The sequence below is a fragment of the Streptomyces sp. NPDC014991 genome (genome assembly GCF_043080665.1).
GTDB lineage: Bacteria > Actinomycetota > Actinomycetes > Streptomycetales > Streptomycetaceae > Streptomyces.
In genome coordinates, this window is record NZ_JBIBVY010000016.1 from 1 (window position 1) to 55,086 (window position 55,086).

Annotated in this window: 52 protein-coding genes and 1 pseudogene; 21 read left to right on the forward strand and 32 right to left on the reverse strand. The window is 72.9% G+C overall.

Translation table 11 applies throughout. The features are described 5' to 3' along the window. Positions 1–150: 150 nt before the first annotated feature. Genes ACF1BE_RS23705 through ACF1BE_RS23720 form a run of 4 tightly spaced genes read right to left on the reverse strand, consistent with a single transcriptional unit; the run spans position 151 to position 4,923 of the window. Positions 151–1,302 (reverse strand): hypothetical protein, encoded by a 1,152-nt coding sequence (locus ACF1BE_RS23705; RefSeq protein ID WP_392201016.1) that lies wholly within the window; start codon positions 1,300–1,302, stop codon positions 151–153. A gap of 46 nt (positions 1,303–1,348) precedes the next feature. Continuing rightward, positions 1,349–2,287, reverse strand: a complete 939-nt coding sequence (locus ACF1BE_RS23710; RefSeq protein WP_121787242.1) for an N-acetylneuraminate synthase family protein — start codon at positions 2,285–2,287, stop codon at positions 1,349–1,351. 12 nt (positions 2,288–2,299) lie between these two features. Then, the gene (locus ACF1BE_RS23715) at positions 2,300–3,562 is read right to left on the reverse strand and encodes a cytidylyltransferase domain-containing protein (protein WP_392201017.1); all 1,263 of its coding nucleotides are present in this window, start codon (positions 3,560–3,562) and stop codon (positions 2,300–2,302) included. A 23-nt stretch (positions 3,563–3,585) separates the two neighbouring features. Further along, positions 3,586–4,923 carry a DUF6716 putative glycosyltransferase gene (locus ACF1BE_RS23720; RefSeq protein ID WP_392201018.1) on the reverse strand — a complete coding sequence of 446 codons (1,338 nt, stop codon included), beginning with the start codon at positions 4,921–4,923 and terminating at the stop codon, positions 3,586–3,588. A 198-nt stretch (positions 4,924–5,121) separates the two neighbouring features. Here ACF1BE_RS23720 and ACF1BE_RS23725 point away from each other — a divergent pair, with 198 nt between their 5' ends. The 3 genes from ACF1BE_RS23725 to ACF1BE_RS23735 all read left to right on the forward strand — a co-directional run bounded on the left by ACF1BE_RS23725 (position 5,122) and on the right by ACF1BE_RS23735 (position 8,857). Beyond that, positions 5,122–6,099, forward strand: coding sequence for a glycosyltransferase family 2 protein (locus ACF1BE_RS23725; protein ID WP_392201019.1), 978 nt, complete (start codon positions 5,122–5,124; stop codon positions 6,097–6,099). Next, positions 6,096–7,430, forward strand: a complete 1,335-nt coding sequence (locus ACF1BE_RS23730; protein ID WP_392201020.1) for an alpha-2,8-polysialyltransferase family protein — start codon at positions 6,096–6,098, stop codon at positions 7,428–7,430. The genes ACF1BE_RS23725 and ACF1BE_RS23730 overlap by 4 nt, the downstream gene beginning before the upstream one ends. Positions 7,431–7,660: 230 nt before the next feature. Continuing rightward, positions 7,661–8,857 carry an acyltransferase family protein gene (locus ACF1BE_RS23735; protein WP_392201021.1) on the forward strand — a complete coding sequence of 399 codons (1,197 nt, stop codon included), beginning with the start codon at positions 7,661–7,663 and terminating at the stop codon, positions 8,855–8,857. A gap of 19 nt (positions 8,858–8,876) precedes the next feature. On the opposite strand, the gene ACF1BE_RS23740 is transcribed toward ACF1BE_RS23735, so the two are convergent. The 8 genes from ACF1BE_RS23740 to ACF1BE_RS23775 all read right to left on the reverse strand — a co-directional run bounded on the left by ACF1BE_RS23740 (position 8,877) and on the right by ACF1BE_RS23775 (position 17,522). Then, the gene (locus tag ACF1BE_RS23740) at positions 8,877–10,457 is read right to left on the reverse strand and encodes a methylmalonyl-CoA mutase (protein ID WP_392201022.1); all 1,581 of its coding nucleotides are present in this window, start codon (positions 10,455–10,457) and stop codon (positions 8,877–8,879) included. A gap of 311 nt (positions 10,458–10,768) precedes the next feature. After that, on the reverse strand, positions 10,769–11,911 hold the full coding sequence (locus ACF1BE_RS23745; protein ID WP_392201023.1) for a hypothetical protein: 1,143 nt from the start codon (positions 11,909–11,911) through the stop codon (positions 10,769–10,771). After that, positions 11,911–12,573, reverse strand: a complete 663-nt coding sequence (locus ACF1BE_RS23750) for an RNA polymerase sigma factor (protein WP_392201024.1) — start codon at positions 12,571–12,573, stop codon at positions 11,911–11,913. The genes ACF1BE_RS23745 and ACF1BE_RS23750 overlap by 1 nt, the downstream gene beginning before the upstream one ends. A gap of 544 nt (positions 12,574–13,117) precedes the next feature. Next, on the reverse strand, positions 13,118–13,666 hold the full coding sequence (locus ACF1BE_RS23755; protein ID WP_392201025.1) for a hypothetical protein: 549 nt from the start codon (positions 13,664–13,666) through the stop codon (positions 13,118–13,120). 117 nt (positions 13,667–13,783) lie between these two features. Beyond that, positions 13,784–14,425, reverse strand: coding sequence for an RNA polymerase sigma factor (locus ACF1BE_RS23760; RefSeq protein ID WP_392201026.1), 642 nt, complete (start codon positions 14,423–14,425; stop codon positions 13,784–13,786). 141 nt (positions 14,426–14,566) lie between these two features. Then, positions 14,567–14,908 carry a DUF6278 family protein gene (locus ACF1BE_RS23765; RefSeq protein WP_392201150.1) on the reverse strand — a complete coding sequence of 114 codons (342 nt, stop codon included), beginning with the start codon at positions 14,906–14,908 and terminating at the stop codon, positions 14,567–14,569. 215 nt (positions 14,909–15,123) lie between these two features. Next, the gene (locus ACF1BE_RS23770) at positions 15,124–15,711 is read right to left on the reverse strand and encodes a hypothetical protein (RefSeq protein ID WP_392201027.1); all 588 of its coding nucleotides are present in this window, start codon (positions 15,709–15,711) and stop codon (positions 15,124–15,126) included. A 131-nt stretch (positions 15,712–15,842) separates the two neighbouring features. Continuing rightward, positions 15,843–17,522, reverse strand: a complete 1,680-nt coding sequence (locus ACF1BE_RS23775; protein ID WP_392201028.1) for a family 20 glycosylhydrolase — start codon at positions 17,520–17,522, stop codon at positions 15,843–15,845. Between the two features lie 151 nt (positions 17,523–17,673). On the opposite strand from ACF1BE_RS23775, the gene ACF1BE_RS23780 reads away from it, so the two are divergent. From ACF1BE_RS23780 to ACF1BE_RS23820, 9 genes are all read left to right on the forward strand, one after another. Next, the gene (locus ACF1BE_RS23780; protein WP_392201029.1) at positions 17,674–18,222 is read left to right on the forward strand and encodes a 2-oxo-4-hydroxy-4-carboxy-5-ureidoimidazoline decarboxylase; all 549 of its coding nucleotides are present in this window, start codon (positions 17,674–17,676) and stop codon (positions 18,220–18,222) included. A 190-nt stretch (positions 18,223–18,412) separates the two neighbouring features. After that, positions 18,413–18,793, forward strand: coding sequence for a succinate dehydrogenase, cytochrome b556 subunit (gene sdhC, locus ACF1BE_RS23785; protein ID WP_392201030.1), 381 nt, complete (start codon positions 18,413–18,415; stop codon positions 18,791–18,793). Between the two features lie 8 nt (positions 18,794–18,801). Beyond that, entirely contained in the window at positions 18,802–19,296 is a 495-nt protein-coding gene (locus ACF1BE_RS23790) for a succinate dehydrogenase hydrophobic membrane anchor subunit (protein ID WP_121787255.1), read from the forward strand. 19 nt (positions 19,297–19,315) lie between these two features. Next, on the forward strand, positions 19,316–21,070 hold the full coding sequence (sdhA, locus tag ACF1BE_RS23795; RefSeq protein ID WP_392201031.1) for a succinate dehydrogenase flavoprotein subunit: 1,755 nt from the start codon (positions 19,316–19,318) through the stop codon (positions 21,068–21,070). After that, positions 21,070–21,849 carry a succinate dehydrogenase iron-sulfur subunit gene (locus ACF1BE_RS23800; protein WP_392201032.1) on the forward strand — a complete coding sequence of 260 codons (780 nt, stop codon included), beginning with the start codon at positions 21,070–21,072 and terminating at the stop codon, positions 21,847–21,849. Before sdhA ends, ACF1BE_RS23800 begins: the two co-directional genes overlap by 1 nt. A 122-nt stretch (positions 21,850–21,971) precedes the next feature. Continuing rightward, on the forward strand, positions 21,972–23,345 hold the full coding sequence (locus tag ACF1BE_RS23805) for an FG-GAP and VCBS repeat-containing protein (protein ID WP_392201033.1): 1,374 nt from the start codon (positions 21,972–21,974) through the stop codon (positions 23,343–23,345). Between the two features lie 88 nt (positions 23,346–23,433). Further along, a complete protein-coding gene (locus ACF1BE_RS23810; protein WP_392201034.1) occupies positions 23,434–23,844 on the forward strand; it encodes a VOC family protein in 411 nt (136 codons plus the stop codon). A 45-nt stretch (positions 23,845–23,889) separates the two neighbouring features. Further along, complete coding sequence (locus tag ACF1BE_RS23815; protein ID WP_392201035.1) at positions 23,890–24,630, forward strand: TetR/AcrR family transcriptional regulator; 741 nt, start codon at positions 23,890–23,892, stop codon at positions 24,628–24,630. A 90-nt stretch (positions 24,631–24,720) separates the two neighbouring features. Next, positions 24,721–24,852 (forward strand): hypothetical protein, encoded by a 132-nt coding sequence (locus ACF1BE_RS23820; protein WP_392201036.1) that lies wholly within the window; start codon positions 24,721–24,723, stop codon positions 24,850–24,852. 73 nt (positions 24,853–24,925) lie between these two features. Here the strand turns inward: ACF1BE_RS23820 and ACF1BE_RS23825 are convergent, their stop codons facing one another. Together ACF1BE_RS23825 and ACF1BE_RS23830 are read right to left on the reverse strand one after the other, a co-directional pair. Next, positions 24,926–26,470 (reverse strand): ABC transporter substrate-binding protein, encoded by a 1,545-nt coding sequence (locus ACF1BE_RS23825; protein WP_392201037.1) that lies wholly within the window; start codon positions 26,468–26,470, stop codon positions 24,926–24,928. A gap of 176 nt (positions 26,471–26,646) precedes the next feature. Next, positions 26,647–26,886, reverse strand: a complete 240-nt coding sequence (locus ACF1BE_RS23830; RefSeq protein ID WP_121791057.1) for an SCO4848 family membrane protein — start codon at positions 26,884–26,886, stop codon at positions 26,647–26,649. A 91-nt stretch (positions 26,887–26,977) separates the two neighbouring features. Between ACF1BE_RS23830 and ACF1BE_RS23835 the strand changes: the two genes are divergently transcribed. After that, a complete protein-coding gene (locus ACF1BE_RS23835; RefSeq protein WP_392201038.1) occupies positions 26,978–28,213 on the forward strand; it encodes a D-alanyl-D-alanine carboxypeptidase family protein in 1,236 nt (411 codons plus the stop codon). Here ACF1BE_RS23835 and ACF1BE_RS23840 read toward each other — a convergent pair. Continuing rightward, positions 28,161–29,069, reverse strand: a complete 909-nt coding sequence (locus tag ACF1BE_RS23840; protein ID WP_392201151.1) for a YihY/virulence factor BrkB family protein — start codon at positions 29,067–29,069, stop codon at positions 28,161–28,163. The two genes, ACF1BE_RS23835 and ACF1BE_RS23840, sit on opposite strands and share 53 nt — an antisense overlap. 86 nt (positions 29,070–29,155) lie before the next feature. On the opposite strand from ACF1BE_RS23840, the gene ACF1BE_RS23845 reads away from it, so the two are divergent. Beyond that, positions 29,156–29,911, forward strand: coding sequence for a decaprenylphospho-beta-D-erythro-pentofuranosid-2-ulose 2-reductase (locus ACF1BE_RS23845; RefSeq protein ID WP_392201039.1), 756 nt, complete (start codon positions 29,156–29,158; stop codon positions 29,909–29,911). A 26-nt stretch (positions 29,912–29,937) separates the two neighbouring features. Here the strand turns inward: ACF1BE_RS23845 and ACF1BE_RS23850 are convergent, their stop codons facing one another. The 4 genes from ACF1BE_RS23850 to ACF1BE_RS23865 all read right to left on the reverse strand — a co-directional run bounded on the left by ACF1BE_RS23850 (position 29,938) and on the right by ACF1BE_RS23865 (position 33,911). Next, the gene (locus ACF1BE_RS23850; RefSeq protein ID WP_392201040.1) at positions 29,938–30,522 is read right to left on the reverse strand and encodes a 2'-5' RNA ligase family protein; all 585 of its coding nucleotides are present in this window, start codon (positions 30,520–30,522) and stop codon (positions 29,938–29,940) included. Positions 30,523–30,672: 150 nt separating this feature from the next. Then, entirely contained in the window at positions 30,673–31,686 is a 1,014-nt protein-coding gene (trpS, locus tag ACF1BE_RS23855; RefSeq protein ID WP_392201041.1) for a tryptophan--tRNA ligase, read from the reverse strand. Positions 31,687–31,787: 101 nt separating this feature from the next. Further along, on the reverse strand, positions 31,788–33,242 hold the full coding sequence (locus ACF1BE_RS23860) for a glycine hydroxymethyltransferase (protein WP_392201042.1): 1,455 nt from the start codon (positions 33,240–33,242) through the stop codon (positions 31,788–31,790). Between the two features lie 207 nt (positions 33,243–33,449). After that, positions 33,450–33,911: a nuclear transport factor 2 family protein gene (locus ACF1BE_RS23865; RefSeq protein ID WP_392201043.1), complete on the reverse strand. Its 462-nt coding sequence runs from the start codon at positions 33,909–33,911 to the stop codon at positions 33,450–33,452. Between the two features lie 106 nt (positions 33,912–34,017). On the opposite strand from ACF1BE_RS23865, the gene ACF1BE_RS23870 reads away from it, so the two are divergent. Continuing rightward, a complete protein-coding gene (locus ACF1BE_RS23870) occupies positions 34,018–34,638 on the forward strand; it encodes a TetR/AcrR family transcriptional regulator (protein ID WP_392201044.1) in 621 nt (206 codons plus the stop codon). A gap of 47 nt (positions 34,639–34,685) precedes the next feature. Here the strand turns inward: ACF1BE_RS23870 and ACF1BE_RS23875 are convergent, their stop codons facing one another. Both ACF1BE_RS23875 and ACF1BE_RS23880 read right to left on the reverse strand, forming a co-directional pair. Beyond that, the gene (locus tag ACF1BE_RS23875; RefSeq protein ID WP_392201045.1) at positions 34,686–35,870 is read right to left on the reverse strand and encodes a glutathionylspermidine synthase family protein; all 1,185 of its coding nucleotides are present in this window, start codon (positions 35,868–35,870) and stop codon (positions 34,686–34,688) included. A 13-nt stretch (positions 35,871–35,883) separates the two neighbouring features. Next, positions 35,884–36,291 (reverse strand): hypothetical protein, encoded by a 408-nt coding sequence (locus ACF1BE_RS23880; protein WP_392201046.1) that lies wholly within the window; start codon positions 36,289–36,291, stop codon positions 35,884–35,886. Between the two features lie 114 nt (positions 36,292–36,405). Here ACF1BE_RS23880 and ACF1BE_RS23885 point away from each other — a divergent pair, with 114 nt between their 5' ends. Beyond that, positions 36,406–37,233, forward strand: a complete 828-nt coding sequence (locus tag ACF1BE_RS23885) for a hypothetical protein (RefSeq protein ID WP_392201152.1) — start codon at positions 36,406–36,408, stop codon at positions 37,231–37,233. Positions 37,234–37,255: 22 nt separating this feature from the next. Here the strand turns inward: ACF1BE_RS23885 and ACF1BE_RS23890 are convergent, their stop codons facing one another. Further along, on the reverse strand, positions 37,256–38,656 hold the full coding sequence (locus tag ACF1BE_RS23890) for a PLP-dependent aminotransferase family protein (protein ID WP_392201047.1): 1,401 nt from the start codon (positions 38,654–38,656) through the stop codon (positions 37,256–37,258). A 46-nt stretch (positions 38,657–38,702) separates the two neighbouring features. Between ACF1BE_RS23890 and ACF1BE_RS23895 the strand changes: the two genes are divergently transcribed. Genes ACF1BE_RS23895 through ACF1BE_RS23905 form a run of 3 tightly spaced genes read left to right on the forward strand, consistent with a single transcriptional unit; the run spans position 38,703 to position 40,392 of the window. After that, entirely contained in the window at positions 38,703–39,203 is a 501-nt protein-coding gene (locus ACF1BE_RS23895; RefSeq protein ID WP_392201048.1) for a carboxymuconolactone decarboxylase family protein, read from the forward strand. Beyond that, a complete protein-coding gene (locus tag ACF1BE_RS23900) occupies positions 39,200–39,670 on the forward strand; it encodes a carboxymuconolactone decarboxylase family protein (protein ID WP_392201049.1) in 471 nt (156 codons plus the stop codon). The genes ACF1BE_RS23895 and ACF1BE_RS23900 overlap by 4 nt, the downstream gene beginning before the upstream one ends. Beyond that, positions 39,667–40,392 (forward strand): isocitrate lyase/phosphoenolpyruvate mutase family protein, encoded by a 726-nt coding sequence (locus ACF1BE_RS23905; RefSeq protein ID WP_392201050.1) that lies wholly within the window; start codon positions 39,667–39,669, stop codon positions 40,390–40,392. The genes ACF1BE_RS23900 and ACF1BE_RS23905 overlap by 4 nt, the downstream gene beginning before the upstream one ends. Before the next feature lie 6 nt (positions 40,393–40,398). On the opposite strand, the gene ACF1BE_RS23910 is transcribed toward ACF1BE_RS23905, so the two are convergent. The 6 genes and pseudogenes from ACF1BE_RS23910 to ACF1BE_RS23935 all read right to left on the reverse strand — a co-directional run bounded on the left by ACF1BE_RS23910 (position 40,399) and on the right by ACF1BE_RS23935 (position 48,182). Beyond that, positions 40,399–41,352 carry an ABC transporter substrate-binding protein gene (locus ACF1BE_RS23910; RefSeq protein ID WP_392201051.1) on the reverse strand — a complete coding sequence of 318 codons (954 nt, stop codon included), beginning with the start codon at positions 41,350–41,352 and terminating at the stop codon, positions 40,399–40,401. Position 41,353: 1 nt separating this feature from the next. After that, a complete protein-coding gene (locus ACF1BE_RS23915) occupies positions 41,354–43,300 on the reverse strand; it encodes an ABC transporter permease (protein WP_392201052.1) in 1,947 nt (648 codons plus the stop codon). Between the two features lie 326 nt (positions 43,301–43,626). Continuing rightward, positions 43,627–44,682: pseudogene (locus ACF1BE_RS23920) on the reverse strand (glycine betaine/L-proline ABC transporter ATP-binding protein); the annotation flags it as partial. Beyond that, entirely contained in the window at positions 44,679–46,211 is a 1,533-nt protein-coding gene (locus ACF1BE_RS23925; RefSeq protein ID WP_392201053.1) for a GMC family oxidoreductase, read from the reverse strand. The gene ACF1BE_RS23925 and the pseudogene ACF1BE_RS23920, both read right to left, overlap by 4 nt. Before the next feature lie 42 nt (positions 46,212–46,253). Beyond that, on the reverse strand, positions 46,254–47,774 hold the full coding sequence (locus tag ACF1BE_RS23930; protein WP_392201054.1) for an aldehyde dehydrogenase family protein: 1,521 nt from the start codon (positions 47,772–47,774) through the stop codon (positions 46,254–46,256). A gap of 282 nt (positions 47,775–48,056) precedes the next feature. After that, positions 48,057–48,182, reverse strand: a complete 126-nt coding sequence (locus tag ACF1BE_RS23935; RefSeq protein ID WP_392201055.1) for a hypothetical protein — start codon at positions 48,180–48,182, stop codon at positions 48,057–48,059. Positions 48,183–48,675: 493 nt separating this feature from the next. Between ACF1BE_RS23935 and ACF1BE_RS23940 the strand changes: the two genes are divergently transcribed. Continuing rightward, positions 48,676–49,497: a serine hydrolase domain-containing protein gene (locus tag ACF1BE_RS23940; protein WP_392201056.1), complete on the forward strand. Its 822-nt coding sequence runs from the start codon at positions 48,676–48,678 to the stop codon at positions 49,495–49,497. 209 nt (positions 49,498–49,706) lie between these two features. Here the strand turns inward: ACF1BE_RS23940 and ACF1BE_RS23945 are convergent, their stop codons facing one another. The 4 genes from ACF1BE_RS23945 to ACF1BE_RS23960 form a co-directional block, all read right to left on the reverse strand. Further along, entirely contained in the window at positions 49,707–50,696 is a 990-nt protein-coding gene (locus tag ACF1BE_RS23945; protein WP_392201057.1) for a malate dehydrogenase, read from the reverse strand. Positions 50,697–51,228: 532 nt separating this feature from the next. Then, on the reverse strand, positions 51,229–52,725 hold the full coding sequence (locus ACF1BE_RS23950) for a DUF2690 domain-containing protein (RefSeq protein ID WP_392201058.1): 1,497 nt from the start codon (positions 52,723–52,725) through the stop codon (positions 51,229–51,231). 140 nt (positions 52,726–52,865) lie between these two features. After that, on the reverse strand, positions 52,866–53,339 hold the full coding sequence (locus ACF1BE_RS23955; RefSeq protein WP_392201059.1) for a DUF3017 domain-containing protein: 474 nt from the start codon (positions 53,337–53,339) through the stop codon (positions 52,866–52,868). Next, positions 53,329–54,183 carry a bifunctional methylenetetrahydrofolate dehydrogenase/methenyltetrahydrofolate cyclohydrolase gene (locus ACF1BE_RS23960; protein ID WP_392201060.1) on the reverse strand — a complete coding sequence of 285 codons (855 nt, stop codon included), beginning with the start codon at positions 54,181–54,183 and terminating at the stop codon, positions 53,329–53,331. Before ACF1BE_RS23960 ends, ACF1BE_RS23955 begins: the two co-directional genes overlap by 11 nt. Before the next feature lie 240 nt (positions 54,184–54,423). On the opposite strand from ACF1BE_RS23960, the gene ACF1BE_RS23965 reads away from it, so the two are divergent. Continuing rightward, positions 54,424–55,029 (forward strand): hypothetical protein, encoded by a 606-nt coding sequence (locus ACF1BE_RS23965; protein ID WP_392201061.1) that lies wholly within the window; start codon positions 54,424–54,426, stop codon positions 55,027–55,029. Positions 55,030–55,086 lie beyond the last annotated feature (57 nt).

Consider the following 55,086-nt stretch of genomic DNA (forward strand, 5'->3'; position numbering starts at 1 on the left):
GCGGGCGCCGCATGGCCTACCCGAGCGGGGTCCGGTGCGTGCAGCTGCAAGGCGGAGGAGGGCGTCGACGCGGAGCGTCGACAACCGACGACAACACCGCAGATGCGCGTGCCGGACCCCGCGACCCCGGCATGATCCGAACGAGAGGGCCTAGGCCGGGCTGACCGCCGTCAGCCGGTGGACGTCACGGGCCGTGCCCGTGACACCGGACAGGAAGCCCTGGGCCCGTGGTGAGGCGGTGTCCGTGAGCCAGCTGGGGTCGATGTCGCACACCGCCACGCGGACACCGGTGCCGGCCAGGGCCAGCGGGAGGGTGTGGACGACGGTCGAGGGGAAGCTCAGGACCGTACGGCCGATCGGGCCGCGGCGGGCGATCAGTTCCAGCGGGAGGTCCGGGCGGACGATCTCCAGGCCGGTCCCGGCGGCCAGCCGGTGCAGTTTCTGGGCGCTCTCGCGGCGGTGGGCGAAGTAGCGGGTGGCGCCGTGGGCCCCGGCCAGGTCCCGGACGGCCGTCAGATAGCGGTCGCCGTCCACGACTCCGGTCTCCACCAGGGAGGTACCGACCAGGTCCGCGCCCTTGGTGATGCGCGGCGGGCCGAAGCGGGCGCGGGTCCAGGCGAAGTCGTTGGCGGTGACGGTGACGCCGTCCGGGGTCTCCGTCACCGGCATGGAGGAGAACACCTCCACCCGGCGGCGCGCGCTGGGGGTGAGCCGGCGGCGGGCCGAGGAGGACACCGGCGCGAAGAGCAGGTCGCGGGCGCCGGGACGGCCGCCCTTGCGGTGCCAGCGGACCAGTCGTTCCCCGCGGGCCAGCTGGGCGACGAACTCCATCGTCGCCGTGCCGTCGTCCACGACCACGAGGTCGCGGGCGCGGGTGATGGTCAGCAGGAGCTGTACGTAGCGGGAGAAGGGGTCGCCCATCACGATCCGTTCGGCCCGGCGCAGGGAGCCGGCCAGGCCGCCGACGGTGTGGAAGGGCGCGGTCGTGCCGCCCCGCGCCTCCTCCCAGCGCACCCGGTACCCCTCGTCCCGGGCCAGGTCGGCCATGCGGCGCAGCTGGCCCCGGGTCATGGGGTCGGTCGGGGACAGGACGACGAGGGTGAGCGGCGCGCCGGCCGGCGGCGCCGGTTCTCCGGCCGCGGGCCGCCCGGCCCGGGCGGGCAGGGCCGGGCGGGCCTGCCCGGTGGTGCCGTGCAGGCCGTGGGCGTGCGCCCACTCCAGTACGTTCAGCAGCTGTACCGGGCTCTCCACGAAGGCGAGCGTGTGGGCGGGGTGGCCGGGGTGACCGGCGCGGGGGCTCATCGGCGTACGACCGTCCCATCGTAGGGCAGTAAGGCGGTCAAGGTGCTCAGACCGAGACCGGTTCGCCCGCCGCCGCGGCGATCTCCGCCTCGGCGACGGCGCCGGCGACGCGACGCAGCTTCTTCATGGGGCCCAGCTCGGAGTCGTAGACCTTCTTGACGCCGTCGCCGAGGGAGGCCTCGATGGTGCGGATGTCGCGGACCAGGCGGGTCAGGCCCTGGGGTTCGACGGAGGCGGCCTGGTCGGAGCCCCACATGGCGCGGTCGAGCGTGATGTGGCGCTCGACGAAGACGGCGCCGAGGGCGACGGCGGCCAGCGTGGTCTGGAGGCCGGTCTCGTGGCCGGAGTAGCCGATCGGGACGTTCGGGTATTCCTTCTCCAGCGTGTTGATCACGCGGAGGTTCAGCTCCTCGGCCTTGGCCGGGTAGGTGGAGGTGGCGTGGCAGAGGAGGATGTTGTCCGAGCCCAGGACCTCCACCGCGTGGCGGATCTGCTTCGGGGTGGACATGCCGGTGGAGAGGATGACGGTGCGGCCGGTCGCACGAAGGGCGCGCAGCAGCTCGTCGTCGGTCAGGGAGGCGCTGGCCACCTTGTGGGCCGGGACGTCGAACTTCTCCAGGAAGGCGACGGCCTCGGTGTCCCACGGGGAGGCGAACCAGTCGATCCCCTTCTCCTTGCAGTACTCGTCGATCCGGCGGTACTCGTCCTCGCCGAACTCCACCCGGTGGCGGTAGTCGATGTAGGTCATCCGACCCCAGGGGGTGTCGCGCTCGATGTCCCACTGGTCGCGCGGGGTGCAGATCTCCGGGGTGCGCTTCTGGAACTTCACGGCGTCGCAGCCGGCCTCGGCGGCCACGTCGATCAGCTTGAGGGCGTTCTCCAGCTCACCGTTGTGGTTGATGCCGATCTCACCGGTGATGTAGACGGGGCGGCCGGGGCCGGCCTCGCGCGAGCCGAACGTGCGCAGACGGGAGTTGGTGCTCATCAGGGGATGTCCTTACTTGGGGAGGGAATCGAGAGAGGGGCCGAGGATCCAGCTGGCGATCTCCCGGATCGCGCCGTCACCGCCGGGGACGGTGGTGACCGCGCGTGCGGCGCCGCGTACGACGTCGTGGGCGCTCGCGACCGCCACGGGCCAGCCGACGAGGGCGAAGCACGGGAGGTCGTTGACGTCGTTGCCGACGTAGAGCACGCGCTCCGGCGCGATGCCCTGCTCCTCGCACCACTGCTTCAGCGCGAGGTCCTTGCGGTCGATGCCGTGCAGCACGGGGACGCGCAGCTTGCGTGCGCGGGCGGCGACGACCGGGTTCTGTTCCGTGGACAGGATCAGCAGCCTCAGGCCGCTCCTGCGGAGGGCCGCGACGCCGAGCCCGTCGCCGCGGTGCACGGCGACGAACTCCCGTCCGTCGGAGTCGATCAGCACCCGGTCGTCGGTCTGGGTGCCGTCGAAGTCGAGTACGACCGCGTCGACGTCGTCGGCGGTCGGCAGCGCGCCGGGCCGGTCAGCGTCGAAGAGGGGGGCGAGGGCGCGGGCCCGGGCCAGGTCGTGCGGGTCGTCGATCTCCAGCACCCGGGCCGGGTCGGTGCGGACCAGCTCGGTACGGCCGAAGAAGCGGTGGTGGTGCCTGCGGAAGCCGGCCGCGTCCATCGCGTAGGCGGCGCCGGTCTCCAGCAGGTCCTGGGGGCGGTCCTGGCGGCGGGGGCGGAAGGACTTGTCGTGGTTGACGCCGTGGCCGCCCGCGCCGCTGGCGGCGTCCGCCGCGTCCGCCGCGTCCTCGGCGTCCTCGGCGTCCCGCCACAGGAAGCCGTGGAAGGGGGCCACGGTGACGGCGGTGTCGGCGCCGTTCCCGGCGACGGCGGCGGCCACCGCGTCGATGTCCTCACGGACCAGGAACGGGCTGGTGCACTGCACGAGCAGCACCACGTCGACGGCGGCGCCGTGCAGCGCTTCGTGGAGGTCCAGGGCGTGCAGGACGGCGGCCTCCGAGGTGGCCGTGTCGCCGGCGATGACGGCCGGCCGCAGCACGACCTCGGCGCCGGCCTCGCGGGCGGCGGCGGCGATGGCCTGGTCGTCGGTGGACACGACGACGTCGGTCACCAGCCGGGCCGCCCGGCACTCGCGCACCGCGCGCGCCACCAGCGGGACACCGCCGACGGGGGCGAGGTTCTTGGCGGGCACGCCCTTGGAGCCGCCGCGCGCGGGGATCACCGCGAGCACCCGGCGGACCGGGGTGCCCGGTCCCGCTTCCGAGTGGGACATGGGGTCTACTCCTTGGGAAGAGGTCACAGCTCGCCCATCCGCCGGATCACCGGGGCGACCCGCTGGACGCCGTGCCGGTAGGCGCCGCGCGCGGCCCGGCGCACGATCTGGCGGACGGCTCCGGGCGTCTTGTCGGCAGCGGGCGCGCCGGGCAGCGGTGCGCCGTCGGGGCCGAGGTGGTGGCGGGCGAGGACGGCGGGCAGATAGCCGGGCGCGGTCTCGGGGGTGTAGTAGGGATTCAGGGGCGGCAGGTTCCCGGACCGCTCCAGCAGTTCGGCGATGCGCGCGCGGGCCGCGTCGAACGCGGTGGCGTACGACCCCGCGCCGGAGGAGGTGCCGCCGGGAGCGACGCCCTGCCGGGCCACCCACTCCTCGTCCGGCACCGGCTGGTGCCCGGCGTCGAGCTGGTTGAAGGAGGCGAGGCAGCCGGAGCCGGTGAAGTGGTGGTTGCCGAGCGACTCGCGCACCCCGAGGTCGGTGAGGACCGCTGTCGGCACGCGGCGGTGCAGGGCCTCCAGGGCGGCCGTGGAGCTGACCGTGACCAGCAGGTCGGTACGGTCCAGCACGTCACCCATGTGCCCGTACACCAGGTGGAGGTTGGCCGGCAGGTCGAGCCCCTGGACCAGCTTCTGGTACGGCAGTTCCTCGATGTGGGTGGTGTGTTCGCCCGGCTTGGAGCGCAGCTTCAGCAGCACCTCGCGTTCGGGGTGCTTCCGGGCGTGCTGGATGAGCCGGCCGAGCAGGTAGGTACGGTCCCGGCGGTTGTCCGGGACGGACGGCTGGGCGGCGAACACGACGGTGTAGGGCTCGTGTCCGCCGGTGTAGGGGGCACCGCCGAGGAAGGGCAGCGCGACCTCCGTGACGGCCGAGGCGTCGGCCCCGACCCCCTCGTACACGGCCCGGAACCGGTCCGCGTCGTGACGGGAGTTGGCGAGGACGAGGTCCGCGCCGTGCCGCAGCAGCAGGCCGTCGGTGAGCTTCTCGTAGACGACACCGACGTAACCGGTGACGACGACGGGCCGCCTCCCGGGACCCCAGGCGTTCCTGAGCCCGTGCAGTACGGCCTGTACGCCGCCGCCGACCAGGGCGAGGACGAGGACGTCGTACCGCTCGCCGGGGTCCTCGGTCATCGCACGCAGGAACTCGACGGCGGTGACCTCACGGAGGGAGTCCGCCTGGACGCCGATCTCGTTCAGCTGGCGGGCGGTGGGGGTGGCGCGCCCTCGCAGGAGGTAGCCGTCGAGCCGGACCTCGGCAGCCGGTGGAGTGAGCCGGCGCGCGGTGAGCGCGCCCCACTTCCACCGGGTGTCGGAGTCAGCCAGGACGGCGACCCGCAGGGACTTCGTTGCACTTGCTGGCACGCCGAAGACGCTAGGAAGCCATTCCGAGGTTCCGCCCAACCCGGGCGCAACAAACGGTTAACAGCACATCGCCGAATGGGGAATCGGGCCGTGATCCGCTGCGGAACAAGCCTGGTTCACAGCTTCGCCATGTGTCGTTCACCGGGTATCAAGCAGACGGTCAAGACGAATGACGGGCCGCGCCCTAACGTCCCTGACGTGGTCAAGCTCTCCGTCATCGTGCCGTTCTTCAACGTGCAGCAATACGCGCCCGACACGCTCAGGAGCCTGAGGGCGAACGCGCGTGAGGACTTCGAATTCATTCTCGTCGACGACTGTTCCCGGGACGGGACACCAGAGATCCTCGCGCACGCCGAGCGCGAGCTGCCGGGCGCGGTCCTGGTCCGGCACGAGCGGAACGGAGGTCTGGCGACCGCGCGCAACACCGGTATCGACCGGGCGCGCGGCGAGTACCTGACGTTTCTGGACGGCGACGACTGGCTCGCCGCCGGTTACCTCCCGCGGCTGGTCACGGCCATCGAGGAACTGGGCTGTGACTTCCTGCGCACCGACCATGTGCAGTGCACCGCCCGGTCGCGCAGCGTGCACCGGGTGCCGGTGGGCCGCCGCAACACGGTGCTGAACCCGCGGGAGGCGATCCTGCCCGCCGACCGCTCCACCTCCGTGGACTACGCCTACGCCTGGGCGGGCGTCTACCACCGACGGCTCCTGGACAAGGGGCTGCTGCACTTCACCGACGGGCTGCGCACAGCCGAGGACCGCCCGTGGATCTGGAAGCTGCACCGGGAGGCGGAGTCGTTCGCCGCGGTGAGCCTGCTCGGCGTGTTCTACCGGCGCGGGGTCGCCTCGTCGCTCACCCAGATCGGTGATGTCCGGCAGCTCGACTTCATCCGCGCGTTCGACCAGGTCGTCGCGGAGACCGCGGCCGACCGGGAGGCCGGCGCGCTGCTGCCGAAGGCCGTCCGCACCTACTGCGCGATCATCTCCCATCACCTGGGATCCATCGAAAGGTTCGAGCCGGCGGTGGCCAAGCAACTGAAGTCCCTGAGCGCCGCCGCCCTGCGGCGCATGCCGCAGGGCGTGCTGGACGAGGCACTGGACTCCATGGACCTCCAGCGCGCCACCCGGCTGCGCCGGCTGCGCCGCCGTCCCGCCGCCGTGGGAGCCGCCGCGTGACCACCCAGATCTTCCAGGCGTCGACGCTGTACGGCACGGCCACGCTCGCCGCCGCCCTGGACTCCGGCTGCTTCCGCCCGGCCGACCGGCGCGTCCTGTTGGTCTGCAACAACGCGGCCACGCCCGAGACCTCGCCCTCCCTGGACGAGATGCCGGGCTTCGAGCGGCTGCGCGACCGGTTCGACGACGTGGTGTCGTACAACGCGGCGATCTTCCCGTTCCACCCGGGCGGCTGGGCCCCCCGCGGGGACGACCTGCCGCTGTGGGAACGGTATCTGCGCCACGAGTGGCGGCTCGGCGCCGACGACGTCGAGCTGGCGGTCGAGTCGATCCAGGTCAGTCCGTCACTGGCGCTCGCGCAGATCTTCACCGGCGCCCCGGTCACCGTCTACGCCGACGGCCTGATGAGCTACGGCCCCACCCGCAACAAGATCGACCCGCTGGTCGGCACCCGCGTGGACCGCGTCCTGCACCTGGACCTGGTGCCGGGCCTGGAGCCGCTGCTGCTCACCGAGTTCGGCGTGCCCGGCGAGATCCTGCCGTCGCCCGCCTTCACCAAGGTGCTCGCCACGCTGGCCTCCTCCGGCGAGGAGCTGCCGGAGATCGAGGAGCCCGCGCTGCTGCTCGGGCAGTACCTGTCCGCGCTGGACATCCTCACCGCCGAGCAGGAGGAGGACCTGCACGTGCGGATGCTGAGGGGCGTCGCCGGCCTCGGGCACATGAGGGTGGTGTTCAAGCCGCACCCGTCCGCTCCGGCCCGCTTCGCCCGCTCCCTTGAGACCGAGGCGGAGCGGCTGGAGATCGAATTGACCGTCCTCGACACGCCGGTGCTCGCGGAGGTGCTCTACCAGCGGATGCGGCCCGCGCTGGTCGTCGGCTGCTTCTCCACCGCCCTGCTCACCGCCTCCGCGCTGTACGGCCTGCCGGTCGCCCGGGTGGGCACCGAACTGCTGCTGGAGCGGCTGGCGCCGTACGAGAACAGCAACCGCGTCCCGGTCACCGTCGTGGACGCGCTGCTGCCCGAGCTGACCGACCAGGCGGCCGTCGCAGGGCAGCGCCGGGGCATGGACGTGGAGACGCTGGGCGCGCTGGTGCGTGCGGTGGGCTTCGCGATGCAGCCGAAGATCCTGCCGGGGCTGCGCGCGGAGACGGAGAGCTGGCTCGGTGAGAACCTGGACGAGCGGACACTGCGCTACTTCAAGCGCAGACGGCTGACCGCGCTGGCCCTGCCCGGTGGGGTGCCCGCCCAGCTGGCGTTCATCCCGCGCAACGCGACGGTACGCCGGGTGGCACGCAAGGCGCGCAGTCTGCGCAGGTCCGTTCGACGCTGAATTCCCTTCCGCATGGCATTGCCGGCGGTTTTGCGGGGCGTGGCCGGGCGGGTGGCCGGGCGGGTGGCCGGGCGGGTGGGAAAAAGGGAAGTGAGAACGAAGAACGGGTTAACGGACAGGGGCGGCCGGACGAACAGTTCCCGGGCGGCGGAAATACCGCTCGACGTGCCACGGAAATTCACATGAATATCCGAGTCGGGCAACGTTTGTTCGCTTGAATGCCGAGCATCATGCCTTCTTCGCCCACCACGCTCACCGACGCCGCGCCGGCGCCCGGGACGACGCCCGCCCCGTCCGTCCCCGGCCGCCGCCAGGACCGCGGCCGCCTGCTCGCCCTGGACGGCCTGCGGCTCGTGGCCGCCCTGATGGTCTGCCTCTACCACTACGCCGGGCGCGGCGGCGCGGTCTCGGCGTCCTGGCACCAGAGCCCGGCCCATGTCTTCCCGGCCCTGTCCCAGGCGGCGACCTACGGCTGTCTGGGCGTGCAGTTCTTCTTCGTCATCAGCGGTTTCGTCATCTGCATGAGCAGCTGGGGCCGCACCCTCGGCGACTTCTTCCGCTCCCGCGTCGCCCGCCTCTACCCCGCCTACTGGGTCGCCCTGGTGCTGGTCACCGCGGCGGCCGTCGTCCTGCCCGTCGTCGTCCACCCGGTCCGGACGGACGAGTTCCTCGTCAACCTGACGATGCTGCAACAGCCGATGGGCGTCACCCGCGTCCTCGGCGTGTGCTGGACCCTCTGGGCCGAGGTGCGGTTCTACGCGCTGTTCGCCCTGTTCGTCGTCGCGCGCGGTGTCACCTACCGCCGGGTCGTGCTGTTCGCCTGCGTCTGGACACTGGCGGCGGCGGTCAGCCGCACCTCCGGCAACGCGCTCACGGACCAGCTGCTCATGCCGGAGTACGCCCCCTTCTTCATCGGCGGCCTGGCCCTCTACCTGATCCACCGTTTCGGCAGCGACCTGCTGCTGTGGGGCATCGTCGCGGTGTCCTGGCTGCTCGGGCAGAGCACCGCCACGAGCGGCCTGTGGCACGCCGGCGCGCACGGCGACTTCCACCGGGACCCGCACGTCATCCTGGGGATCGTCACCCTCGCCTTCGGGGCGGTGGCCGCCGTGGCACTGGGCTGGACACGGTGGGCCTCCTGGCCCTGGCTGGTCACGGCGGGCGCGTTGACGTACCCGTTCTACCTGGTGCACGAGCACCTGGGCTGGTTCGTCATCCGGGTGCTGCACCGGGGGCTCGGCCTGCCGCCGTGGCCGGCGCTCGCCCTGACCGTGCTGGGCATGCTGCTGCTGGCGTGGCTGATCCACCGGTGGGTGGAGCGACCTTTCGGTCCGCGCCTGAGAAGGGCGCTGAAGAGGGCCGGCGCACCGGCGGTCCCGCGGGAACCCACCGCCCCGGCGGAACGCGCGCCCGGCGGCGGGCGGTGACGGAGCGGGACCGCTCGGCTCAGAAGGTGTCGGGGGGTGTGTGGGTCCCCCAGACCTGCCGGAGTGCCCCGCACACCTCACCGACGGTCGCCCGGCCCCGCAGCGCCTCCTTCATCGGGTACAGCACGTTGTCCTCGCCCTCGGCCGCCCTCTTCAGCGCGTCCAGTGCCGAGTCCACCGCCCCCTGGTCCCGCCCGGCCCGCAGTACGGCCAGCCGCTCGGCCTGCCGTGCCTCGATCGCCGGGTCGACCCGCAGGGGCTCGTACGGCTCCTCCTCGTCCAGCCGGAAGCGGTTGACGCCGACGACCACCCGCTCGCCGGAGTCGGTCTCCCGGGCGATGCGGTACGCGTTCCGTTCGATCTCGGCCTTCTGGAAGCCCCGCTCGATGGCCGCCTCCGCGCCGCCCAGGTCCTCGACCTTCCGCATCAGGTCCAGGGCGGCCTCCTCGATGTCGTCCGTCATCCGCTCGACCGCGTAGGAACCGGCGAACGGGTCGACCGTCGCCGGTACGTCCGTCTCGTGGGCGAGCACCTGCTGCGTCCGCAGCGCCAGCCGGGCGCTCCTGTCCGTGGGCAGGGCGATCGCCTCGTCGTAGGAGTTGGTGTGGAGGGACTGGGTGCCGCCGAGGACCGCGGCCAGGGCCTGGACGGTGACGCGTGCCAGGTTCACCTCCGGCTGCTGGGCCGTCAGCTGGACCCCGGCCGTCTGTGTGTGGAAGCGCAGCATCAGCGACTTCGGGTTCCGCGCGCCGAAGTCGTCCCTCATCACCCGGGCCCAGATCCGCCGCGCGGCGCGGAACTTGGCGACCTCCTCCAGCAGGGTCGTGCGGGCCACGAAGAAGAAGGACAGGCGGGGCGCGAAGTCGTCGACGTCCATGCCCGCCCCCACCGCCGTACGGACGTACTCGATGCCGTCGGCGAGGGTGAAGGCGATCTCCTGGACGGGGCTCGCGCCCGCCTCGGCCATGTGGTAGCCGGAGATCGAGATCGTGTTCCACTTCGGGATCTCGGCGGTGCAGTACCGGAAGATGTCCGCCGTCAGCCGCAGCGAGGGACGGGGCGGGAAGATGTACGTGCCCCGCGCGATGTACTCCTTCAGCACGTCGTTCTGGACGGTGCCCGTCAGCCGGTCCGCCGCCACCCCCTGCTCCTCGGCCACCAGCTCGTACATGAGCAGCAGCAGCGCGGCCGGCGCGTTGATCGTCATCGACGTGGAGACCTGGTCCAGCGGGATGCCGTCGAACAGCACCCGCATGTCCTCGACCGAGTCGATCGCGACGCCGACCCTGCCGACCTCCCCGTGCGCGAGGGGCGCGTCGGAGTCGTGGCCCATCTGGGTGGGCAGGTCGAAGGCGACGGAGAGGCCGGTGGTGCCGTGGGCGATCAGCCGGCGGTAGCGGGCGTTGGACTCCGCGGCCGTGCCGAAGCCCGCGTACTGGCGCATGGTCCACGGGCGGCCGGTGTACATGGTCGGGTACACCCCGCGGGTGAAGGGGTAGGCGCCCGGGGCGCCCAGCTTCCCGTCCGGGTCCCAGCCGCTCAGCTCGGCCGGCCCGTAGACCGGCTCGATCGGCAGGCCCGACTCCGACTCACGCGCCATGGATGCCTCCGCAGTACGACCCCTGCTCCTCACCATGCCCTGCGGTCCGGCGCCGGTCACGCGGGGAGCATCGCCGGGGGGACGGGTGAGCGGTGGGGAGGGGAGCTGCGGGGCGCGGGCGGGACCGGGGGAACGTGTCCCGCCCGCGCCAGGTGCACGAGCCGTGGGTACGGGGGGAACCCCGGCTCGGTGCGACGGCCGATGACCAGTCGGCTCACTCTGTACTGCGTAAGCCGCTCCAGAAACGTCACACCTCGCGCCGAAAAATTTTCGGCGACCGCGAAAACGCAGGTCCGGCGGGGTTGCGTCGGTCAGAGCGCGGTGTATGTGGGAGTCGGCGACGGGGCCGCCGGGGTGTGGGCCCGCCCGCCGGGGTGCGCCGGGGCGTAGACGGAGGGCGCGGGGACGGCGCCGCCACGGTGTCGGCCGCCCTTGCCGCCGCCCGTACCGCCGTCGTCCTTCCCGTGGCCCTCGCCGCCGCCGTCGCCCTTGTCCCCGTCCTTGCCCTTGTCCCCGTCCTTGCCCTTGTCCTTGCTGCCCTTGTCCCCGCCGTTGCCGTTGCCCTGGCCGGTGGTGTTCCCGCCGCCCGTGCCGCCGGAGCCGGAGTCGGTACCGCCCAGCACGACCTTGCAGTACTTGGCCACGCGGGCTGAGCCGCCCGCCAGGTTCACCAGCACGCGCTTGCGGCCGGCGTCCAGTTCCCGGCCGTCCCGCAGGACCCGGCAGGCCGCGGCGGCGCCGGCCCACCCGGTGCCGGACGTCGCGGAGGGCACTCCGGAGCCCGGAGCGGCGCTTCGCCGGGTGCCGTCGGCCGGACCGGACGACTCGCCGGAGGCGTCGGCCCGGCGGTCTCCCGGGCCGACGCCCGGCGCGACCGTGCCCGGGGCCGTACCCGTGCCCGTCGCGTAGTCCGGTGTGGTCTGCGGGGACGCCGGGGCGAGCGGCTCCTCGGAGGTCCCGTCGGCGGGGACGGACGCGGCGGGTCCGGGCTTCCCGTCACCGAACGGTGTGGGCAGCACCCCGCTCCCGGCGGCCACGGCGACTCCGCCGAGCGTGCCCGCGGCCACGGCCGCGGCGAGCGCCAGGCGCACCGGGCGGCCCCAGCCGGGGCGCCGGGACGGCATTCCGGTACGGGCCCGGGCAGCGATGCGGACCAGGCCCGCGTCGGCGCACGGCACGGACGCGCGGGCGCCGCCGGACGTGGGTGCGGCGGCGGTCAGGCCGGCGTCGGCCGCTTCGCGGGTCTTGCGGAACGCGGCCAGGGCGGCCTGTTCACCGGGCAGCTCGCCGGTGTCGGGGGCCGCGTCGGCGGACAGCCCGGACAGCGCGCCGAGCGCCTGGGAGAGACGTTCGGCCTGGTCACGGGCGCTGGCGTCGACGGCTTCCGGGGACTCCCCGCGCAGTAGGCGCTCCGCCGTCGCACGGTTCAGCCACCTGTACTGCTCGTCGGCCATCACATGTCCTTCTGCGTCCGCGCACGCGTATGCGTCACAGTTGCGGACGTCACCGCGCCACGGTGTGGTTCTCGCTGGGGCGGAAGCGCGTCGAGCCCGCCCGCCGATTCCGGATCCGCGCCGATCAGCTCCGCGAGCCGCTTCAGACCGCGGTGTGCCGCGGTGCGGACGGCACCCGCGCGCTTGCCGAGCGTCTCGGCGGCGGTCTTGGCGTCCAGGCCCACGACCACGCGCAGGACGACCGCCTCGGCCTGGTCCTGCGGGAGGCGGGCGATCAGGGAGAGGGCTCTGTCGGTGGTCAGGGCCTCGATGGCCTCGCCGGCCGTGTCGGACTCGGCGGCCCGGCCGGTCAGCTCCGTCTCGTCGCCGCCGATGGCAGGACGGCGGCCCCGCATGCGTATGTGGTCCAGCGCGCGGTTGCGGGCGATCCGGGCGGCCCAGCCGCGGAACCGGTCGGCGTCCCCGCTGAAGCGGGCCAGGTCGCGGGTGATCTGGAGCCAGGCCTCGGAGGCCACGTCCTCGGCGTCCGGATCACCGACCAGCGTGCGTACGTATCCGAGCAGCCGGGGATGCACCGCGCGGTACACCGCACGGAACGCGGTCTCATCACCGGTCTGTGCCGCACGCACCGCGGCGGTCAGCTCCGCGTCGTCCCCCAGCACCGCACTCCCTTTACGCCTGTCTTCGGTCGGCGCGAAAGGCACGTTACGGCGTGAAACCGCCTCTCGTCCATGTCTGTGGAAGCTGCAACTAACTCGTGACCGGGTTCCGGTGGCGCACGGTGAGGTCCGGCTGGGGCGGTGTGTGCCCGAGGTGTGGCGGGGTGTGACAGAAACCGTGTGCACGGCGCTGATGAGAGTACGGGCCGTGCGCGGCCCGTCCGCGCGACGGCCGGGGCCTCTCCTGTGGGGGGTGGCGGCCCCGGCCGTTGCCTTCGCGGAGCCGCCGGTGCCTACCGCTTGCCGCCCGCCGAGCCGGCCGGCTTCCCCTGGCCGCCGTTCCCGCCCTTGTTCCGGCCCTGGCCCTGATCCTGGCTTCGGTCCTTGCCGGTGGCGCCGGGACCGCCCGCCTCGCCGGCCGTCCCTTCCCGCGCGCGTGCCGCCCGGGCGGCGCAGTAGGCCGCGACCTTCTCCGGGCCGCCCGCCGCCGTGACCAGCCGCTGCCAGGCCGTCGCCGCCAGGGCGACACGCCGCTTCCCGGCCCGCGCTAGGCGCGGCAGTGGGCCAGGGTGTCCCGGGCGGTGGCCGGGTGCCCGGCCGGTGGCGTGGCGGGGTCGGCGGAACCGCCGTCCGCCCGCTCGGCTGCCGGGCCGTCGGCCGACGCGGCCGGGGTGCGTGGGGCGGTCGGCGACGGGTGCGCGGGGCGCGGGGCGTCCCGGCCGGCGTCCGTGCCGGACCCTGCGGAGCCGATCGCCGCGACGGCGACCCCGCCCAGCGTGAGGCTCGCCAGGGCCAGTGAGAGCGTGGTCCGCAGCGAGCGGCGGGTACGGCGCGGCCGTCCGGGCCGCCAGTCGTCCCGGGCCCGGGTCCGCGCGTCGTGCGCCCCCGCCGCGCGGGCGGCCCGGAAGGCCGCGACGGCGCTGCGCTCGGCCTCTGGGTCCACGGCGTCCGGGCGCAGGGCGGCCCCGAACCGGGTCTCGAACCCGTCGTCCGGCTGCGACGCGGCGGTCCGCTGGGGCGCGGATACGGGGGCGCCGGCGCCAGGGTGCGCGGACCGGCGGCCGGGCAGCCCCTCGCCGCTGTGCCGATCACCCATGCCCGTTCCTGCTCCCGTTCCCGTCGCTGTGCCCGCACGCGTCCGGCCCGCCCGGACACCCGCACACCGGCCCGCACGCGCCGCACGCCTGTTCATACGTCCCGCGGGCCGTGGCGTTCATCCCGACTCCCCCAGCGCGGGGGTATCGCCATCCGTCACACCGCCGCCGGTGCCGTCCGCGGGGCGTGGCGCGCCGAGCCGGCGGGCCAGGCGGCGCAGGCCCCGGTACGCGGACGTGCGGACCGCGCCGGGTCGCTTGCCCAGGACGCGGGCGGCGGCCGGTGCGTCGAGGCCGACGACCACCCGCAGCAGCACCGCCTCGGCCTGGTCCCGGGGCAGCGCCCGCACCAGTTCCAGCGCGCGGGCGGTGGACAGCGACTCCAGGGCCTGGTCGTGGGTGCTGTGCGGACCGGGCAGCTCCAGGGCGTCCGGCCCGAGCTGCGCCGCCCGGGGCCGTACCCGCTGCCGGCGCAGATGGTCCAGGGCGCGGTGCCGGGCGATGGTCGCGGTCCAGCCGCGGAAGCCGGCGCCGTCGCCGCGGAACCGGCCGAGGTCCCGGGCGATCTCCAGCCAGGCGTCGGAGGCGACGTCCTCCGCGTCCTCGCCTACCAGGCCCCGCAGATAGCCCAGCAGACCGGGCTGCACGATCCGGTAGGCCACCGCGAAGGCGTTCTCGTCACCGTCCTGGGCCCGCGCGACGGCCGCGCCCAGCTCCGCGTCCCGCGGCTGCGGGCGGCGGGGTTCCCCTCCCTGGCCCAAGACCGTCCTCGTTCGTGCCGAGTTCCTGGCCACTGCGTGGCGCCTGCCTCACGGTCCGACACGTCAGGCCGTGTCACCGCCCTTCACGATCATCAGCGTCGGCCCGGACGGAAGTGTCACAGCGGGGCGGGGCGGGGCCGGTCAGCCGCGGGCGGTCGCGTCGCGGCACAGCAGCCGGAGCGAGCCGTGACCGCCGAAGCAGCGGCGGGCCTCGTCGACGGGGTCCCACAACCGGCCGTCGGGGGTGCGCACCCAGTGCTCGCCGCCGCTCGCCCACCACTCGGCGCCGGTCTGGCGGACGATCACCTCACCGGCGTAGGCGCCGAGGTCGCGCAGCACGTTCTCGACGGCCGCGTACGGCGGCTCCTCACGGCGTATCTCCTCGATCATCCGGTCGACGCGCCACAGGCTCTGCGCCGAGTAGTCGAGCCGGACGCGGGCGCCCTCGCGCATCGTGGCCACCGCGTCCGCCGCCCACCGCACGGGCTTCGCCGCGGCCTGCGGCCTGGTCTCCTGCCGCGCCGTCGCGTACGGGTCCGTCGCCCGCCCTGTCACCTGGCCTGTCACGTGATCTGTCGTATGGGCTGTCACACAGGTAAGAGCGGGCGGGGCGGGATTTCCGTCACCCCGTCACGCGCTGTCCCGGCAACCGTCGCAGGACCGCCCCACATCCGCCGCGGGACGGACACGAAACCCTCTCAGGCCCCCGGGCCGGCGGCGCCGCGCGCCCGGCGGGAGACCACCGCGCGCAGCACGCGCCGGCCCTCGACGGACACCTCCAGCGCCCCGCGCAGGCCGTTCACGCCGTGCCCGGCGAGGAGTTCCAGCACCGCCGTCTGGCGGCGCAGCTCGGCGGCGACGAGCGGGGACAGGCCCGCCGTGTCCCCCGACGGCGCGGCGCCCGGGTCCGTGGTGGCGTCCGCGGCGGGGTCGAGCAGCCGGTGGATGCGCAGCGAGGCGGCCGAGCAGGCGTCGGCCCAGGGGCGTACGGCGTCGGCGGTGTGCTCGGCGGGGGCCGCGTCCAGCATGCGGCGGGCGAGCAGCACGGCCTCGTCCCCGGCGGGCCCGGCCGCCCCGGCATCCGCTGCGGGCTGTGCGGACCCGAGCGCCGCGCGCGCCTTCTCCAGGCTCCCGCCCCAGTCGGAGCCGTCGGCGAGGCTCGCCCAGAGCGGACGCAGCAGTTCGTCGTCGCCGCCGAGCAGCGGCAGACACCGATCCATACAAGCCAGTCCGCTGGCGGCCAGTCCGCGTGCGTCGGCCTGTGCGATCAGTTGCACCAGGCTCATGAAACTCTCCCTCGCCAGGGCGCCGACCGGTACGGAGCCCGCATTTCCCCTTACTGCGTGCGACCGCGCGGGAGTGTCACATTCGCAGATTTTCAGCCAAAGGCAAGCCCTGCCGTGCGGGACGCCGCCCCTCAGCCCAGCCGGTCGGCCAGCTTCCTGAAGCCGGCCCAGGACAGCGCGGGCGTGCCCGGGTCCCACAGCTTCTGGACGGTGGCCCGCAGCGGCATCCGGATCCCCGCGGCGACCTGGCTCTCCGTCTGCGCGCCGGCCCTGTCGCTCCACACCGCGAACGAGCCGCCGAGGATCTGCGCGTCGTAGCGTGCCGGTACGGCGGTCGTGCCGCGCAGTACCCGCGGGTTCCACTGTTCGTAGATCCGCTGTCCCGTCGGGTAGACGAAGGTCTGCGGCTGCCCGAGGACGTAGTAGAGGAACTCGTCGTTGTAGTTGAGGACCTCGCGCCCCGCGTTCAGGTACTCCGCCGGCTGCCGGGCGCCGATCTCCTTGCCGGTCCAGTAGGCGACCTGGAGGCCCTGCTCGGGCTGGACGGAGGCGTTCCGGAAGAAGCCGTCGTTCCAGGCGCGGACGGTCTTGTCGTGGGCGCGGACGGTGGCGTAGCGGTCGTTCAGCCAGTCGGTGGCGAGGTCGGCGACGGTGGCGCCGGAGCCGTGGGCCTGCCGGGCGGCGGCGGCCAGCTGCGGATACGAGGCCTGCGGGTCCCTCACGGTGAGCGCCTGGTACTCGTCACCGCCCAGATGCCACCGGCCGCCGGGGAACAGCACCGCGTACTCGTTGAGCAGGTCGTCGACGATCCGCGCGGAGGCGTCCTTGGATATGTCCACGGCCCCCCTGGTGGCGACCCCGCTCGCGTTGCGCAGCTGGAGGTCCGGGTGGGCGGCGATGACGGCCCCGAGGTGTCCCGGCGAGTCGATCTCCGGCACGACGGTGATGTGCCGGCCGGCCGCCAGGTCCACGATCCGTTTGACCTGCGCCTTGGTCAGATGGTTCGGGGAGACGATCTCCGGGTGGGTGCTGGACTCGATCCGGAAGGCCTGGTCGTCGGAGAAGTGCAGGCCCAGCTCGTTGAACTTCAGGTCCCCCAGCTCGCGTATCCGGTCCTCGATCCAGGTCTCGGAGTACGGTTTGCGCGCGATGTCGAGCATGAACCCGCGGTCCGGCTTGGCCGGCTGGTCCCGGACGACGCCCTCCGGCGCCGTACCGCCGCCGTGGACCTCCTGTTTCAGGGTGCGGGTGCCGTAGAAGACCCCGGCCTGGCCGGGTCCGCTGATGTCGACCCGTCCGTCGCGGACGGTCAGGGTGTACGACTCCTGGTTCCCGCCCCCGCCGCCGAGCGCGAGCCGGACGTCCCCGGCCCGTACGTCGCCCTTGCCCATCCGCCCCGCGTACGTCAGCCCCAGTTCCCCGGCTATGAGCCGGCCCTCGTCGGCCAGCCCGGCGTCGCCCACCACCACCCGCTCCCCGTGCCGCGGCTGCCAGCCGGGACCGCGCGCCGGGGTGTGGGAGCGCACCGCGGGTATCGTGCGCGGCGCCTGTGACAGCGGATAGGACCGGCTGGGCGCCGGACTCGCCGACGGGCTGCCCGTCCCGCCGGGGTCGGCGCCGGTGGGGTCCGCGCCGGACACCCGCCCGGCCGAAGACCGTGGCGCGCTCTCCTGACGTTCCCCGCCGCCGCCGTCGGAGGCCCACACGCCGACGCCCGTGCCGAGCGCGACCGTCCCGACGAACGCGGCGGCCACCACCGCCCGCTTCGGTATCACCTGCCGCGCCGATCCCCGGCGCCTGTGCTGGGTCACCCTGCCACCGTACGGCTCTCCTCGGCCCACCGGTCATCGAGGTGTTCGGAAACTCTCCCGTTCGAGTGAAATTCACACATCACAGGGACACAGCGTGACCACTCTCGATAACCTGACCACATCTTTCACAGCATCCCCTGCCACACCACCTGTGACGCGAGGACCCACGCTGCCCGCCCACCCTCCGCCGTATCTCCCCAGGCCTCTCGACGCCTTCAACACCGCCGCCGACGAGGAGGTCCGCACCCTCCTCCTGCGCTGCCTGCGCAGCCCGCGCTGGTCGCGCCGGCTCGCGGACCACCGCCCGTACCCCGACCTGGACGCCCTGCTGGCGGCGGCGGACGAGGCGGCGTACGACCTGTCGCCGGGCGAACTGGCCCAGGCGCTGGCGGGCGAGTCCCTGCCCGAGCTGCCCGAGGACACCTACTCGGCGGCCCACATGGCGCTGAGCGCGGCGCAGGCGGCCTACGAGGCGCGATTCGGACACGGGTTCGTCCTCTACCTGGGTGACGTGCCCCCGGACGAGACGCTCGACCGCATCCTCGAAGCGATCCGGTCACGATTGACGAACGATCCGGAGGAGGAGCGGGTCACCGCGGCGGAGGAGCTGCGGCGCCTCGCCCGGGGGCGTATCGGCCAGTTCCTCGGGGCCACGGGAAGCCGCGCGAGCAGCACAAACGCCCCCTTGTCGGGCAAATGACCGCATCCCCCGCTCCGGCGGGCACCCCGCTAGCCCAACCGCGTGCCTGTTTGATCACACAGCCAGGCCCCCCGTCCGCCACGGCGCGGCGCCTCGCTACGATGCTGGGGGCCGGTGGACCGTACCCGGCCGGGCCCGACCGACAGTGAAGCCGGCGCGGCCCTAATCCCCGCTCCCGGAGGGTTCTTCCGTGCCGGCTGGAACGCTGTACCGCGGCCGGGAAGGAATGTGGTCCTGGGTGGCTCACCGAGTCACCGGCGTCCTCATTTTCTTCTTCCTGTTCGTTCATGTGCTGGACACCGCTCTCGTGCGTGTCTCCCCCGAGGACTACGACAAGGTCGTAGCCACGTACAAGACGCCGATCGTCGCGCTGCTGGAGTACGGCCTCGTCGCCGCCATCCTCTTCCACGCGCTCAACGGCCTGCGTGTCATCGCCGTCGACTTCTGGTCGAAGGGCACGCGCTACCAGAAGCAGATGTTCTGGGCCGTGATGGTCGTCTGGTTGGTGCTGATGGCCGGGGCACTCCGCCCGGTCCTCGGTCACGCCGCCCGTGTCCTCTTTGGGAGCTGACGCCGCCGATGTCGAACAACTCAGTCACTACTGAAACCGCCGCGTCCGGAGTCGGCCCCGTCGAGGGTGCGCCCGTCTACACCGTCGACAACCCGGCCCCGCTGATCGAGGCGCCGCGCAAGCGGACCAAGAAGTCCCCGAAGTCGACCCGGGGCAACTTCGAGCTGGCGGCGTGGGTCTTCATGCGCCTGTCCGGCATCGTGCTGGTCGTCCTCGTCCTCGGCCACCTGCTGATCCAGCTCGTGCTGGACGGCGGTGTCTCCAAGATCGGCTTCGCCTTCGTGGCCGGCCGCTGGGCGTCCCCGTTCTGGCAGGTCTGGGATCTGCTGATGCTGTGGCTGGCGATGCTGCACGGCGCCAACGGCCTGCGCACGGTCATCAACGACTACGCCGAGCGGCCGAACAGCCGCCTGTGGCTCAAGGGCCTGCTCTACACCGCCACGGTGTTCACCATCCTGCTGGGCACGCTGGTGATCTTCACCTTCGACCCGAACATCCGCTAGGCACGGGGCTGCGAGAATCATGAAGATCCACAAGTACGACACCGTCATCGTCGGCGCCGGTGGCGCGGGCATGCGCGCCGCCATCGAGGCGACGAAGCGCAGCCGCACCGCGGTCCTGACCAAGCTCTACCCCACCCGCTCCCACACGGGCGCCGCGCAGGGCGGCATGGCCGCCGCGCTGGCCAACGTGGAGGAGGACAACTGGGAGTGGCACACCTTCGACACGGTCAAGGGCGGTGACTACCTGGTCGACCAGGACGCCGCCGAGATCCTGGCGAAGGAGGCCATCGACGCCGTCCTCGACCTGGAGAAGATGGGCCTGCCGTTCAACCGGACCCCGGACGGCACCATCGACCAGCGCCGCTTCGGCGGTCACAGCCGTAACCACGGCGAGGCCCCGGTCCGCCGGTCCTGCTACGCCGCGGACCGCACCGGCCACATGATCCTCCAGACGCTGTACCAGAACTGCGTCAAGGAGGGTGTGGAGTTCTTCAACGAGTTCTACGTCCTCGACCAGCTGATGACCGAGGTCGACGGCGTGAAGCGGTCGGCCGGTGTGGTGGCGTACGAGCTGGCCACGGGCGAGATCCACATCTTCCAGGCCAAGGCCGTCATCTACGCCTCCGGCGGCACGGGCAAGTTCTTCAAGGTGACGTCGAACGCCCACACGCTGACCGGTGACGGTCAGGCGGCGGTCTACCGGCGCGGGCTCCCGCTGGAGGACATGGAGTTCTTCCAGTTCCACCCGACCGGCATCTGGCGCATGGGCATCCTGCTGACGGAGGGCGCCCGTGGTGAGGGCGGCATCCTGCGCAACAAGGACGGCGAGCGCTTCATGGAGAAGTACGCGCCGGTCATGAAGGACCTCGCCTCCCGCGACGTCGTCTCGCGCTCCATCTACACGGAGATCCGCGAGGGCCGCGGCTGCGGTCCCGAGGGCGACCACGTCTACCTGGACCTCACCCACCTGCCGCCGGAGCAGCTGGACGCCAAGCTCCCGGACATCACCGAGTTCGCGCGGACGTACCTCGGGATCGAGCCCTACACGGACCCGATCCCGATCCAGCCGACCGCGCACTACGCGATGGGCGGCATCCCGACGAACGTCGAGGGTGAGGTCCTGGCGGACAACACCACCGTCGTCCCGGGCCTGTACGCGGCCGGCGAGGTCGCCTGTGTCTCCGTGCACGGCGCCAACCGGCTGGGCACCAACTCGCTGCTGGACATCAACGTCTTCGGCCGCCGTGCGGGCATCGCCGCCGCCGAGTACGCGGCGAAGGCCGACTACGCCGAGCTGCCGGAGGCCCCGGAGTCCTTCGTCGTCGAGCAGATCGAGCGGCTGCGCAACTCCACCGGCAACGAGCGGGTGGCCACGCTCCGCCGTGAGCTCCAGGAGACCATGGACGCCAACGTCATGGTCTTCCGCACCGAGCAGACGATCAAGACGGCCGTCGAGAAGATCGCCGAGCTGCGCGAGCGCTACCGGAACGTGGCGATCCAGGACAAGGGCAAGCGGTTCAACACCGACCTCCTCGAGGCGATCGAGCTGGGCAACCTGCTCGACCTGGCCGAGGTCATGGCGGTGTCGGCCCTGGCCCGCAAGGAGTCCCGCGGTGGCCACTACCGCGAGGACTACCCGAACCGCGACGACGTCAACTTCATGCGCCACACCATGGCGTACCGCGAGGTCGGCGCCGACGGCTCGGAAACCGTCCGTCTCGACTACAAGCCGGTCGTCCAGACCCGCTACCAGCCGATGGAGCGTAAGTACTGATGGCTACCCCTGTTCTGGACAAGGCGGACGCGGCCGGCCGGCCCGAGCCCGGTTTCGCCGACTCCCCCTACATCACGGTCACCCTCCGCGTCCGCCGGTTCAACCCGGAGGTCTCCGCCGAGGCGGCCTGGGAAGACTTCCAGCTGGAGATCGACCCGAAGGAACGTGTCCTCGACGCCCTCCACAAGATCAAGTGGGACGTCGACGGCAGCCTCACGTTCCGCCGCTCGTGCGCGCACGGCATCTGCGGCTCGGACGCGATGCGGATCAACGGCAAGAACCGTCTCGCCTGCAAGACGCTGATCAAGGACATCAACCCCGAGAAGCCGATCACGGTCGAGCCCATAAAGGGCCTCACGGTCCTGAAGGACCTGGTCGTGGACATGGAGCCGTTCTTCCAGGCGTACCGGGACGTGATGCCGTTCCTGATCACGAACGACACCAACGAGCCGACCCGGGAGCGGTTGCAGTCCGCCGAGGACCGCGAGCGCTTCGACGACACCACCAAGTGCATCCTGTGCGCCGCGTGCACGTCGTCCTGCCCGGTGTTCTGGAACGACGGCCAGTACTTCGGTCCGGCCGCGATCGTGAACGCCCACCGCTTCATCTTCGACAGCCGTGACGAGGCGGGCGAGCAGCGCCTGGAGATCCTCAACGACCGCGACGGCGTGTGGCGCTGCCGCACGACCTTCAACTGCACGGACGCCTGCCCGCGCGGTATCGAGGTCACGAAGGCGATCCAGGAGGTCAAGCGCGCGCTGATCACGCGTCGCTACTGATCCGCCGTACGCCTGCGGCTCTTCGGGCCCCGTCCCCGGTCACGTACCGGGAGTGGGGCCCTCGCCGTACAACCGTTCCCCAACGCCGTGGGTCTGCAGGGTGTACGCGATCAAGGAGACTCATGCGCACGCAAAGAAAGCTCGCCGTCGCTCTCGCGGTGGCCACGGCCGCCTCGCTGACCGGCGGACTGCTCGCCCTGTCGGCCGGTCCGGCCGCCGCGGCCACTCCCGCCAAGTACGCCGACGACTTCAACGGCGACGGCTACCGGGACTACGCGTCCGGCTGGGGCGGCGAGGTCACCGTCACCTACGGCACGGCTACCGGGCCGGGCCCGAAGACGGTGCGGTTCACCCAGGACAGCCCGGGCATCCCCGGCACGGCGGGCGACTCCGGCGGCTACGCCGACAGCTTCGGCAACCAGCTCGCCCACGCCGACCTCGACCGTGACGGGTACGCCGACCTCGCCGTCGCCGACAGCAGCGAGAAGAGCGGCACGACGGCCGGTGCGGGCGCCGTCACCGTCCTGTGGGGCGCCAGGTCCGGTCTCGGCACGCAGGCGACCCGCATCCCCGCGCGGTCCAAGGTGGCGTTCGGCGCGGCCCTCACCTCCGGCGACTTCAACGGCGACGGCAAGCCGGACCTGGCCGTCACCGACGCCACCGGCACCCTCTACGTCTACCGGGGCGGCTTCTCCCGGTCCGGTACGACGGGCAGCGTCACCAGGCTGGAGGTGAGCCCCAGCGGCGCCGAGGTGCTGGAGCCGACCGCAGTCGTCGCCGGCAGGGTGAACAAGGACAAGGCCACCGACCTGTACGTGCTGGGCCAGGGCTACAAGGACGGCCGGATGACGCAGGCCGCGTGGTTCGTGCAGGGCGGCTCCACCATCAAGCGCGGCAAGTACACCACCTACAACGCCTCGCAGGCGGACTTCAACGCCACCGGCGTGATCGCCGACTTCGACAAGAACGGCTACGGGGATCTGGCCGTCAGCGACACGCCGTACAACAAGGGCGCGGGTTCCGTGCTGGTCCTGCGCGGCGGCGCGAGCGGCCCGGGCACCTCCTACCGCCTGACGCAGTCCACCGCGGGGGTGGCGACGGCGGCCACGAAGAACGACCGCTTCGGCTTCTCCCTCTCCGCCGGTGACACCAACCGCGACGGCTACCCGGACCTCGCCGTGGGCGTGCCCGAGGAGGAGTCCGGCTCGGTCGGCAACGCGGGCGGCGTGCACGTCCTGCGCGGTGGCGGCAAGGGCCTGACCGGCACCGGCGCCCAGTGGTTCACCCGCGCCACGGCGGGTGTGCCGGGCAGTGCGACGCCGGACGAGATGTTCGGCCTGTTCGTCCGCCTGCGCGACCTCGACCGGGACGGCGACGCCGACCTGCTGATGTCCGGCGACCTGTACCGGAAGGGCGTGCTGCTGCGCGGGACCGCCACCGGCATCACGACCAGCCATGCCTCGGAGACCGACCTGGACCCGAACTTCCCGCAGTGACGGCTGCCCCGTCCCCCGGAGAGCCCCACCGCGGTCCGCTGCGGTGGGGCTCCTCGCATCCCGGGAGGATGACTCCTAATGTGACGACATGTCAGACGAAGGGTCGTACGAACTGCTCGGTTTCGACAACGTGCTGCTCCCCGTCGGTGACCTCGGCGAGGCGGTCGCCTTCTACGAACGGGCCGGGTTCACCGTGGGGTTCCGGTTCGACGAGGGCGGGATCGCCCTGCTGAAGGTCGGGGCCGAGACACCGGGCATCCTGCTCCAGGCCGAGGAGCAGCTGGGACACCGGTCACCGCCGTGGCCGTCGGCGCGGATCTGGCTGGAGGTGCCGGACGCGCGGGCCGCGGCGCGGGAACTGGCCGCCGCGGGGATCGCGCCGCTGGACGAGGTCTCCCAGGTGGCCACCGGCTGGACGGTGGAGATCACCGACCCCTGGGGCAACGTCCTGGGCTTCACCGACTACACCAGGCGCCCGCAGCTGGGCCGCCGGGGCTGAGCCGCCGCCATGGGCCGGCCGCGTCACTCGTTAGGCTCTTCTACCGTGCCCGCGAAGAACGACGGCCCCGGTGCGGCCGGCCCCCAGAGCAGCAAGTCCGAGCAGACCCGTGCGCTGATCCTGGAGACCGCCATGCGGTTGTTCCAGGAGCGCGGGTACGACAAGACGACCATGCGGGCCATCGCCACGGAGGCCGGGGTGTCCGTCGGCAACGCCTACTACTACTTCGAGGGCAAGGAACACCTGATCCAGGGGTTCTACGACCGGATCGCCGCCGAGCACCAGGCGGCGGTACGGCAGGTACTGGACCGGGAGACCGACCTGGAGGCGCGGCTCGCGGGCGTGCTCACCGTGTGGCTGGACATCGCCCGGCCGTACCACGAGTTCGCGGTGCAGTTCTTCAAGAACGCCGCCGACCCCGACAGCCCGCTCAGCCCCTTCTCCCCGGAGAGCGAGCACGCGCGCGAGGCGGCGATCAGCGTGCACCGGGAGGTCCTGGCCGGTTCGAGGTCCAAGGTGGCACCCGAACTGCGGGACGTCCTCCCGGAACTGATGTGGCTCGCCCAGATGGGCCTGGTCCTGTACTGGATCTTCGACCGCACGGAGGGACGCGAGCGCAGCTACCGCCTGGCGCGGCGGGGCGCCCGGCTGACCGCACGCGGCGTGTCCCTGGCCCGCTTCCGTGTCCTGCGCCCCCTCGTCCTGGAGATCCACGAGCTGTTCACGGACTTCCTGCCGGGCATGACGAAGGCCCTCCCGGCCCCGGACCGCGACCGGGACGCGTGATCACTTGCGGGTGGACGCACGAGAACGGGACGTCCGGCAGCCGCTCTGCCTACGACGATGTTCTCGACACCAGCCCCTGGGAGGCACGCGATGTCCGCTGCATCCGTCGAGCAGCCGCCCTTCCACGACGATGAGCCGTTCTCACTGACGGCCATCGCCGAAGAGATCATGGAGCGCCATCCGGCTACCGCGTCGAGATCATCGCAGGCCACCTCCTCGTGACCCCTTCACCGGATGCCCCCCACGCACGCGCGTCGAGCAGATCATCAAGGCCGGGCAGCGGAAGACCGACTGATCAGATCCACCCCAGCCGCCACAGCCGGAACACGCCCGTGCCGTCCGTCAGGTACTGGCCGCCGCCGACATCCTCCGTGCTGACCACGTACTCCTTGCGCTGCCACAGCGGGATCAGCGGGACGTCCTCCGCCACGGCGGACTGGATGTCACGGAAGTCGTTCGCCGCCCGGCTGCGGTCGGCGAACTGCCTGCTGTCCAGTACGAGGTGGTCGACGACCTTGTTGCTGTAGCCGGTGCTCATCGTGGAACCGGTGCCGACGAGCGCGGCGCCGAAGGTGTCCGGGTCGGGGTAGTCGGCGACCCAGCCGACCGCCCAGGCGTCGATCGTCCCGGCGGCCCAGCGCTTCTGGAAGTCGGTCCACTCGTAGCCCTTGAGGTCCACCCTGAACAGGCCGCTCGCCTCGAGCTGCTTCTTCAGCTCCGTGGCCTCCTCCGCGCCGGCGCCCCGGCCGACGCCGTAGCCGTAGGTGAAGCGCACCGGCAGGCTCACCCCGGCCTCGGTGAGCAGTTCCCGCGCCTTCCTGGTGCTCTGCGCCGGGTACCGGTCGAAGAACGACGTGGTGTGGCCGGTGATACCGGTCGGGATCAGCGAGTACAGCGGGTCGACGGTGCCCTCGTACACCGTCGCCGCCAGCTTCTCGCGGTCGACCAGCCAGGCCAGCGCGCGGCGCACCCGCACGTCGTGCAGCGGGGAAGCGGCGCGGGTGTTGAGGTACAGGTTGCGGGTCTCGGCGCTGTCGGACTCGGTGACCCGCTGCCCGGGGTCGCTCGGGTTCAGCGCGGAGAGCATCCCGGGCGGCAGGGTCCGCGTGGCGACGTCGACCTGGCGGCCCTTCCAGGCGCGGTCGAGCTTGCCGGAGTCGGCGTAGTAGCGCAGTTCGACCGGGCGGCCGGGGCCGCCGAGGTAGCCCTTGTAGTGCGTGTTCGGCGCGAGGTCGGCCTTGTGGTCCTTGGTGTAGGCCGTCAGCCGGTACGGCCCGGTGCCGTCGACGGCGGCGTCCTCACGCAGGCGGCCGGCCGGGTACCGGTCCTTGTCCACGAGGGAGCCGGCGCCGGTGGCCACCTTCAGCGGGAAGGTGGCGTCGGAGGACGACAGGTGGAACGTGACGACGTGCGCGCTGTCGGCGGTCACGGAGGCGAGCGTGTCGAACAGGGACGCCGGGCCGACGTCGTCGTTGATCCTCCTGACCCGGTCGAAGGAGAACTTCACGTCCCCGGCCGTCATCTCGCGCCCGCTCGGGAAGGTGATCCCGGAACGCAGCGTGCACCGGTACGTCCGTAACCCGCCGCCCGTGAAGGCGCAGCTCTTCGCCGCGTCCGGGACCGGTTCGGTGCCGCCCTGCTCGAACGTCAGCAGGGACTGGAAGACGTTGCTGAACAGCGCCCAGGAGCCGGCGTCGTAGGCGCCGGCCGGGTCGAGCGCGGTGACGGCGTCGGTGGTGCCGACGGTGATGGTCCTGTTCCTGTACTGCTGCGACGGCAGCAGCTGCCAGCCGCCGATCCCCACGGCGGCGAGTACGAGCAACGTCACGAGAACGCGCATGCGAACCGATCGCATGGTGGTGCCCTCCCCCAGGCCCGACAGGGCCCTACCCCTGGCCCAGCACGAATCGGCCACTTCCCCTCAAGTGGCGCGGCTCACCCAATCACACGGGCCACACCTGAGGAAGGGCTTTCCGGCCGGATGGGAAAGAACTTACCGAGCGCGGTGGTCTCCCGTCATGACGTCCGGCGCAGTGCGCGCAGACCGCGCAACCCGATGCCTCCGACGACCGTCCCCAATACGAAGGAAACGACCGCCAGCAGCAGGTGCACCCAGAAGTACGCGGTCGGGTGACCGTCGTCGAAGGCGAGCCCGCTGCTGTCCTTGACGAGGTTCTTGACGAAAGTGACCCAGATGACCCAGCTCCACACCCCGAAGGCGAGCAGGAACCAGGAGACCGGGCGGCTGAGCTTCATGTCCCCAGTATCGCCGTCCCGTGTCCGGTTCCGTGTCGGGGGTGGGGCGCGCAGCGGGACTTCGCCCGTCCGTACGGGTACGTTCACGACCGTGCCCGCATCTGAGAGGACCGGCCGGCGACCCCTGCTGGTGACCTCCGCCACCCTGCTGTCCCTGGCCGTCACCGCTCCCGCCGCCCTGGCCGCGCCGACCCCCTCGCCGAGCCCGACGGCCACCCCGCCGGCCCGGATGTCCACCCTGGGCGGCGTCCGGCTGGGGCAGCCCGGCACCCAGGTCAACCTCGCCCCGGGCGTGCCCGTGCTGCCCAAGGACCTCACCGCCCGGTCCTGGATCGTCTCGGACGCCGAGTCGGGGGAGGTGCTGGCCGCGCACAACGCGCACTGGCGGCTGCCCCCGGCGAGCACCCTGAAGATGCTGTTCGCGGACACCGTGCTGCCCCGCTTCCCCAAGGGGACCCACCACACGGTCGTCCCGTCCGACCTCGCGGGCATGGGCGTCGGCTCCAGCGTGGTCGGGATGAAGGAGGGGCACACCTACTCCGTCCACGACCTGTGGCTCGGGGTGTTCCTGCGCTCGGGCAACGACGCGGTGCGCACGCTGTCCGCGATGAACGGCGGCATCGGGCAGACCGTGCGGGACATGCAGGAGCACGCCGGGGAACTCCAGGCCCTGGACACTCAGGTGGTCTCCCCCGACGGCTACGACGCGCCGGGGCAGGTGTCGTCGGCGTACGACCTGACGCTGTTCGCCCGATCCGGGCTCCAGAAGAAGGACTTCCGCGAGTACTGCTCGACGGTGCGGGCGACGTTCGGGTCCGCCACGATCCAGAACACCAACCGGCTGCTGAGCGGCGACACCGACGTCCCCGTCTACCCGGGGATCGCCGGTGTGAAGAACGGCAACACCACGCACGCGGGCGCCACCCTCACCGCGGTCGCCGAGCGGGGCGGCAAGGTGCTGCTGGTCACGGTGATGAATCCGGAGAAGCACGAGCACAACGAGGTCTACAAGGAGAGCGCGCAGCTCCTCGACTGGGGCTTCCGGGCGGCCGGCAAGGTCAACGCGGTGGGTGAGCTGGTGCCGCCGAGGAGCGCCGTGCCGGCCGGCGGGCAGCCGGACGCCGGCGCGTCCGCCGGGCGCGCGTCCGTGACCGGCGGGTCCGGTTCGCAGCCGGTGGCGAGCGCCGCCACCGGGTCGGGTGCCGGCGGTGCGGGGATCGCCCTGGCCGTCGCGGGTGGTCTGCTGGTGCTGCTCGGCGGCGGGGTGTTCCTGGTCAACCGCCGGTGGCCGCTGCCCGATCTGATGCGGCGTCGGGCACGTCACTGAGTTGGGCGTGCCTGCTCGGCGTCGCCGTCCAGGAGGCGCAGAACAGCACCAGTTTGGCGGTGAAGTTGATCCAGAGCAGCAGGGCCACGGGGACGCCGAACGCGCCGTACATGCTCTTCGCGGCGACCCCCTGGACGTAGCCGCTGAGCAGCAGCTTGAGCAGTTCGAAGCCGACCGCCCCGAGCAGGGCGGACACCAGCAGGCGGCGGCGCGGCGGCTCGACCCCGGGCAGCAGGGTCAGGACGTAGAGCAGGACCAGGAAGTCGGCGATGACGGCGACGGCGAACGCGACGACCTGAAGCAGCACGCTGCCCCAGCCGTGCTCGGCCAGACCGATCAGGCCCGACAGCCGGCCGACGGCGGCCGAGGCGAGGATGGACGTGGCGAGGGTGACCAGCAGGGCGCCGCCGAAGCCGAGCAGGATGCCGGCGTCCTTGGCCTTGGTGACGAGGGGGTTCTCCTCCCGGTCCGGCAGCTCCCACACCGTGCGCAGGCAGTCCCGGACCTGGCCGACCCAGCCGATGCCCGTGAACAGGAGCACCGCGCCCGCGATGACGCCGACGGTGCCCGCGTTCTCCACCAGGGAGGTGAGGTCCAGCTGGTCGGCGAGGCCCGGGAACTGCTCGGCGATCTTGTGTTCGACGGTCTTCTCACTGGCGGGACTGAGCGTGGCGGCGGCGACCGCGGCGGCCACGGTCAGCAGCGGGAACAGCGCCACGAAGCTGACGAACGTCATGGCGGCGGCGAGCCGGGTCCACTTCACCCGGTCCAGCCGCTCGTACGACCGCCACGCGTGCGTGGCCGTCAGCCGGGTGACCGCCGGCCCGATGCCGGGGAGCTTCTTCAGCCAGTCCATGACCCGACCCATGCCCGCTCCGCCCGGGCGTGAACACCGCGTTTCTTCGCCAGAACGGTCATATGCGGGCGATACGGTCAGTTGTCATGAAGGATGCCACCGCACTGCCCCGTTCCCTGCTCGTCCTCGGCGGCACGTCCGAGATCGCGCTGGCCATCGCGCGCCGGCTGATCGCCCGCCGCACCCGTACGGTGTGGCTGGCGGGCCGCCCCTCCGTCGCCCTGGAGAACGCCGCCGGAGGCCTGCGGGCGCTCGGCGCCGACGTGCACACCGTCGGCTTCGACGCGCTCGACCCCGGATCCCACGAGACCGTCCTCGGCAAGGTGTTCGCCGAGGGTGCCGTCGACATGGTGCTGCTCGCGTTCGGCCTCCTCGGCGACCAGGCCCACGACGAACGCGATCCGGTCCGTGCGGTGCGGGTCGCCCAGACCAACTACACCGGGGCCGTCTCGGTGGGCCTGGTCACCGGCCGCGCCCTCCAGGCGCAGGGGCACGGCTCCCTCGTCTTCCTGTCCTCCGTCGCCGCCGAACGCGCCCGCCGCACCGACTTCATCTACGGCTCCAGCAAGGCCGGCCTGGACACCTTCGCCCAGGGCCTGGGCGACGCCCTGCACGGCACCGGCGCGCACGTCATGGTCGTGCGCCCCGGGTTCGTCCGGACCCGCGGGACGGCCGGACGGCACCGGCCCCCGCTCGCCACCACGCCGGAGGCGGTCGCCACCGCCGTGGAACTCGGCCTGCGCCGCCGCTCGGAGACGGTGTGGGTGCCGGGGGCGCTCCGCCCGGTGATGTGGGCCCTGCGGCACGCGCCGCGCGCGGTGTACCGCCGGCTGGAGGTGTGACGGGGAGCGGCGCCCCCTCGCTCCGGCTAGCGGCCTGCCGGCGTGCCGCTCTCGACGTCCGCGTGGCCGGCCTGGGGCGGCACCACCGCTCCGCCGAAGGTGTACTCGCGCAGCTTGCGCCACACACCGTCGGCGCCCTGTTCGTAGAGCGCGAAGCCGGTGCACGGCCACTCGGCGTCGAACCCCGCCAGTTCCGCGAAGGCGCGGTCCATCGCCGCGTCGTCGATGCCGTGGGCCACGGTGACGTGCGGGTGGTAGGGGAACTGGAGCTCGCGCGCCACCGGGCCGGAGGCGTCGCGGATCCGCTGCTGCAGCCGGGCGCAGGCCTGGGCGCCCCGGACGACCCGGACGTACACCACGGGCGACAGCGGCCGGAAGGTGCCGGTGCCGGACAGCCGCATCGGGAACGGCCGGCCGGCCGCGGCGACCTCGGTGAGGTGCGCGTCGACGGCCGGCAGCGCGGCCTCGTCCACCTCGGTCGGCGGCAGCAGGGTGACGTGCGTGGGGATGCCGTGAGCCGCGGCGTCGCCGAAGCCCGCGCGCCGCTCCTGGAGCAGGCTGCCGTGAGGCTCCGGGACCGCGATCGAAACGCCGATCGTTACGGTCCCCACGTCGTCTCCTTCGTCGCGTCTGTCGTCTTCCAGGCCGTCCCGTCCCGGCCGTCGGCTATCGACTGTACGGCCACCGAAGTCCTGTCGGCAGGCGCACCGCGAGTGATGTGCAGCGCTCCGCCCGCCGGGACCCGTGTGCGGTCGTACGCCTCAGTGCTTGGCCGGGAGGAAGCCCACGCGGTCGTACGCGTGAGCGAGCGTCTCGGCGGCGACGGCGCGCGCCTTCTCGGCGCCCTTGGCCAGGACGGAGTCCAGCGTCTCGGAGTCGTCCAGGTACTGCTGGGTGCGCTCGCGGAACGGCGTCACGAACTCGACCATGATCTCGGCGAGGTCGGTCTTGAGCGCGCCGTACATCTTGCCCTCGTACTCCTGCTCCAGCTCGGCGACCGGCTTGCCGGTGAGCGTGGAGTAGATGGTGAGGAGGTTCGACACGCCCGGCTTGTTCTCCGCGTCGTAGCGGATCACCGTGTCGGTGTCGGTGACCGCGCTCCTGACCTTCTTGGCCGTGGCCTTCGGCTCGTCGAGGAGGTTGACGAGGCCCTTCGGCGTGGACGCCGACTTGCTCATCTTGACCGTCGGGTCCTGGAGGTCGTAGATCTTCGCCGTCTCGCGGAGGATGTACGGCTCGGGGACCGTGAACGTCGCGCCGAACCGGCCGTTGAACCGCTCGGCGAGGTCGCGGGTCAGCTCGATGTGCTGACGCTGGTCCTCGCCGACGGGCACCTGGTTCGCCTGGTACAGCAGGATGTCGGCGACCTGGAGGACCGGGTAGGTGAACAGGCCGACGGAGGCGCGGTCGGCGCCCTGCCTGGCGGACTTGTCCTTGAACTGGGTCATCCGGCTCGCCTCGCCGAAGCCGGTGAGGCAGTTCATGACCCAGGCCAGCTGGGCGTGCTCGGGGACGTGGCTCTGCACGAAGAGGGTGCAGCGGTCCGCGTCCAGGCCGGCGGCCAGCAGCTGGGCGGCGGCGAGGCGGGTGTTGGCCCGCAGCTCGGCCGGGTCCTGCGGCACCGTGATCGCGTGCAGGTCGACGACCATGTAGAACGCGTCGTGGGTCTCCTGCAGGGCCACCCACTGGCGGACGGCGCCGAGGTAGTTGCCGAGGTGGAACGAGCCTGCGGTGGGCTGGATTCCGGAGAGCACGCGGGGTCGGTCAGTCGCCATGTTTTTCATTGTCGCAGAGAGGGCGGGAGCTTCGGTGCGGTGGGGAACCGCGGGCCCCGACGGGCCGGCCGCGCGGTTCCCCGTGCCGGTGCCGGGGCGTTTCAGCCCAGGTCGACCTCCGGGTACAGCGGGAAGCCCGCCACCAGGTCGGTGGCCCGGCCGGCGATCTCCTGCGCGACCTTCTCGTCCAGGACGTGGGCGGCGCGGGAGGGGGCGCCCGACTTGGTGGTGCCCGGCTCGGTGGTGGTCAGGACGCGGTCGATCAGGCCCGCCACCTCGTCCATCTCCGCGGTGCCCAGGCCGCGGGTGGTGAGCGCGGGGGTGCCGACGCGGATGCCGGAGGTGTACCAGGCGCCGTTCGGGTCGGCCGGGATGGCGTTGCGGTTGGTGACGATGCCCGAGTCGAGGAGCGCCGCCTCGGCCTGGCGGCCGGTGAGGCCGTAGGAGGTGGCGACGTCGATCAGGTTGAGGTGGTTGTCCGTGCCGCCCGTGACCAGGGTGGCGCCGCGGCGCATCAGGCCCTCGGCGAGCGCGCGGGAGTTGTCCACGATGCGCTGGGCGTAGTCCTGGAAGGACGGCCGGCGGGCCTCGGCCAGTGCGACGGCCTTGGCGGCCATGACGTGCGGGAGCGGGCCGCCGAGGACCATCGGGCAGCCACGGTCGACCTGGTCCTTGAGGGAGTCGTCGCACAGGACCATGCCGCCGCGCGGGCCGCGCAGGGACTTGTGGGTGGTCGTGGTGACGATCTGGGCGTGCGGGACCGGGTCGAAGTCACCGGTGAGGACCTTGCCGGCGACGAGACCCGCGAAGTGCGCCATGTCGACCATGAGGGTGGCGCCGACCTCGTCGGCGATCTCCCGCATGAGCCGGAAGTTCACCAGCCGGGGGTACGCCGAGTAGCCGGCGACGATGATCAGCGGCTTGAACTCGCGGGCCTGGGCGCGCAGGGCGTCGTAGTCGATCAGGCCGGTGGCCGGGTCGGTGCCGTACGAGCGCTGGTCGAACATCTTGCCGGAGATGTTCGGGCGGAAGCCGTGGGTGAGGTGGCCGCCGGCGTCCAGGGACATTCCGAGCATGCGCTGGTTGCCGAAGGCCTGGCGCAGCTCGGCCCAGTCGGCCTCGGTCAGGTCGTTGACCTGGCGGACGCCGGTCTTCTCCAGGAAGGGCGCCTCGACGCGGTCGGCGAGGACGGCCCAGAAGGCCACCAGGTTGGCGTCGATGCCGGAGTGCGGCTGGACGTAGGCGTGGCGGGCGCCGAAGAGTTCGCGGGCGTGCTCGGCGGCGAGGGACTCGACGGTGTCGACGTTGCGGCAGCCGGCGTAGAAGCGGCGGCCGACGGTGCCCTCGGCGTACTTGTCGCTGAACCAGTTGCCCATGGCGAGCAGGGTCGCCGGGGAGGCGTAGTTCTCGGAGGCGATCAGCTTGAGCATCTCGCGCTGGTCGGCGACCTCCTGGCCGATGGCGTCGGCGACACGCGGCTCGACGGCGCGGACCACGTTGAGGGCGGCGCGGAAGGCCGTGGACTCGGTGGAGAGGGGGGCGGAATTCTCGGGCATCGGGACCTCCGGACGGCGTGCGTACAGCGTTCACGTTCGGCCCAGGCGCACGGCACTCTTTCCGGCTCGGGCCGCTCCCTGATGGTCCGTCCCATCCCAGCGCGCCAGTCACGGCCCGCCCGTCAGCCTACCCGGCGAGCCGGACGGGGACGGCCGCACGTCCACCATGCGGGCCAGGACGGCTCCGAGGGTGGTGGCCGGTGGCCGTCAGCGGAGCGGGAGGTCGGTTCCGTGGTCGCCGGCGGCGCGGGGGCCGCGGATGCGCCGGTCGGCCTCGGCGATGGCGACGTCGTTGATGCCGGCCTCCCGGCGCCGCATCAGGCCGTGCTCGTCGAACTCCCACAGTTCGTTGCCGTAGCTGCGCCACCACTGGCCGCCGGCGTCGTGCCACTCGTACTGGAAGCGGACGGCGATCCGGTCGTCGTGGAAGCTCCAGAGGTTCTTGCGCAGCGCGTAGTCGAGTTCGCGGGCCCACTTCTCGGTCAGGAAGGCGACGATCTCGGCGCGGCCGGTGAGGAACAGGTCGCGGTTGCGCCAGACGGAGTCGGGTGTGTAGGCCAGGGCCACCCGGTGCGGGTCGCGGGTGTTCCAGGCGTCCTCGGCCGCCTGCACCTTCCGGCGGGCGGTCTCCAGGGTGAACGGGGGGCAGGGCGGGCGGGTCTCGGGCACGGCGGCCTCCTCGGGACGGCGGCGAGCAGGACGGAGAACGAGCGTTCTCCCTCGCGGGGACTAAGGTAGAGAACGGTCGTTCTCAGCGTCAAGGAAGGAGACCCGGATGCCGGCCCCGCCCACCGGGGAACAGACCCGCCCGGACCGTGACCGTGCGGCCCTCCTGGACGCCGCGGAGGATCTCTTCTACGCGCACGGCATCCAGGCGGTCGGGATGGATCGGATCCGCGCCGCCTCCGGGCTGCCCCTGAAGCGGATCTACCGGCTCTTCCCGGCCAAGGAGGACCTCGTGGTCGCCGTGCTCCGGCGACGCGACCGGCGCTGGCGCGAGAGCCTCGCCGCGCGCGTCGAAGGCGTCCCGGACCCGCGGGAGCGGGTGCTCGCGGTGTTCGACTGGCTCGCCGAGTGGTTCGCCCGGCCCGGCTTCCGCGGCTGCGCCTGGATCAACGCCCACGGCGAGCTGGGCACGTCGTCCGAGCCGGTGCTGGCCGAGGTCCGGTCCCACAAGCAGGCCTTCCACGACCAGCTCACGGCCTGGGTGCGGGCCACCGGGGTGCCGGTGGCCGAAGCGGTGGTCCTGCTCGCCGAGGGCGCCATCGTCACCGCCGGCATCAGCGGTGACCCGTCCCCCGCCGCGCACGCGCGCGTGGCCGCCGCGGCGCTGCTCGGCGGTCAGGGCCCGTCGTCCCGCGCCAGCGCGGCCGAGCGTGGTGGAACCGGCGGGTGACGCTCCTGCCGGGGTCCGGGACCCCGGCAGGAGCGGGGAGCCGGGCCCTAGAGGATCACGTGGGGCAGGAAGCGGGCGTACCCGTCGGTGATCAGGCCCGAGGACTCGCGCAGGCCGAGGCCGGCCGGCTCGTCCCGGACCACCCAGGCGCCCAGGACGACGTGGTTGCCGTCGAAGGCGGGGAGGGGGGCGAGCCGCTGGTAGCAGCAGGGCTCGTCCCGTAGGGCCGCGGGCGCGCCGGGTTCGTGCACGGTGACGCCCTCGCCCTCGCGCCCGAGGAGGGGCTTGGCGACGTAACCGGCGGACGCGGCCAGCTCGCGGGGGCCGTCCAGGTAGGCAGGCAGGAGGTTGGGGTGGCCGGGGTACAGCTCCCAGAGGACCGCCAGCAGGGCCTTGTTGCTCAGCAGCATCTTCCAGGCGGGTTCGATCCACAGCGTGCTGCCGGTGCCGCCGCCGTTGTCGAGGGTGTCCAGGACGTGCCGGCCGAAGGCGTCGGTGGTGAGCCACTCCCAGGGATAGAGCTTGAACAGGGCGCGGATGAAGCCGAGCCGGTTGTCGACGAAGCGGCCGGAGAGGGTGTCCCAGCCGATCTCCTCCACGGCGAGCCAGTCGGTGGTGAGACCGGCCTGTTCGGCGGTCTCCTTCAGATAGGCGACCGTCATCAGGTCCTCGCCGAGTTCGTCGGCGGAGGAGTGCGCGAAGTGCAGGGGGCTGCCGGGCGGCAGGAGCGCGGCCTGAGCGCGCCAGGCGTCCACCAGCCGCTCGTGCAGGGAGTTCCACTGGTCGGCGCCGGGGAAGCGGTCCTCCATCCAGAACCACTGCGGGGAGGCGGCCTCCACCAGGGAGGTCGGGGTGTCGGCGTTGTACTCCAGCAACTCGGCCGGGCCGGTGCCGTCGTAGCGCAGGTCGAAACGGCCGTAGACGGACGGGAGTTCGTCGCGGCGGTGCCAGGACTCGGCGACGGCGGCGGCCACTTGCGGGTCGGTGATGCCGAGGTCGGCGAACCGGCCCTCGGCCACGATGTGCCCGGCCGCCGCCAGGCACATGCGGTGCAGTTCCCCGACGGTCTCCTCCAGCGCCTCCACCTCGTCCAGGGTGAAGACGTAGTAGGCGCTCTCGTCCCAGTAGGGGCGCAGGGAGCCGTCGGGGTGGCGGGTGAGCGGGTAGATCAGACCCTGGGCCTCGACGGTCCGCTGCCAGCCGGGGCGGGGGGTGATGGTACGGCGTTCCATGCGTGTGTCCCCGTCAGCCGCCGGAGCTGCCCTTGCCGCCGCCGAAGCCGCCGCGGTGCACTCCCGTGCCGTGGTGGTCGTCGTCGTCCGACGAACCGCCGCCGCCCTTGCCGGGCTTGGTGAAGGAGCCGCCGTCGACCCAGCCGTGCTTCTCGTCGCCCTCGTAGTACCAGGCGGCGTCGGCCCGCTTCCCGGGGGACTTCCCGGCGGTCTTCTTCTTCGCGCCCGTCCTCGGCGAGGTGACGCCGGTCCGGCAGTTCTTGTCGGAGACGACCCGGTAGCCCTTGGTGAGGCTGTAGCTGTCGCGGTCGACGCAGCGCTTGTCCGGCTCGGACGAGCAGGCCGTGAGGGCGGCGGCCAGCAGGCCCATGCCGCCGAGGACGACCGTGCCGGAACGTAGTTGCCGGCGTGTGTCCGCCATGGTGGTGTCTCCCCCGTCTGCCTGATGTCCGGCCGACAGCCTAGGGACCGGTGCGAGCGGCCGGACAGGCACCCCCTCGGTCCCCTCCCTTAGAGTCACTCCGTGCTTCTCGGAATGGTGTGCGCCCTCGGCGCGGCGGTCTGCTTCGGTACGGCGACGGTGTTGCAGGCGGTGGCCGCGCGGGCGGCGGTCGCCGACGGGGGCGGCGGGGACGCGGCGCTGCTGCTGCGGGCGCTGCGCCAGTGGCGGTACCTGGCCGGGCTCGCGCTGGACGGCCTCGGGTTCCTGCTCCAGATCGCGGCGCTGCGGTCACTGCCCATCTACGCGGTGGGCGCGGCGCTGGCGGCGAGCCTCGCGGTGACGGCGGTGGTGGCGGCGCGGCTGCTGCGGGTCCGGCTGAGCGGGGTGGAGTGGGCCGCCGTGGGCGTGGTGTGCGCGGGCCTCGCCCTGCTGGGGCTGGCCTCGGGCGCGGAAGGCGAGCGGGAGGGGCCGGACTGGCTGCGGTACGCGATGGTGGCGGTGGCGGTGTGCGTGCTGCTGCTCGGCGCGGCCGGCGGGCGCCTGTCGGGGCGGGCCCGCGCACTGCTCCTGGGACTCGGCGCCGGGTTCGGGTTCGGGGTGGTGGAGGTGGCGGTACGGCTGATCGGCTCGCTGCGCCCGGCCGACCTGCTCACCAACCCGGCGACGTACGCCCTGCTGCTCGGCGGCGGCGCCGCGTTCCTGCTCCTCACCTCGGCCCTCCAGCGGGGCTCGGTGACGACTGCCACCGCCGGCATAGTCATCGGCGAGACTCTCGGCCCCGCCGCGGTGGGCGTGGTCTGGCTCGGCGACCGGACCCGGGAGGGGCTGGGCTGGCTGGCGGCCCTGGGCTTCGCGGTGGCGGTGACGGGAGCCCTGCTGCTGGCCCGCTTCGGCGAGGCACCGGCGGCGGAGGAGGGCTGAGGACGCGGGGCCGGCGCCCTCGCTACGGCAGTACCCGGCACAGTGCTTCCAGGGTGTTCGTCCAGGTGCTGTCCGGTGGGGTGCCGTAGCCGACGACCAGGGCGTCCAGGGGGGCGGTGCGGGCCTGGGGGTGGCGGTGGAAGGCGAGACCGTGCAGGGCCAGGCCCTGCCAGACGGCGGCCTGGACCACCGACTGTTCCGTGCCCGGCGGCAGGCGCAGCACGGCGTGCAGGCCGGCCGCGATGCCCGTCACCCGCACGTCGGGCGCGTGGCCGGCGACGGCCTCGGCGAGGGCGTCGCGGCGGCGCCGGTAGCGCAGGCGGGCGGAGCGGACGTGGCGGTCGTACGCGCCGGAGGTGATGAACTCGGCGAGGGTCAGCTGGTCCAGCGCGCCCACCGTGTCGGTGCGGCCCTTCGCCGCGGTCGCCTCCTGGGCCAGGGACGGCGGCAGCACCATCCAGCCCAGGCGCAGTCCGGGTGCGAGGGACTTGCTGGCGGTGCCGAGGTAGACGACCCGCTCGGGGTCGAGGCCCTGGAGGGCGCCGACCGGCTGGCGGTCGTAGCGGAACTCGCCGTCGTAGTCGTCCTCCAGGACCAGTCCGCCGGTGCGGCGCGCCCAGTCCACGACGGCGGCCCGGCGGTCGGGGTGCAGGGGGGTGCCCATGGGGAACTGGTGCGCGGGGGTGAGCAGTACCGCGCCCGCGTCGCCCGGTGCCCGCGGGTCCGTGCCGAGCTCGTCGTAGGGCAGCGCGGGCGTGCTGAGGCCGGCGTCGCGCAGGAGCCGCCAGTACACGTCGAGGCCGTACGACTCGACCGCCGTCGTCCGCGTCCCGCGCGCCCGCAGCACCTTGCCCAGGATGCCCAGGGCGTGCGAGAAGCCCGCGGTGATCACGACGGTCTCCGGGGTGGCGCGCACGCCCCGGGCGCGGGCGAGGTAGCCGGCGAGGGCGGTGCGCAGTTCGGGCCGTCCGCGCGGGTCGCCGTAGCCGAGGGCCCGGAAGGGGGCGATGGCCAGGGCTCGGCGGGCGGCCCGGAGCCATTCGGTGCGCGGGAAGGCGGCGAGGTCGGGGCTGCCGGGGGTGAGGTCGTGGACCGGCGCCGCGGGGGCGCGGCGGGGCGCCGGGCGGGTGGCGGGGGCCGAGGGGCCGCTGTGGGGCACGCCGGTGGCCACCCGGGTGCCGGAGCCCTGCCGGGCGGTGAGCCAGCCCTCGGCGACCAGGTCGGCGTAGGTCTCGGCGACGGTGTTGCGGGCGACGCCGAGGTCGGCGGCGAGGGTGCGGGAGGACGGCAGGCGGGTGCCGGGGGTGAGGCGGCCGGTGCGGACGGCGTCCCGCAGGGCGTCGGTCAGGCCGCGGCGCAGCCCGCCGGAGCGGGCGGGTTCGAGGTGCAGGTCGACGCCCAGAGTGGCCCAGGTTTCCGCCATGGGAATGGACCATACTCCTGGGCTGCCTCGCTTCTAGGGTCGAGGTATGAGCACTACGGACGAGACCGGCGCCTACGCCGCCGAGGAGGCCCCGCGGCTGCGCTGGGCCGAGCACGCACCCGACGTCTACAAGGCGATGATCCGCCTGGAGACCGCCGCCAGGAAGGGCCTGGACCCGACGCTGTACGAGCTGGTGAAGATCCGCGCCTCGCAGATCAACCACTGCGCGTTCTGCCTCGACATGCACACCAAGGACGCGCTCGCGGCCGGGGAGAGCGTCGAGCGGATCGTGCAGCTCAGCGCCTGGCAGGAGTCGCGGCACTTCTACACGGAGAAGGAACTGGCCGCGATCGAGCTGACCGAGGCGGTCACCGTGCTGACGGACGGCTTCGTGCCGGACGAGGTGTACGACCGGGCCGCGAAGCACTTCGAGGAGGCCGAACTGTCCCAGCTGATCGCCGCGATCACGGTGATCAACGCGTGGAACCGGTTCGGCGTGACCACCCGGATGACCCCGGGCCACTACCGGCCGGGACAGCACAAGTGAGCCGTACGCAGCTGCTGGACCCCGAGGTCGGCCGGGCGATGTCGGCGCTCGGCGTGGCGGCGAAGAAGGGGCTCGGCGATCCCGCCCTCGCCGAGCTGGTGATGATCCGCGCCTCGCAGATCAACCACTGCGCGTTCTGCCTCGACATGCACCTGCGCGTGGCCCGCGACAACGGGGAGCCGGAGGACCGGGTGGGGCTCCTCGACGCGTGGGAGGAGACCGAGGGCCTCTACAGCGAGCGGGAGCGGGCCGCGCTCGCGCTGACCGAGGCGGTCACCGTCCTGACGGGCGGCGCCTCGCGGACCGGGTCCGGCGGCGCCTTCGTGCCGGACGAGGTGTACGACCGCGCCGCGCGTCTGTTCACCGAGGCCGAGCTCGCCCATCTGACCGGGCTGATCACCGTCGTCAACGGATGGAACCGCCTGATGGTCAGCCGCCGTGTCGCACCGGGGGGGTACCGGCCGTGAGCAAGGTGGACGAGTTCCGTGCCCTGCACGTCAGGCGCGGTCCGGGTGAGCCGCTGATGCTGCCCGGCCCCTGGGACGCGGCCAGCGCCCGGGTGTTCGTGGCGGCCGGGTTCCCGGCACTGGCCACGCCGAGCGCCGGGGTGGCCGCCTCGCTCGGGTACGAGGACGGGGCCACTCCGGCCGACGAGATGTTCGCGGCCGTCGCCCGGATCACCCGGGCGGTGGACGTGCCGGTGTCGGCGGACGTCGAGGGCGGGTACGGGCTCGCGCCGAAGGAGCTGGTGGAGCGGCTGCTGGAGGCGGGGGCGGTGGGGTGCAACCTCGAGGACTCGGACGACGGGGGTGTCCTCAAGGACCGGCACGCGCACGCCGAGTACCTCGCCGAGGTCCGCTCGGCCGCCGCGGACCGGCTCTTCGTCAACGCCCGCGTCGACGTCTTCCTGCACGGCGACGGCGACCCCGAACGGGCCATCGAGCGGGCCGCGTCGTACGTGGCGGCGGGCGCGGACTGCGTCTACCCGATCATGGCCCCGCCCGCCGTGCTGCCGCTGCTGCGCTCCGGCATCCAGGGCCCGCTGAACGCCCTGGCCCGGCTGGACGGGGACGGCCCCTCGCCCGCCGCGCTCGGCGAACTCGGGGCCACCCGGATCACGTTCGGGCCGGGATTCCAGCGACGGGCCTTGGCTGCGCTGGGCGAGATCGCCCGCGGTCTGCGTGTGTGAGGGGAGTCAGGACAGCCACCGCTTCCACACGGCACGGTGGCTGTCCACCCATTTCCGCGCCGCCTGAGCCGGGTCCAGCTTCTGCTCGGCGATCATCAGCGAGACCTCGTTCTGGTCCTCGGTGGTCCACCGGAACTTCTTCAGGAAGGCCGCGGCCCGGCCGCCGTCCTTCGCGAATCCGGCGTTGAGGTACTTCTGGAGCGGGGTGTGCGGGTAGGCGCAGGCGACCTTCGCCGCGTCCGCGTCGCAGCCCTCCTTGTACGGCGGCAGCTTCACCTCCGTCATGGGGACCTTCTCGAACAGCCACTGGGGCGCGTACCAGTAGGTCAAAAACGGCTTCTTGTCCTTGGCGAACTGCTTGATCTGCGTGATCTGCGCGGCCTCGGACCCGGCGAAGACGACCTTGTAGTCCAGCTTCAGGTTCTTCACCAGCGCCTTGTCGTTGGTGACGTAGGACGGGGAGCCGTCCATCAGCTGGCCCTTGCCGCCGCTCTCCGCGGTGCGGAAGAGGGAGGCGTACTTGTTCAGGTTCTTCCAGTCGGTGATGTCCGGATGCTGTTCGACGAGGTACGTCGGCACGTACCAGCCGATGTGACCGGTCACCCCGAGGCCGCCTCCGGGGGCGATCGTCCTCTTGTCGTGGACGTACCGCTTCTCCTGGTCCGGGTGGCCCCAGTCCTCCAGCAGGGCGTCGACCCGGCCCTGGCTGAGCGCGTCCCACGCGGGCACCTCGTCGACCTGCACGGTGTCGACGCGGTAACCCAGTTCGTGTTCGAGGAGGTACTGGGCGACGGCCACATCGGCCTGCGCGCCCACCCAGGACTGCACGGACAGGGTGACCGTCTTCGAGCCGTGGGCGTTCGCGAACGGGCTGGCCTGCTTCGTCATGTCGGCGGCGCCGCAGCCGGTCGCGGTCAGCAGCATCAGCGCGCCCGCCAGGGCGGTCGTACGTCGTCGCATGTCAGGCTCCCTTCCTCGTGCGCCGCTCGGTCGGCTGGGTCACCCGGTCCAGCATCAGGCCCAGGCAGACGATCGCGGCGCCGGCGACCAGGCCGGTCGCCAGGTCGCCCTGGGCGAGGCCGAAGGCGACGTCGTAGCCGAGGGCGCCGCCGCCGACCAGGCCACCGATGATGACCACGGCCAGCACCAGGACGACACCCTGGTTGACGGCGAGCAGCAGCGAGCGCCGGGCCAGCGGGAGCTGGACCTGCCACAGCTGCTGACGGCCGGTCGCGCCGAGCGAGCGCGCGGACTCCAGCGCGGCCTGGTCGACCTGGCGCAGGCCCTGCGCGGTGATCCGGACGACGGCCGGGAGGGCGTAGACGACGGCCGCGGCGACCGCGGGGGCGCGGCCGACGCCGAACAGGGCGACGACCGGGATGAGGTACACGAACTGCGGCATCGTCTGGCACACGTCCAGCACGGGCCGCAGCACCCGCTCGACCCGGTCGCTGCGGGCCGCGGCGATGCCGGTGGCGAAGCCCAGGACGAGGGTCACGGCGACCGCGGCGAGCACCTGCGAGAGGGTGTCCAGGGACGGCTCCCACACGCCGAGCACACCGATCGCGGCCATGGCGAGGACGGCGGTCAGCGCGGTCCGCCAGGTGCCGATCAGCCAGGCCAGGGCGGCGACGACGAGCAGCACCGACCACCAGGGCAGCCACTGGAGGCCGTCGCGTACGGGGTCCAGGACCCAGGTGGTGAAGTGGCCCGCCCAGTCGGCCGTACCACCGATGACCGGGACCCCGGAGTACAGGTGGGAGGTCATCCAGTCGACGGCGCGGTTGACCGGTCCGGCGATGGCCAGCGTCCAGCCGGAGGGCCATTCGAGCGCGCCGAGGAGGCGGGTGGCGAGGGCGGCGGCGACGGTGACGGCCAGGGCGTACGGCCAGCCGATCGCGCGGGTGCGGCCGGTGTCCGGGGTGCCGGCGCCGGCGGCGCCGGTGACGCGGTCCAGGACCACCGCCAGCAGCACGATCGGGATGCCGGCCGCGAGGGCCGCGCCGACGTCGACCGAGGCCAGGGCCTGGTAGACGCGGTCGCCGAGGCCGCCGGCGCCGATGACCGCGGCGATGACGGCCATGGACAGCGCCATCATGATCGTCTGGTTGAGGCCGAGGAGGAGTTCCTTGCGGGCCAGCGGGACACGGGCGGTCAGCAGCCGCTGACGCGAGGTGGAGCCGAGCGACTCCACGGCCTCCAGGACCTCGGGGTCGGCGCCGCGCAGGCCGAGCGAGGTGAGACGGGCCATCGGCGGGGCGGCGTAGACGACGGTGGCGAGGACGGCCGCGGGGACGCCGATGCCGAAGACCAGGACGACGGGGAGGAGGTAGGCGAACGCCGGGAGCACCTGCATGGTGTCCAGGACCGGGCGCAGGGCGCGGTCCAGACGGTCGGAGAGTCCGGCGCCGAGACCGAGGACGGTGCCCACGGCGACGGAGGCGAGGACGGCGACCACCATCAGGGCGAGGGTCTGCATCGTCGGGACCCACATGCCGAGCGCTCCGCAGGCCAGGACGGCGGCCGCGGTGCCGGCGGCGAGACGGGCACCGCCCAGACGCCAGGCGGTCAGCGCGCCGAACGCGGTGACGCCGGCCCAGCCCGCGGCGAGGAGGGTGAGGTAGACGGCGCGGACGGCCCAGATGACGGCGTTGCTGACGTAGCCGAAGAAGTAGAGGAACAGGGGGTGGCTGTCCCGGTTGTCCATGACCCAGTCGCTGGCCGTGGCGAGGGGCTTGGTGAGGCTGACCGTCAGCTCGTGGGGCCAGGCGGCGCCGGGCCAGTGGCCGGCCGCCCAGGGGGCGAGGACGGCGGCGAGGAGGGCCAGCAGGAGGAGCTTGCCGGCGGCTCTGCTCCGGAGGAGACGGGGGGTGCCCGTGCGGGAGGAGGGGACGGTGAGCGTTGCCATCACACGGCCTCCGGGCTGGTACGGGCACCGGGCGGAGGCGGGGGCGCGGCTTCCGGGCCGGTGCGGGCGGCGCGCGGGGCCGCCTGCCGGTGCCTGCCGGGTGCCGTCTCCCCGGGGACGGACGCCGGCCCGGCGGTACGGGGGCCGGGGGCCGCGTCGGCGGTGCCTGAGGCACTCACGCCGGTGGCGGTGCCGGTGCCGCCCGCGGTGCCGGTGATCGGCGTGCCGGTGCCGCTGCCCGGGGTCCCGGCGGTGTCGCCGGGGCCGGTGATCGCGGTGCCGGACGTGTCGGTGGGTGTGGTGCCGGACGTGTCGGTGGCCGTCGGTATGCCGGCGACGACACCGAGGAGCTGTTCGTGGTCGACCACGCCCATGCACGCGCCCGCGTTCATGACCCGGGCCGGGGTGCCCGCCCTGGCCACCGCCTCGATCGCCTCCGCCACCGTGGCCTCCGGCCGGAGCGCCGGACCGCTCCCGGCCTCCTCCGCGGACGCGGGCCGCATCGCCGTACGCACCGTCATCACCTGCTCGCGCGGGACCTCCCGGACGAACTCGCGGACGTAGTCGTCGGCGGGGGAACCCACGATCTCCTCGGGCGTGCCCAGCTGGACCACCCGGCCGTCGCGCATGAGCGCGATGCGGTCGCCGAGTTTCAGCGCCTCGCTCAGGTCGTGGGTGATGAAGACCATCGTGCGGCCCTCCTCGCGGTGCAGGCGGACCACCTCGTCCTGCATGTCGCGGCGGATGAGCGGGTCGAGGGCGCTGAACGGCTCGTCGAAGAGCAGGACCTCGGGGTCCACGGCCAGGGCCCGGGCCAGGCCCACGCGCTGGCGCTGGCCGCCGGAGAGCTGGCCGGGGCGGCGCTTCTCCATGCCTTCGAGGCCGACCTTGGTGACGAACTCCGCGGCCCGCTCGCGGCGTTCGGATCTGCTGACACCCTGGATCTCCAGGCCGTAGGCGACGTTGTCGAGGACCGTGCGGTGCGGGAGCAGGCCGAAGTGCTGGAAGACCATCGCCGCGCGGTGGCGGCGCAGTTCGCGCAGGCGGGCCCGGTCCATCGCGCGGACGTCCTCGCCGTCGATGGCGATGCTGCCGGCGGTCGGCTCGATCAGCCGGGTCAGGCAGCGGACCAGGGTGGACTTCCCGGAGCCGGACAGGCCCATCACCACGAAGACCTCGCCCTTGCGGACGTCGAAGGAGACGTCGCGGACGGCGGCCGTGCAGCCGGTGCGGGCGCGCAGGTCGGCCGGGCTCAGCTCCCTGAGTTCGGGATCCGCCGGGACGCGGTCGGACTTCGGCCCGAACACCTTCCACAGGCCGGAGACCGAGAAGACGGGAGCGGTGGTGGTGGGGGGCTTGCGGGTGGGGACGGTGGGAGTCATCGGGGATCGCCTCCGATCAGGTCGACGGCCTTCTCCCCGACCATGAGCACCCCGATCATCGGGTTCACGGCGGTCATGGTGGGAAAGACGGACGCGTCGGCGATGCGAATGCCGGACAGGCCCCGGATCCTCAGATCCGGGTCGACCACGGCAAGTTCGTCGTCGGCGGCGCCCATCTTGCAGGTGCCGGCCGGGTGGTAGACGGTGTGCGCGACCTTGCGGGCGTACTCGCTCAGCTCGGCGTCGCCGAGGATCTCCGGGCCCGGGCAGACCTCGCGCTTGAGCCAGCCGGCCAGCGGCTCGGTCTTCGCGATCTCGCGGGCGATGCGGATGCCGTCGACGAGGGTACGGGCGTCGTAGTCGTCCTCGTCGGTGAAGTACCGGAAGTCCAGCGCGGGCTTCACGGACGGGTCGGCGCTGGTGAGGTAGAGCCGGCCGCGGCTCTTCGGCTTGGGGATGTTGGGGGTCATCGAGACGCCGTACGCGGGGCGTTCGTAGCCGAGGCGCTCGGGGTTGTCGGTGAACGGGATCTGGTAGAAGTGGAACATCAGGTCGGGGCCCGCGTGTGAGGGGTCGCGCCGCACGAACAGGCCCGCGTCGGAGTCCATCGCGGAGTTCTCCGGGATCGGGCCGTGGGTCTCCCAGACGATCACCGACTCGGGGTGGTCGAGCAGGTTCTCGCCGACACCGGGCAGGTCGTGCGTGACGGGGATGCCGAGCGCCTCGAGGTCCTCGGCGGGGCCGATGCCCGAGTGCAGCAGCAGCCGCGGGGTGTCGACGGCGCCCGCGCACAGCACGACCTCCTCGCGGGCCCGGATCAGCAGTTCCTCGCCGTCCTTGGTGCGCACGTGGACGCCCTGGGCGCGGGTGCCGTCCAGTTCCAGCCGGTACGCCCAGGTCTCCAGGAAGAGGTGGAGGTTGGGCCGCTCGTCCAGCACCGGGTGCAGGTAGGCCACGGAGGCGGAGGAGCGCTTGTTGTCCTCGGGGTGGTAGGCGAGGTCGAAGAAGCCGGCGCCCTCGGTGAACGGCGCGCGGTTGAAGCCCTCGACCCTGGGTACTCCCAGTGCCGACCGGGCGGCGTCGACGAAGTCGCGGGCGATGGCGTTCCGGTCCTTCTCGTCGACGGAGACGATGTTGTTCTTGAGGCGGGCGAAGTAGGCCTCCATGGGGACGGCGCCCCAGCCCTTGGCGCCGGCCGCCTCCCACTCGTCCCAGTCGGAGGGCAGGGGCTTGAACGAGATGAGGGTGTTGTGCGAGGAGCAGCCGCCCAGGACGCGGGCGCGGCTGTGCCGGATGTGGGAGTTGCCGCGGGGCTGTTCCACCGTCGGGTAGTCGTAGTCGAGTTCGCCGCCGAGCAGGCCCATCCAGCGGCGCAGGGTGAGGACGTCGTCGCGGCCGACGTCGCTCGGGCCGCCCTCGATGACGGCGACGGTGACGTCCGGGTTCTCGGTGAGGCGGGAGGCGATGACGGAGCCCGCGGTGCCGCCGCCGATGACGACGTAGTCGTAGAGGTGGGGGGTGTGGGACATGGGAGAGCTGCTCCGGAGGTGTGGAGGGAGTCGGGCGGGGGCTCAGCCGGCGAACCAGCGGACCGGCCTGGGCGCCAGGTTCTGGTAGACGTGCTTGGTCTCGCGGTACTCGGCGAGCCCGGCGGGCCCGAGTTCGCGGCCGGTGCCGCTCCTGCCGAAGCCGCCCCACTCCGCCTGCGGCAGGTAGGGGTGGAAGTCGTTGATCCAGACGGTGCCGTGGCGCAGCCGGGCGGCGACGCGCCGGGCGCGGCCGGGGTCGGCGGTCCAGACGGCGCCGGCGAGGCCGTACTCGGTGTCGTTGGCGAGGAACACCGCCTCCTCCTCCGTCCGGAAGGTCTCGACGGTGAGGACCGGGCCGAACACCTCCTCGCGGACGACCTTCATCTCGCGGTGGCAGGCGTCGAGGACGGTCGGCTCGTAGAAGTAGCCGGTCTCCGGGCGGGCCGGGGACGGTGCGGGCCGCTTTCCTCCGCAGCGCAGCACCGCACCCTCCGCCAGCGCGGAGGCGACGTACGACTCGGTCCTGGCGCGCTGCTGCTCGGAGACGAGCGGGCCGCACTCGACGCCGTCCTCGGTGCCGCGGCCCAGGCGGATCCTCGTCGCGCGGCGGGCGAGTTCGGCGACGAAGCGCTCGCGGACCGATTCCTCGACGATGAGGCGTGCCCCGGCCGAGCAGACCTGACCGCTGTGGATGAAGGCCGCGTTGAGGGCCTGGTCGACGGCGGTGTCGAAGCCCTCCTCGGTGGCGCAGGCGTCGGCGAAGACGACGTTGGGGTTCTTGCCGCCGAGTTCCAGGGCGACCTTCTTGACGGTGGGCGCGGCGGCCTGGGCGACCTTGGTGCCGCTGACCAGGCCGCCGGTGAAGGAGACGAGGTCGACGCCGGGGTGTTCGGCGAGCCGGGCGCCGACGGTGTGGCCGGGGCCGGTGACGAGGTTGGCGACGCCCTCGGGCAGTCCGGCCTCGGCCAGCAGTCCGATCAGCGCGATCGTGGTCATCGGGGTGATCTCGCTGGGCTTGAGCACGAAGGTGTTGCCGGCCGCGAGTGCCGGGGCGATCTTCCAGCTGGCCTGGAGCAGCGGGTAGTTCCACGGGGTGATCAGCGCGCAGACGCCGACCGGCTCGTGGACGACCACGCTGTGGATGTCGGGCGAGCCCGCGTCGACGACCCGGCCGGGCGCCTCGGCGGCGACCAGGTCGGCGAAGTAGCGGAAGGCGTCGGCGACGCAGTCGATGTCGACGCGGCCCTCCTCGACGGTCTTGCCCGCGTCCCGGCTCTCCAGCAGACCGAGTTCCTCGCGGTCGCGGACGAGGAGGCCGGCGACGCGGCGCAGCAGGGCGGCGCGGTCGGCGACCGGGGTATGGGGCCAGGGGCCTTGGTCGAAGGCCTGCCGGGCGGCGGCCACCGCACGTTCGGCGTCCTTCTCGTCGCCCTCCGCGACCACGGCGAAGGGCCGGGCGTCCGCGGGGTCGAGGATCTCGCGGGTCGCGCCGGAGATCGCTTCCAGCCACTCACCGCCCGCGTGGATGGTCGCCTGAGGGTGTCGTTCCGCTCTGTCCGCCATGTTCGGTGTCGCCTTCCGTTCCTGTTCGGTACCCCTTTGTCACACGCAGGTCACGCTCGGGGACCGCGGTCGCCTGCCCAGACGCCTGTCGCGCATGCGCAATCGATGTCCGAAAGTGCGCGGCGTCACTGAAAATACGGCCGAAAAAGGCGCAAAAGCGGGCACGTAAGGGTGTGTGACGGGGGCCGGGGCGGTCTGATCGGCGCCCGAACCCCGGAGCATCGCCTTCCTGACACAGCCCCGCAGCCGGGCGTGGGCCGAGTCGGCGTCGTGCCGCGGGCGTCAGGCGAAGCCGGCCGGGACGGCCGGCAGCGGGCGCGGGATCCCGAAGGTGACCAGGCCGAGGTTTTCGGCCGGCGGGCGGCCACACAGGTCGATCAGCCCGCTCGGATCGGGCTCGCGCAGCACGAACAGGGAGGACGGGTGGGTGGGACGCTGCCCACCACCCGGCGGCGGTCCAGGCCGAGCGCGCACGGGCGTCGGCGACCGGACCGCGCGGCCGGATGCCGGGCGCCTCGCGGGCGGCCCGGGCGAAGAGGGCCGCTGCGTGGCCGGCGGTGATCGCGTCGTGGCCGAGGACGGTGCAGGTCCGGGTGACCGTGCGCGGGCCGGTGCCCCGGTCCGGCGTGGTGTCCGGCGGGCCACACCGGCTTCGCGAGCGGGATGGGGCCGGCCCTGCGGATCGTCGGAACGGTCGTGCTGCCGGCGACGGCCGTGGTCGCGACGGGTCACCGCACCTCCGCCGGCCGGCCCCGGACGGCCCGGACGGCGCGGACACGCCGGTGGCCGGGGACACGCCCGTGGCCGGGGGCACGCGGTGGCCGGGGAAGCAATGGCCTGAACATGACGGTGGGTCCCAGGTAGCCCCGCAGAATGCGGTGACCGACCGAGAGGATCCCCCGTGTTCCGTGTCCCGATGTGCGTGCTGACCGACGCGGGCCCGGCCCGGGTGACCGGCGGGCACGCGGTGGACCGGTACGTCCAGATCGGCTCGCTGACGAAGACGCTGACCGGCACGGTCCTGACCCGGATGGCGGAGGCGGGCGCGATCGGCCTCGACGACCCCGTCGAGCGGTGGCTCCCCGCACCGTCCGGCACGGGCATCACCCTGCTGGACCTGGCCCGGCACACCTCGGGCCTCCCCCGGCTGCCGCCCGGCCTCGGACGCCGGGACCCGTACGCGGCCTTCGGCCCGGCCGAGCTGCTGCGGCTGGTGCGCGGCCTGGACACCGTCGCCGTACGCCCGCCGGGCGAGGAGGAGTACTCCAATCTGGGGTACTCCGTCCTCGGCGCGGCCCTGGCCGCGGCGGGCGGAGCCGGCTACGAGGAGCTGCTGGACACGTACGTCCTGCGGCCGGCGGGCCTGACCGAGGTGACCGCCCGCCCGCACCCCGGGCGCCGGCTGCTCGCCCCCGGCCTGCCCGGCACGCGGCGCAGGCCCTGGACGATGGACGGGGCGATCCTCCCGGCGGGCGGCCTGTGGGCGACTCCGCGCGCCGTCGCCGCTCTCGTCGTACGTCTGCTGGTGGAGCGGCGGCTGGGTGAGCCCGCCGTGAGCTGGCAGTCGGCCGGGCCGCTGCGGTGGCACAACGGCGCCACCCGGGACGCGTCGGTGTTCGCCGGGGCGATGGAGGACGGGCGGTGGGTGGTCGTGCACCGGCTGAACGGGCGGGCCGAGGACACGGACCGGGCCGCGGTCGAGCTGCTTCGCCGGGAGAGGTGAGCGCTCGCAGGAAACGACGAGGTCCCCTCCCGCCGACAGCGGGAGGGGACCTCGTGCGTGGAGCGCCGGGCAGGCCTTGCACCTGCATCTCCCCGCAGGAAGCGGGGCGTCTTTCCTTGGACCACCAACGCATCACCTGGTGCCGGTTTCCCGGCGGCCGGTGCGTGATCAACTATAGCCCACGGCCGCCGGGTCGCACCACGTCGGATCTAGAGGAGGCCGAGCGCGCGGACCGCCTCGCGCTCCTCCTCCAGCTCCTTGACGGAGGCGTCGATGCGGGCACGGGAGAACTCGTTGATGTCCAGGCCCTGCACGATCTTGTACGTGCCGTTCTCGGTGGTGACCGGGAAGGAGGAGATGAGGCCCTCCGGGACGCCGTAGGAGCCGTCCGACGGGATGCCCATGGAGGTCCAGTCGCCCTCGGCGGTGCCGTTGACCCAGGTGTACACGTGGTCGATGGCGGCGTTGGCGGCGGAGGCCGCGGAGGACGCGCCCCGGGCCTCGATGATCGCGGCGCCGCGCTTGGCGACGGTCGGGATGAAGTCCTCGGCCAGCCACTTCTCGTCGTTCACGGCCTCGGCGGCGTTCTTGCCGGCGACCGTGGCGTGGAAGATGTCGGGGTACTGGGTGGCGGAGTGGTTGCCCCAGATGGTCAGGCGCTTGATGTCGGCGACCGTCGTGCCCGTCTTCTTCGCGAGCTGGGTCAGCGCGCGGTTGTGGTCCAGACGGGTCATCGCGGTGAAGCGCTCGGCCGGTACGTCGGGCGCGGCGGCCTGCGCGATCAGCGCGTTGGTGTTCGCCGGGTTGCCGACCACGAGGATCTTGACGTCGTCCGCGGCGTGGTCGTTGATGGCCCTGCCCTGCGGCTTGAAGATGCCGCCGTTGGCCTCCAGGAGGTCACCGCGCTCCATGCCCTTCGTACGCGGGCGGGCGCCCACCAGCAGACCGACGTTGGTGCCGTCGAAGGCGACGTTCGGGTCGTCGGTGATGTCGATGCCCTGGAGCAGCGGGAAGGCGCAGTCGTCCAGCTCCATGGCCGTGCCCTCGGCCGCCTTGAGCGCCGGGGTGATCTCCAGCAGGCGCAGCTTGACCGGCACGTCCGCGCCGAGCAGCTGGCCGGAGGCGATGCGGAAGAGCAGGGCGTAACCGATCTGGCCGGCCGCGCCGGTGACGGTGACGTTCACGGGAGTGCGGGTCATGGCGTTCTCCGTATGACAGCTGGCGGTGGGGCGTCCCTGCCCCGGGCGGATGATCGATCTCTTGGCATCAAGAGAGATCCAGCGGTCAGGCTATCGCGCATCCGGCATGCGAGACGTACGGGGCTGTGTGGCTCAGCCCACAGGGTTCATGGGGTGTACCCGTCACCGGGGAAGCGGCCGGCGGGCGCGTGAAAAGGCGGCCGTCCGTTCGGGAGGAGGAACGAGGACGGCCGCCGATGGGGGTACCGGTGTGCCGGACTCCCGTGGGGGTACGGCACACCTGCCCCGGTTGCGGCCACGGCATGCGCACCGGAACGGACTTTCCGACTCCGCCTGCGTTCGCGGCCTAGGGTCTTTCTTTCGGATCAGGCCGGCCGGGATCGCGGGCGCCGCATGGCCTACCCGAGCGGGGTCCGGTGCGTGCAGCTGCAAGGCGGAGGAGGGCGTCGACGCGGAGCGTCGACAACCGACGACAACGCCGCATATGCGCGTGCCGGACCCCGCGACCCCGGCAAGATCCGAAAGAGAGGCCTCAGTCGGTGCAGCCCGTCCGCCCGGAGGCGAGCGTGGCGCAGGCCCGGGACCGCGCCGGGTCCCGTACGGCCGCCATCGGGGTGTACGCGATGGTGTCCCCCGCCGCGGTGATGTCACCCGACTGCCGGACGCCGCCCACGGTGAGCCGCACGGTGTCGCCGGGCGCGCCGCCGGTGATCCGGCCCCAGACCGTGCCGCACGTCCTGCTGTAGCGGACCTCCAGGACGGTGGTGCCGAGGGTGACGGACCTGGCGGTCGTCACCAGGTCGCCGCTGCACCCCATGGCCTCGGCGTCCTTGCCGGTGCAGGCGGAGCCGGCGCACTTCACGCCCGGCGGCAGGCTCGGCCGGGTACGGGCCGACGGGGCCGACGACGCGGCCGCGCCCTTGCCCCGGTGACCGTCGCCGTCCCGGTGGGTGAGCAGGAAGACACCGGCGATGAGGACGAGCACGCCGGCCATCCCCGCGAAGAACATCAGTACTTGCTGCCGCCGCGGGGGCACCGGGCTCGCGGTGCTCGCCGGACCGGTCCGGCTCACCGGGTCCCCGTGCCCGGTCGCCGAGTGCCCGCCACCGGGGGTTGGGGTGCCGGCGGGGGTGCCCGGGAAGTCCGGCGTGGCCGGGGTGCCGTACGGGGTGGCCCGGCGCGGGGCGGCGATGCCCGGGGTTCCGGCGGGTGTGCCGGGCGTGCCGACCGGGGTGCCCGGGGCGCCGTCGGGCGTGGCCCGCGCCGGGGCGGCGGTGCCTCGTGTCCCGGCGGGGTCGCCCGGGGCGCCGTTCGGTGTGCCCGGGGCGCCGGCGGGCGTGGCCGGGACCGCGGTGCCCAGGGTCAGGGCGGCGGTGCCCGACGGACCGGTGAGGCCGGCCGGGCGGGCCGGGGAGCCCGCTCCCGGGCGGACGGTCGCCTTCGACGGACCCCGGTACCCGGCCAGCCCCCAGGAGTTCCTGCCGGACGCGGGAGCACCACCGGCCGCCGAGCGGGAGTCGTCACCGGCCGCCGCGCCGGAGCCGTCACGGGTCCCGGCCGCGGAACCGCCCAGAACCCCTGCACCGGGACCACCGCCGGCGCTCGTACCCGAGGTCCCGGCGCCGCCACGGCCCCCCGCCCCGGCGCCTGCGTCGGTCCCCGTGCCCGTGGTGGGGCCGGTCGTGCGGGCGAGGTCGCCGAGCGCGGCCCGGTCCCGGGCGACGCGGATCGCCTCCATCGTGCTGTCGGGCCCCGACTCCGCCCGGCTCCAGGCGCGTTCGGCCAGTTCCCACAGGGTGGTCAGGTGGACGGTATGAGTACCGGTGACCTCGGCCAGCGCGACGACCGCGCCCTTGGGCGCGAGGAGCCGGCCGCCCAGGTAGCGCTCCCAGGACGTCTTGCTGTACCCCGTGCTGTCGGCCAGCGTCGCGACGCTCAGGCCGCTGTGGTCCACGAGCCGCCGCATCCGCTCGGTGAACTCCCTGATCTGCGGATCCAGATCCTCCGGCAGGGTTTTCCAGCGAGGCATCGCTTCCCCCTCCTCCCCTCTTCCCCCGTGTTACGTGCGCGCGTCCAAGGATCCCAGTTCCCGGGCCGTGGGGTCGGCGGGGGATACGGCGGTGGCCCGTGTCCCCGGGGAGACGCGGGCCACCGGCTGTGCGAGCGGCGTTACTTGGTGACCGTGAAGTGCAGGGTGTCCTTCAGGAACGGGATCTCCAGCCACGGTCTGGGCTGGGCCATCATCGCCAGCAGCACGATCGCCAGGCCGAGGGTGCCGTAGGTGGCGATGTCCGTGAAGCGGGAACGGACGGCGAGCATGCCGACGCCGGGCAGTAGCCAGCGCATGACCGCCCCGGCCAGCAGGGCGGCGCCGATCAGCAGGGTGCCGACGCGGAACAGGTCCAGCGCGGTCAGCAGCAGGCCGAGCGCGACCGCCGACAGCACCACGAGCAGGGGCCACTGGCGGGCGGGCGCCGGGGCGTCGGGGGGCGCGGCCCGGCCGCCGCCCTCCGGCCGGGCGGTGTCCCGCGTGAACAGCGGGAAGCGGCGGGTGACGCGACGCGGGCGCCCCTCGGCGTCGGGGGCGCTGATCGCGTCGCGCACGGTCGGTTCCGCGGGCCCGCGGGTGTCCTCAGCCGGCACTGCGCTCCGCCGCCTCGACCACGTTGACCAGCAGGAGCGCCCGGGTCATCGGGCCGACTCCGCCGGGGTTGGGGGAGATCCAGGCGGCCACGCCGGCCACGTCCGGGTGGACGTCGCCGACGATCTTGCCTTCGGCGTTGCGGGAGACGCCGACGTCCAGGACGGCCGCGCCCGGCTTGACGTCCTCGGCACGGATCAGGTGCGGGGAGCCGGCCGCGGCGATGACGATGTCGGCCCGCTTCAGATGGGCGGAGAGGTCACGGGTACCGGTGTGGCACTGGGTGACGGTGGCGTTCTCGCTGCGTCGGGTGAGCAGCAGCGGCATCGGGCGGCCGATGGTGACACCACGGCCGACGACCACGACCTCGGCGCCCTTGATCTCCACGCCGTGGGCGCGCAGCAGGGTGAGGATGCCGTTGGGGGTGCAGGGCAGCGGGGCCGGCTCGTTCAGCACGAGGCGGCCGAGGTTGGTCGGGTGCAGGCCGTCGGCGTCCTTGGCCGGGTCCATGAGTTCCAGGACGCGGTTCTCGTCGATGCCCCTGGGCAGCGGCAGCTGGACGATGTAGCCGGTGCAGGCCGGGTCCTCGTTCAGCTCGCGGACGACCGCCTCGATCTCCTCCTGGGTGGCGGTGGCCGGCAGCTCGCGCTGGATGGAGGCGATGCCCACCTGCGCGCAGTCGCGGTGCTTGCCGGCGACGTACTTCTGGCTGCCGGGGTCGTCCCCGACCAGGATCGTGCCGAGGCCGGGCGTGACGCCCTTCTCCTTCAGCGCCGCCACGCGGGCGGTCAGATCGGACTTGATCGCGGCTGCGGTGGCCTTGCCATCGAGAATCTGGGCGGTCATGGTCCCATCCTCGCGGATGACCCGGCCCCGGGACCAATCCGGTGGGTGTTCCCGTGATCAGCGATGTTGCACTTGCACAACGCCCGGGGCTTCCGGCTGGACAAGTAAGAGCCTGTTAAAAGACGATGAGCACACAGTGCCGCGGGCAGTACCGGGGGGACGGACCGCATCTGTAGAACTTTCCTCCGCACCGTGCCGCGCGTCGTCCCCGCACTTGAGCAAGACGGAGGAAAGACCGCCATGAGCTTTGGCGACCCGAACAACCCCTACGGCGCGCCGCAGGGCCAGCAGCCCGGATACCCGCCCCAGCCCCCGCAGGGCCAGCCCGGCTACGGCTACCCGGCCGCCCCGCAGGGACAGCCCGGTTACGGCTACCCGGCCGCGCCGCCGCTCCAGCAGCACGGCTACGGCGTCCCGATGGAGATGCCCGGCCTGATGAAGACCGCCCGGGTGCTGCTGTTCATCCTGTCCGGTTTCCAGATCCTGGCCGGTTTCATCATCGGTGCGACGGTCGGTGCCGTCCAGGACGTGTCCAACGGCGTCGGCTCCGGTGACAGCACCGACGGCCTGGCCGGTCTGGGCTATCTCATCGCGGCGCTGGCGCTGGGCCTGGGCGCCCTGTCGATCTTCCTGGGCGTGAAGTTCAAGAACGGCGGCAGCGGCATCCGCATCACCACGATCGTCTACGCGGGTCTGATGATCCTCGGCGGCCTCACCAACATGGTCAACGGCGCGAACGGCTCCGCCACCTTCTTCGGGCTGATCTCGCTGGCCATGGCCGGCATCATCCTGGCGTCGATGGTCACCGGCGCCGCCTCGGCGTGGTTCAACCGTCCGCGGTACTGAGTCGCAGGGACCTGATGTCCCGGGGCCGTGTCCCGTCCGGCCGGACGGGGCGCGGCC

What these genes read in the sequence shown, in the direction of transcription:
- ACF1BE_RS23915 (WP_392201052.1), bottom strand. Translation starts at nt 43,300, where the DNA reads ATGGCAACGCTCACCGTCCCCTCCTCCCGCACGGGCACCCCCCGTCTC.
- ACF1BE_RS23945 (WP_392201057.1), bottom strand. Translation starts at nt 50,696, where the DNA reads ATGACCCGCACTCCCGTGAACGTCACCGTCACCGGCGCGGCCGGCCAG.
- ACF1BE_RS23840 (WP_392201151.1), bottom strand. Translation starts at nt 29,069, where the DNA reads ATGGACTGGCTGAAGAAGCTCCCCGGCATCGGGCCGGCGGTCACCCGG.
- ACF1BE_RS23745 (WP_392201023.1), bottom strand. Translation starts at nt 11,911, where the DNA reads ATGGCCGACGAGCAGTACAGGTGGCTGAACCGTGCGACGGCGGAGCGC.
- ACF1BE_RS23880 (WP_392201046.1), bottom strand. Translation starts at nt 36,291, where the DNA reads ATGGCGGACACACGCCGGCAACTACGTTCCGGCACGGTCGTCCTCGGC.
- ACF1BE_RS23790 (WP_121787255.1), top strand. Translation starts at nt 18,802, where the DNA reads ATGTCGAACAACTCAGTCACTACTGAAACCGCCGCGTCCGGAGTCGGC.
- ACF1BE_RS23810 (WP_392201034.1), top strand. Translation starts at nt 23,434, where the DNA reads ATGTCAGACGAAGGGTCGTACGAACTGCTCGGTTTCGACAACGTGCTG.
- ACF1BE_RS23860 (WP_392201042.1), bottom strand. Translation starts at nt 33,242, where the DNA reads ATGCCCGAGAATTCCGCCCCCCTCTCCACCGAGTCCACGGCCTTCCGC.
- ACF1BE_RS23885 (WP_392201152.1), top strand. Translation starts at nt 36,406, where the DNA reads ATGGTGTGCGCCCTCGGCGCGGCGGTCTGCTTCGGTACGGCGACGGTG.
- ACF1BE_RS23820 (WP_392201036.1), top strand. Translation starts at nt 24,721, where the DNA reads ATGTCCGCTGCATCCGTCGAGCAGCCGCCCTTCCACGACGATGAGCCG.
- ACF1BE_RS23755 (WP_392201025.1), bottom strand. Translation starts at nt 13,666, where the DNA reads ATGGGTGATCGGCACAGCGGCGAGGGGCTGCCCGGCCGCCGGTCCGCG.
- ACF1BE_RS23925 (WP_392201053.1), bottom strand. Translation starts at nt 46,211, where the DNA reads ATGTCCCACACCCCCCACCTCTACGACTACGTCGTCATCGGCGGCGGC.
- trpS (WP_392201041.1), bottom strand. Translation starts at nt 31,686, where the DNA reads ATGGCGACTGACCGACCCCGCGTGCTCTCCGGAATCCAGCCCACCGCA.
- sdhA (WP_392201031.1), top strand. Translation starts at nt 19,316, where the DNA reads ATGAAGATCCACAAGTACGACACCGTCATCGTCGGCGCCGGTGGCGCG.
- ACF1BE_RS23740 (WP_392201022.1), bottom strand. Translation starts at nt 10,457, where the DNA reads ATGGCGCGTGAGTCGGAGTCGGGCCTGCCGATCGAGCCGGTCTACGGG.
- ACF1BE_RS23800 (WP_392201032.1), top strand. Translation starts at nt 21,070, where the DNA reads ATGGCTACCCCTGTTCTGGACAAGGCGGACGCGGCCGGCCGGCCCGAG.
- ACF1BE_RS23930 (WP_392201054.1), bottom strand. Translation starts at nt 47,774, where the DNA reads ATGGCGGACAGAGCGGAACGACACCCTCAGGCGACCATCCACGCGGGC.
- ACF1BE_RS23910 (WP_392201051.1), bottom strand. Translation starts at nt 41,352, where the DNA reads ATGCGACGACGTACGACCGCCCTGGCGGGCGCGCTGATGCTGCTGACC.
- ACF1BE_RS23710 (WP_121787242.1), bottom strand. Translation starts at nt 2,287, where the DNA reads ATGAGCACCAACTCCCGTCTGCGCACGTTCGGCTCGCGCGAGGCCGGC.
- ACF1BE_RS23870 (WP_392201044.1), top strand. Translation starts at nt 34,018, where the DNA reads ATGCCGGCCCCGCCCACCGGGGAACAGACCCGCCCGGACCGTGACCGT.
- ACF1BE_RS23960 (WP_392201060.1), bottom strand. Translation starts at nt 54,183, where the DNA reads ATGACCGCCCAGATTCTCGATGGCAAGGCCACCGCAGCCGCGATCAAG.
- ACF1BE_RS23950 (WP_392201058.1), bottom strand. Translation starts at nt 52,725, where the DNA reads ATGCCTCGCTGGAAAACCCTGCCGGAGGATCTGGATCCGCAGATCAGG.
- ACF1BE_RS23735 (WP_392201021.1), top strand. Translation starts at nt 7,661, where the DNA reads ATGCCTTCTTCGCCCACCACGCTCACCGACGCCGCGCCGGCGCCCGGG.
- ACF1BE_RS23875 (WP_392201045.1), bottom strand. Translation starts at nt 35,870, where the DNA reads ATGGAACGCCGTACCATCACCCCCCGCCCCGGCTGGCAGCGGACCGTC.
- ACF1BE_RS23825 (WP_392201037.1), bottom strand. Translation starts at nt 26,470, where the DNA reads ATGCGCGTTCTCGTGACGTTGCTCGTACTCGCCGCCGTGGGGATCGGC.
- ACF1BE_RS23830 (WP_121791057.1), bottom strand. Translation starts at nt 26,886, where the DNA reads ATGAAGCTCAGCCGCCCGGTCTCCTGGTTCCTGCTCGCCTTCGGGGTG.
- ACF1BE_RS23705 (WP_392201016.1), bottom strand. Translation starts at nt 1,302, where the DNA reads ATGAGCCCCCGCGCCGGTCACCCCGGCCACCCCGCCCACACGCTCGCC.
- ACF1BE_RS23890 (WP_392201047.1), bottom strand. Translation starts at nt 38,656, where the DNA reads ATGGCGGAAACCTGGGCCACTCTGGGCGTCGACCTGCACCTCGAACCC.
- ACF1BE_RS23965 (WP_392201061.1), top strand. Translation starts at nt 54,424, where the DNA reads ATGAGCTTTGGCGACCCGAACAACCCCTACGGCGCGCCGCAGGGCCAG.
- ACF1BE_RS23715 (WP_392201017.1), bottom strand. Translation starts at nt 3,562, where the DNA reads ATGTCCCACTCGGAAGCGGGACCGGGCACCCCGGTCCGCCGGGTGCTC.
- ACF1BE_RS23895 (WP_392201048.1), top strand. Translation starts at nt 38,703, where the DNA reads ATGAGCACTACGGACGAGACCGGCGCCTACGCCGCCGAGGAGGCCCCG.
- ACF1BE_RS23805 (WP_392201033.1), top strand. Translation starts at nt 21,972, where the DNA reads ATGCGCACGCAAAGAAAGCTCGCCGTCGCTCTCGCGGTGGCCACGGCC.
- ACF1BE_RS23770 (WP_392201027.1), bottom strand. Translation starts at nt 15,711, where the DNA reads ATGAGCCTGGTGCAACTGATCGCACAGGCCGACGCACGCGGACTGGCC.
- ACF1BE_RS23845 (WP_392201039.1), top strand. Translation starts at nt 29,156, where the DNA reads ATGAAGGATGCCACCGCACTGCCCCGTTCCCTGCTCGTCCTCGGCGGC.